Raw genomic sequence first — 57,671 nt, 5'->3', positions numbered from 1 at the left:
TCCTGATCATCCTGGTCGGCACCACTCTTGAGGTCCTCACGGAACGGACCCGGGAGGACTTCCGGCTGAAGCGTTGGAGATCCAACTTGCGTGACCACACCGTCGTCGTCGGCTTCGGGACCAAGGGCCGTTCGGCGATCCAGACCCTCCGGGCCACCGGCCTGGCGGAGGAACAGATCGTCATCGTCGATCCGGCCTCCAAGGTGATCGAGGCCGCCAACGCCGAGGGCTACACCGGCGTGCTCGGCGACGCCACGCGCAGCGATGTGCTCCTGCGGGCCGAGCTCCAGAAGGCGCGTCAGATCATCATCGCCACCCAGCGCGACGACACCGCCGTCCTCGTGGCGCTGACCGCGCGTCAGCTGAACCGTGGGGCGAAGATCGTGGCGGCGGTCCGCGAGGAGGAGAACGCACCGCTGCTGCGGCAGTCCGGCGCCGACGCGGTGATCACCAGCGCCAGCGCCGCCGGACGGCTGCTCGGCCTCTCCGTCCTCAGCCCGAGCGCGGGCACGGTGATGGAGGACCTGATCCAGCAGGGCAGCGGCCTCGATCTCGTCGAACGCCCGGTGATAAAGGCCGAGGTGGGCAAGAGCGTCCGCGAGACCGACGACCTGGTCGTGAGTGTGCTGCGCGGACACCGACTGCTCGGTTACGACGACCCGGCGGCCAGCCCGTTGCAGCTGACGGACCGGGTCATCACCATCGTGCGCGCCTCCCCGCCGACCGGCTCCGGCCCGTCCGGCCCCCACCTGCCGCACCTGCCGCCGCACCGCTCCTGACCCCGGGAGCGGTGCGGGCGGGCAGCGCCGCGCCGGGAACGTACGGACGCGGGGCGCGCGAAGAGCGTACGGGCAGCGGCGAGAGTAGCCTCGCGGCCATGCATGCGATCACGATCCCCGAACCCGGTGGCCCCGAGGCGCTCGTCTGGGCCGAGGTGCCCGATCCCGTACCCGGCGACGGCGAGGTCCTCGTCGAGGTCGTCGCCGGTGCCGTCAACCGTGCCGATGTCCTCCAGCGCCAGGGCTTCTACAACCCGCCGCCCGGCGCCTCCCCCTACCCCGGCCTGGAGTGCGCGGGCCGGATCGCGGCGCTCGGCCCGGGCGTGACCGGCTGGGCGGTCGGCGACGAGGTGTGCGCCCTGCTGTCCGGCGGTGGGTACGCGGAGAAGGTCGCCGTACCGGTGGGCCAGCTCCTCCCCGTACCGGAGGGTGTGGATCTGGCGACGGCGGCCGCGCTGCCCGAGGTGACCGCGACCGTCTGGTCCAACGTCTTCATGGTCGCCCACCTGCGCCCCGGCGAGACCCTGCTGGTCCACGGCGGCTCCAGCGGTATCGGCACCATGGCGATCCAGCTGGCGAAGGCGGTCGGCGCCCGGGTGGCGGTCACGGCGGGCAGCCCGCAGAAGCTCGCCGAGTGCGCCGCGCTCGGCGCCGACATCCTCATCGACTACCGCGAGCAGGACTTCGTCGAGGAGCTGGCGAAGGCGACCGACGGGGCGGGGGCCGATGTCATCCTGGACATCGTCGGCGCCAAGTACCTGGACCGGAACGTGAAGGCGCTCGCCGTCAACGGCCGCCTGGCCATCATCGGCCTCCAGGGCGGCGCGAAGGGCGAGCTGAACCTCGGCGCCCTGCTGACCAAGCGCGCCGCCGTCACCGCGACCTCGCTGCGGGGCCGCCCGCTCGCCGAGAAGGCCGCCATCATCGCCGCCGTACGCGAGCATGTGTGGCCGCTGATCGCGGAGGGGGTGGTCCGGCCCGTGGTGGACCGTACGGTGCCCATGGAGGACGCCGCCGAGGCGCACCGGGTGCTGGAGTCCAGCACCCACATCGGCAAGGTGCTGCTGGTCGCGCCGGGCGCGTAGAGCGCGGGAGGGCCCGGTACACACCACGGTGTGTACCGGGCCCTCCCGCGCTCTACGCCGTCTACAGATACGGGCCCGAACGGATCGGCCCGTGCGGGTCCGCGCCGCCGCCTTCCTCGTCCTCGTGGGCCATCCCGGGCGGCAGCGCGCGGCGCATCTGCTCCAGCTGCGCGCGGGCCGCCATCTGCTGGGCGAACAGCGCCGTCTGGATGCCGTGGAAGAGGCCCTCCAGCCAGCCCACCAGCTGGGCCTGTGCGATCCGCAGCTCGGCCTCGGAGGGCACCGACTCCTCGGTGAACGGCAGCGAGAGCCGCTCCAGCTCCTCCACCAGCTCCGGGGCGAGACCGTCCTCCAGCTCCTTCACGGAGCTGGCGTGGATCTCCTTGAGCCGGACCCGGCTCGCCTCGTCGAGAGGGGCCGCCCTGACCTCTTCCAGGAGCTGCTTGATCATGCTGCCGATGCGCATGACTTTCGCGGGCTGCTCGACCATTTCCGTCACCGGGACCTCGCGCGACTCGTCGTCACTGGCACCGCCGCCGACAGCCATTCCGTCCTGGCCCACTACAAGGACCTGCGGGTGCTCCTGCGACCGGTCATTCCTCGGCATTTCCATGCCGCCATTGTCTCGCACACATGCCGTACACCACATTGGTGCCCCCGGAAACGGATGATCCACCGTCTCCGGGGGCACCGCGAGGGCCCAGGGTCCCGCTCGCTAACCCGCCCGTCGGGCCAGCTTCAGCCGGGAACTGGTGAGCCCGGCGGCCAGCAGCCCGGCCAGCACCGGGACGACCAGGGCCAGCAGCGCGATGGTCGGCCACGGCATCACGATCGGGGTGTACGCCGACTCCATCGGCTCCGCCCGCATCTCCGCCAGAGCCGCACGCAGGTCGGTCAGGCGCAGCGCGACCGCCGGCACGATCCCCGCCAGTGTCCCCAGGAGCACCCCGGTCAGGGCGACGACCAGGCATTGGAAGCCGGAGAGCGAGCGCCGCACGCCCGGGGGCGCGCCCACCGCGCTGAGCGTGGTGAGGTCGGCCTCCGCGTCGGCCTTGGAGAGCCCGGTGGTGATGGCGGCCGCGCCCAGGGTCACGACCCCGGCGAAGATGGCGAGGATCAGCAGGATCGCCTCGTCGTCCCCCTGCTCCGTACCACTCGGGGTCATCACGTACGCGCGGTTTCCGGCCTGCTCGATCGCGGCATCGGTCGCCTGCCGCTCGGCGTCGTTCGGCTCGCGGCTCAACGTGTAGACGCTGGCGTGGTCCTCGCTGTGCAGGCCGAGCTCGTCCGCCGTCCGCTGCGGCAGGATCATCCGGATGCCCGGGGTCGCCGCGTACCGGCCGGGGGCGACGTACACCTTCAGCCGGTCCGTGGTGGTGCGGGCCTTGCCGGGATGCAGGGCCCGGTTCTCCTTGTCGCGCTCGCTGTAGGTGTGGACGGCCCTGAGGGTGACCTCGCCGTTCTCGGCGTACGCCGGGTTGAGCAGCACGGGTGTGCCCGAGGCCAGGGCCTTCGCCGCCGCCGGGTCGTCCAGTTTCACGTACGACGTGAGCAGCCCGGCGTCACCGATGACGACCTTGCTGTCGTCGGTGCCGAGGGAGGCCGAGGTCCACCTCTCGTCCACGCAGGCGGGGGAGTTCATCAGCCGCTTGTGCTCGTCCGCCGAGATCCGCAGGGCGAGTTCTTTGGCGCCCTTGCCTTGCAGGGGGCAGGAGTGGCCCTTCCCGGTCGGCTTGAGAATCTCCATGGACCCGCAGTCGTTCTCCTCCTCGTAGTACACGGAGCAGTCGCTGCCGGCCCAGACCCTGCTGATGTCGGAGCGCCCTCCGCTGACCGGGTAGTTCTGCTCGACGGCGGCCCGTGCGCGGGGCAGGTTGGCCTTCTCGCTGGTGTCGAAGGCCATCAGCGCGGCGGTGCCCGGGGTCAGGTCGGGCAGGTGGTCGTAGGCCTGCTCGGCGGCGCTGCTGCTGGTGTACGTGGCGATGGCGACGCTGCCCGCGACGGCGGCCATGACGGCGGCGACGGCGGGGGCGGTACGGCCCCGGTTGCGGGCCGCGTCGCGCAGGGCGATCCGGGGGGTCAGCGGCAGCAGGCGGCCGAGCCGGCCGAGGAAGCCGACGATGACCGGGATGCAGCCGAGAAGGCCCAGTTCGGCGAGGACGGAGCCGCCCGCGACCAGCTTGGTGCTGCCGCTGAGGCCGCCGTGGACCGCGAGGGCGATACCGCCCACGAGCACGGCGGAGCCGGCGATCGGCAGGACGCGGGAGCTGCGGCGGGAGCCGCGCCGGCCGGTGAGCGACTCCAGGACGGACTGGCGGCCCGCCACGATCGCCGGGGCGAGCGCGGCGAGGATACCGGTGACCAGGCCGAGCACGGCGATGGCGAGGATCTCCCAGGGCTGGACGGTCAGTTCGCCGAAGCGGCGGCCGGTGAAGTCCTCGATCATCGGGCGGAACAGGGCGGTGAGACCGAACCCGGCCCCGACGCCGACGACCGCGCCGACTCCGCCGAGCACCGCACCGCCCGCGAGCACCACGGCCCTGACCTGGCTGCGGGTGCCGCCGCACGAGCCGACCAGGCCCAGCTGGCGGCGCGAACGGCGGGCGCCCACGGCGAACGCCGGACCGGCCAGCAGCACGATCTCCAGGATCGCCATGGCGGCCACGGTGAGGGCCGCGGCGGTCATCTCCGCGTTGTCCGTGCCCCAGCTCCGCGCCTGTGCGGCCATGGGGACTTCGGAGTCCGGCGGCGGGTCGAGGGCGATCTGACGGGCTCGTACCACCACGCCCTTCTCATTGGCGGCGAGCACGTCCGGCCAGGTCACGCCGACCCCGGGCGGGCCTTGGACCAGCCACTTCAGGTCGCTCGCCTGGGGCGGCAGGACCTCCTTGTCGCCGTCGGCGGTCTTCTGCCACGGGGCGATGACCGCGCCGGGGACGGCGAACAGGGACTCGGCCTTCAGCTCGGCGGGCAGCTCCACGGCGCCGGTGAGGGTGTAGACCTGCTGGGGGCCGCGCACGGTGACGCGGTCGCCGACGGAGAGGCCGGACGCCTTGAGGAAGGCATCGGTCGCCGCGATCTCGTCCTTGGCCTTCGGGTACGCGCCCCCGGTCAGCTCGACCCGGCCGCGCAGCAGCGGGTCGGCGATGGCCAGTTCGGTGATCTGGGTGTCGGTGATGCCGTGGCGGGTCGTCACGGAGACGGGCACGGACTGCTCGGTGAGGAACCGCGAGCCCTCGGGGAAGGTCGCCGGTACGTCGACGGGCTTCCGCTGGTCCTCGGGCAGTGTCTCCGGGGCGTCCTCGGGCGTGCCCCACATGACGCCGTCGGGCATCTGCACCAGGCGGACCGGCCCCATCCCCTGGTCCTTGAAGAGGGCGTCGGCCGCACCCAGGTCCGCCGTCAGCTTCTCCGCCATGGTGGGCAGGGCGCTGCGGTACGTCAGGTCGGCGGCGGTCACACCGAGGACCGGCAGGGCGATCATCGCGACGACGAGGGCGCTGCGGGCCTTGGCCCGCGCCGCGTCACGTCGGGCTATGCGGAAGGCGGCGCGCCATCCGGAGAAGAGGCTCACTTGGCGCCCTCGGTGGATCCGGAGGTGCCGGCCGCTCCCGTGGCGCCCGCCGCGAGCAGCGATTCGGCCCCGGTGGTCAGCGTCTGGTCGACGATCGAACCGTCGCGGAGGAAGACGACCCGGTCGGCCCAGGCCGCGTACCGGGGCTCATGGGTCACCATCACCCCGGCCGCTCCCTGGTCGCAGCGGGTGCGGAGCAGGGCGAGGACGGCCTCGCCGGTCTCGGAGTCGAGGGCTCCGGTCGGTTCGTCGGCGAGGACGAGGCGCCGGTCGCCGACGAGGGCGCGGGCGATGGCGACGCGCTGCTGCTGGCCGCCGGACATCTCGTCGGGGAAGCGGTCGGCGATCTCGGTCAGCTTCATCTCGGCCAGTGCGGCGAGGGCCTCCTTACGGGCCTTGCGCACGGAGACGCCGTCGAGTTCGCGGGGCAGCGCGATGTTCTCGGCGGCGGTCAGGGCCGGGATGAGGTTGTAGTCCTGGAAGACGTAGCCGACGCTACGGCGGCGCAGGGCGGCGACGCCCTTGCGGCCGAGGGCGGCGATGTCCTGTCCCTCGATGATCACCTGGCCGCCGGTGGCGTTGTCGAGTCCCCCGGCCAGGGTGAGCAGGGTGGACTTGCCGGAGCCGGAGGGGCCCATCACGGCGACCAGCTCACCCGGATACACCGAGAGGCTGATCCCGCGCAGGGCGTGCACCTCGGCGATGCCGGAGCCATGGGTGCGGGTCAGGTCCCGCAGTTCGAGTACGGGGTCGCCTGCGGGTGTCCCGGAGGGCGGCGGCGGAGGTGTGGCGGCGGGCAGGGACATGGCGGGTGGTTCCCCCTAGGACGAGACGCGCTGATCGTGGTGTGCGGAACGGGAAGCGGCCGGTCGGTCGTGGTGGGCGGAGCAGGAGACGGCTGGTCGGTCGTGGTTCGCGGAGCAGGAGACGGCTGGTCGTGCTGGGCCGGACGGGAGACGCGCGGGGCAGCGGTGGGGCTTCGCGGTCAGCGCCGCGCCTTCGTGCGCCCGGCCAGGGAGCGGGCCGGGCCCCGGGTCGCGGTCGGGCCGGGCTCGGCCGAGGGCTCGGTGGCGGCGGCTTCGGCTAGGCGGACGAGCCGCGACTCGCAGTGGTCCAGCCAGCGTGCCTCGGCCTCCGCCTGGAAGATCAGCTGCTCCACCACGAGGAGCCAGGCGACCTCGTCCCGGTTGGCCGGGACGTCGGCCAGGGCCTGGGCCTTGAGCCGGGTGTAGTCCTGCATGGCCTTGAGCGTGTGGTGGCGCTGGGACTGGATGACCTCACGGATGTCGACACCCGGGGCCCCCACGGCCATGGCGAGCTTGATGGCCAGCTCGTCACGGGGCGGGTTGGTGCGGTCCACCGGCGTCTCGAACCAGCTGCGCAGCTCGGCCCGGCCTCCGTCGGTGATCGCGTAGAGGTCGTGCCCGGCCTCGTCGGCCCCCTCCTGCACGACCATGCCGTCGCGCTCCAGACGGCTGAGCGTCGTATAGACCTGGCCGACGTTGAGGGGCCAGGTGGAGCCCGTGCGGGACTCGAACTCGGTGCGGAGCTGGGAGCCGTACCGAGGGCCCCGCTCCAGGAGGGCCAGCAGCCCGTGACGGATCGACATACTGAGTATGTATACCGAGTATGTCGATCCTGGCAAGTCTCCGGAAGGTGTGGCCACGGGGCGGAGGAGCCCGCTCACACGGCGTGAAGTGGAATCAGCTCACACGGCGCAGACGGAAGGCGAGGAAGGCCATTCCGAGCCCGACCAGAGCGAGGCCCGAACCCAGCGATACCTGCTGGACCTGACGTACGGCGGCGGCGTCCAGGGCACGTACGGCCGGAGGCCCCTCCTCACTGAACGCCTCGGGCGGCGGAGTGAAGGCCAGCAGGTCGGCGGCGGCTTCCTCGGGCTCGGCCGAGGGCTCCGGCTCGTCCGGTGCCTCGGCTCGCGCCAGCTCCAGCGGGGTCAGCGAACGCCCGGGACGCACCTTCCCGGCCCCGGCCTCGCGCCCGGCCATCGGCGCGGTCGACCCCGTCACCTCGACGGAAGCGGAACGGCTGGGAGAGGGCGATACGGAACCTTCGGGCGGCTCGGTGCCGTCGACCACGTCATCGGCACCGGCCGAGGGGCTGCCGGCAGGCCCCACAGCCTCTCCCGAGCGGGAGCCGGATCCCGAGCCGGGGACACCCGACCACGACGGCGTGGCCGGAGCAGGCACCCCCGAGGGAAGCACCGGCGAGGGCGAGGCACCCGACGGCGACGGGACGGACGTGACGGCCGGTCTCGATGCCCCGGAGGGCGTCTCACTGACGGCCGTCCCATCGACAGAGACAGAGACAGAGACCGAGGCAGAGATAGAGGCAGAGGCAGAGGAGGAAGCGGGGACAGAGGCGGACGCCGTGCCGCCCAGCGGCTCCCACGGCCCCAGCGCCGCGCCGGCCGCCACCAGCAGACAGACCGCGCACCTCGACGACCACACGGCCGGAAGTCCTGGAGCCATGAGATCAGCGTCACATGGGCTCCGGCATCCGGCATCCCGGACGGGCGAGGAGGAGATAACCGGCCGTTCCGGGGTCGATTGCCACCCCGGAACGGAGATCCGCAGCCCCACAGTGATCAGAAACGAACACCTTGCGAGGCCATGAAGCCCCTGAGGTCACGAAGCCCCGGGGCCATGAAGCCTTTACGGGACCGTCCGCGAAGGCCTCACCGGACCTTCGGGACCACTTAAGAGGGCCGTCCCGTCGAGACCTTCAGCTCGAAGTGGGCGCCGCGCTCGGCGACGGCCGTACCCGAGGACGGGAACTGTCCGACGACCTGGCCCTCCGCGTACGTGTTGCCCGGCTCCTTGATCTCCTTGATCGTCCAGCCCGCGGCAGTCGCGCACTCCTTCGCCGAGAAGATGTCCTTGTAGACGAAGTTGGGCGCCTGGACCTTCTGCGGGTCGTTGGAGTCCTCCATGGCGTCCGTGCAGGCCGTCGTCTTCATCGTCCGGTTGCGCTCCGGCGGCCGGTAGCCCTCGTCCGTGGAGTTCTCGCTGGTGCCGGGGTCGCCGCCCTTGCCGGCCTCGTCGTCCTTGCCGTTGCCCTGGAGGGAGAGAGCGGTGATCAGACCGCCGACGGCGAGCAGCGCGACGACGATGGAGCCGACGATGACCGGCATGTTCCGCTTGGAGGAGGAGCCGCCCGTGGTGCCGACCGCCGTCTGGTGCTGCGGGTTGATCGTGTACGGCGGCGGGGTCTGGTGGGCGAGCGGGCCCGGGTAGCCCTGGGAGGCCTGCGGGTAGCCGTAGCTCGGGGCGGAGGTCGGGGCCTGCTGGTTGTACGGGCCCGACTGGTACGCCTGCGGCTGGTGCGGCTGGTAGGGCGTCTGGACGCTCTGCGGGGCCGGGGTGGACTGGTCGACCGGCGGGAACACCGCCGAGCCGACGCCCGACCCGCTGTTGGCCGGTCCGCCGCCGGCCACGATCGCCGGGGCCCCGGTCTGGCCGCCCGAGGCGTTCAGCACCCGCGAGATCTCGTCCCGCATCGCGGCCGCGCTCGGGAAGCGCTCGTTCGGGTTCTTCTTCAGGGCGCGGGCGACCAGCGCGTCCACCGCCGGGGTGACCGACCGGTTGATGGTGGACGGTGCGACCGGCTCCTCCTGCACATGCGCGTACGCGATGGCGAGCGGTGAGTCGGCGTCGAACGGGATCCGTCCGGTGAGCAGCTGGAAGAGCATGATGCCGACCGAGTACAGGTCGGAGCGGGCGTCCACACCGCGGCCGAGGGCCTGTTCGGGGGAGAGGTACTGCGGGGTGCCGACGACCATGCCGGTCTGCGTCATGGAGGTGACACCGGACTGCATGGCGCGGGCGATGCCGAAGTCCATGACCTTCACGACGCCGCGCTTGGTCATCATCACGTTGCCGGGCTTGATGTCGCGGTGGACCAGGCCCATCTCGTGGCTGGTCTCCAGCGCGGCCAGAACGTCCGCCGTCACCTTGAGCGCCTTGTCGGCGGGCATCGCGCCGTGCTGCCGGATGTCGTCGGCCAGGACCGAGCCGAGCGGCTGGCCCTCGACGTACTCCATGACGATGTACGGCATCAGCGCGCCGCCGAGCTCGTCCTCGCCGGTGTCGAAGACCGAGACGATGTTGGTGTGCTGGAGCTTGGCGACGGCCTGCGCCTCGCGGCGGAACCGCTCGCGGAAGGACTGCTCGCGCCCGAGCTCGGTGTGCAGGGTCTTGATCGCGACCTGGCGGTCGAGGGCGGAGTCGTAGGCCAGGTAGACGGAGGCCATGCCGCCCTCGCCGAGCAGGTCACGCAGTTGGTAGCGGCCGCCTGCCACCGCTCCGCCCGCGTAGCGGCCCTGTGCGCCGTCCTGGCTCATGACTTGCTTCCCCCTCGGCGGCGCGCATCCCTGGCACGCGCTGTGATGCACACGCGATGTTTCTGTAGGACGCGGTCGGGTGCGACCCGGTTCCGTACAACGCGATTACGCGCCAAGTCTGCCCGAGGGGTCCGACACGTCAAGCCGGGTGCCCGTTCCGTGACCCTACGCGCAGGAAGCGTCTCGGAAGCGTTACAGGAAACACGTTGATCGGTGGTGCGGGGCGCGCCGGCCGGTCGGATGATCCGTCCGGAGCGGAACCTGGGTGTCCGGTGGAGCCTGTAGCGTGACGTGGCAATGCAGCAAGGCACCGTGAGAACCCGCGGACGCGCGGACAGATACGACGGCGAGGACTGATGGCACCCGATTCCGAAGCAAACGGCGGCGGAGTTTCGGATGGTTCCGACGCCTGGGGTGTCGGCGGCGTCGTCGGTGACGGACGCTACCGGATGACCTACCGGCTCGGCCGGGGCGGCATGGCAGAGGTCTACGCGGCGGAGGACGTCCGGCTCGGACGTACGGTCGCGGTCAAACTGCTCCGCTCCGACCTGGCCGAGGACCCGGTCTCCAAGGCCCGCTTCACACGCGAGGCGCAGTCCGTCGCCGGCCTCAACCACCATGCGATCGTCGCCGTGTACGACTCCGGCGAGGACACCGTGGGCGGCCAGACCGTCCCGTACATCGTGATGGAGCTGGTCGAGGGCCGCACCATCCGCGACCTCCTCCTGACCGCCGAGGCGCCCCCGCCGGAGCAGGCGCTGATCATCGTCTCGGGGGTGCTGGAGGCGCTGGCCTATTCGCACCAGCACGGCATCGTGCACCGGGACATCAAGCCCGCCAACGTGATCATCACGGACTCCGGCGCCGTCAAGGTGATGGACTTCGGTATCGCGCGGGCGCTGCACGGCGCCCAGTCGACGATGACCCAGACCGGCATGGTCATGGGCACGCCGCAGTACCTCTCCCCCGAGCAGGCGCTCGGCAAGGCCGTCGACCACCGCTCCGACCTCTACGCCACCGGCTGCCTCCTCTACGAACTGCTGGCGCTGCGGCCCCCGTTCACCGGTGAGACCCCGCTCTCGGTGGTCTACCAGCACGTCCAGGACATCCCGGTGCCGCCGTCCGAGGTCTCCGACGTGGTGCCGCCGGAGCTGGACGGGCTGGCGATGCGGTCGCTGGCGAAGGATCCGGACGACCGGTTCCAGAGCGCGGAGGAGATGCGCGGGCTGGTCCAGTACAGCCTGCAGATGCTCCAGGTGCAGGGCGGTCACACGGGGACCTGGAACACCGGTCCGGTGGCGCTGCACGAGGGTGGCCAGACCCCGCCGCACGGGATGACCGGATCGACCCGGGCGATGGGTCACCCGGTGCACGGGGACACCTCGCAGGGCCCGATCCTGCCTCCGTACAACCCGGACGACGGCGGCTACGACGGCGGTCAGCGCGGCGGTGGCCGGCGCAACAAGATGTGGCTGTTCGTGGTGCTGGCCCTGGTCGCGATCGGTGCCGGGGTCGCCTTCGCCATCAGTGCGTCCAAGGGCGACGACAACGACAAGCAGCCGGTCAAGCCGTCGCCGTCGGTGAGTTCGTCCGAGGAGACGCCCTCGGAGGAGCCGTCCGAGGAGGAGTCCGAGGAGCCGGAGGAGCCGAGCAACCCGACGGGTGGGCAGACGCAGCCCAACCCGCCGCCTTACACCCCGCCGCCGACCCGGCCCCAGCCCTCGTTCACCCCGTCCCCGACCCCGTCCGACAACACGGACGGCGGCACGACGGACGGCAACACCAACGAGGGCAGCAGCGGCGAACCGAGCGGTGACCCCACCACCCCGACCACCGACCCGGGCACCCCGGGCGGCGGCAACGGCGGGGAGCCGGGCGGCGGAGCCGGCGGTGGCGACGACGGCGGTACGGGAACGACCCCCGGCTCCTCGGCGGGCCTCATCCCCTAGAGCCCGCGCACCGCACACACAGATCACGCGTCACCTCTCAAGGCGCACGCGTGGCCCCCTTGGTACACGCGTGAACCTCCGGGTGCACGCGTGACCTCCCAGCCGCCCTGCCTCACTCCGTGAAGGCCGCGCAGACCGCCTCGTACTCACGGGTCCACCAGACCACCAGGGCCGACACCGCAGGGAACTGCGGGTCGGCCCTTCGGTCGTCCAGGCGGTAGCGCCAGCGGAGTATCCAGAAGTCGTTGAGCCGCTCCCACCACACCCGGTGCACGGCGGCGGCCAGCTCGGCGGCCCCCGCCCCCGCCGCACGCCGGTAGGCGCGGGCGTATGCCCGTACCTTCGCCAGGTCCAGCTCCCCGCCCGGCTGCACGAAGAAGATGGCCGCCGCCCGCACCGCCTCCTCGGCGCGCGGCTGCACCCCCAGCCGGTCCCAGTCCACGATCGCGACCGGATCGGTGCCCCGGTAGAGCAGGTTGAGCGGATGGAAGTCCCCGTGCACCCATCCGGTGGCGGGGCCGTCCGGCGTCGGCGGCCTGCGGTGCGCATGGCGCTCCAGCAGCACCCGGCGCTCCACGAGCCGGTGCACGGCGAGCTCGTCGAAGGCGTCGCGCGGGGTGTCCCGGGGCCGCTGCCCCCGTGCCGCGGCGAGGAGTTCGTCGATCAGCGCGAAGGTGTCGGAGGCATGCGGACTGCCGTAGCCGGCGGGTAACGGCCCCTCCGCGGGCCCGGTTTCACCGTCCGGCGGCATGACCTGCTCAAGAGCGGTGTGTACGGCTCCGAGGAGCGTCCCGAGACGCCGCGACTGGTGGGGGGTGAGCTGGGATCCGACCCGGTGCAGTCCGTCGACCCAGGGGTGCAGGGCGTAGCAGCGGTCGCCGATCACGGTGACCGTGGTGCCCTCCGTGTCGGTCAGCGGCGGGACGACGGGCACACCGAGGGAGGCCAGACGCTGGGTGGCGCGGTGCTGGCGCGCGATCGTGGCGCGTTCACCGGTGGCGTCGTCGATGTGCTTCTTGTCGAGGTGGTGCTTGAGGAAGTAGGAGCCGCGGGTGGTGGACACGCGGTATCCGTGGTTCAGCAGGCCCTTGGTGATCGGCTCGCAGGCGAGCGGTTCCCCCACGTCCGGGTAGCGGCGCAGGACCTCGCCGACCGGAGGAACTGGTGGGCGGGTTACATATGAGCGCGGCACTTACCAAATGGTAGATCACGCTGCGTGGCGGACAAGCTGACTTGCGCTGAAGTCAAGAGTGTGCTCCGTGACGAAATGCGGGTCGACCCGGAGATAGGCCGGCGCGAAGGGCTCACCGTTGGCGAGGGCGGGCGCGGCGCCGAAGAGTTCCGCCTGTTCGGGGCAGGGGTGGACGATCTCGGCGGGCCCGGTGAACTGCACCGACCACAGGTCCCCGCCGCTGCCCGGTACGGCCGCGTTGTAGTTGTCCGCCCCGTAGGCCACGACGCTCCCGTCGCACGCCTCGTGATAGCCGAAGCCCCGGTGCATCCGCAGCAGGATGCGGCCGTCGCTCACGATGTGCCGGGCCACCGCCAGGAACGGCAGGGCGCGCATGCTGGTGGCGAGACGGCCGTACGGGACCCGGCGGAGCAGCTCCATCGCCGTGGGCGCGGGGGTTTCGTCGGAGGGCATACGGTCCACTGTCCGGTACGCGTAGGGGCCGGGTAAGAGTCCCCGGCCCCGGGTGGGCCGGGACCAAAGTCCCTCGGCCCCACGGCTCAGCGCCGCTCGGCCTGGAGCCGGGCGACGTAGGCGGCCGCCTGCGAGCGGCGCTCCATGCCCAGCTTGGACAGCAGGCTGGAGACGTAGTTCTTGATCGTCTTCTCGGCGAGGTGCAGCCGCTCCCCGATGACCCGGTTGGTCAGCCCCTCCCCGATCAGATCCAGGATCTTGCGCTCCTGCTCGGTGAGGTTGGCGAGCCGCTCGTCGCCCTTGGCGGTGCCGCCGTCACGCAGCCGCTCCAGCACCCGGGCGGTCGCGACCGGGTCCAGCAGGGATTTTCCGGCGGCGACGTCCCGTACGGCATTGAGCAGTTCATCGCCCCGGATCGCCTTCAGTACATAACCCGACGCACCGGCCATGATCGCGTCGAAAAGCGCCTCGTCATCGGCGTACGAGGTGAGCATCAGGCAGTTGATGTTCTCGTCCAGCGAACGGACCTCCCGGCACACCTCCACCCCGCTGCCGTCGGGCAGCCGGACATCGAGAACCGCCACATCGGGGCGCGTCGCCGGGATCCTGACCAGGGCGTCGGCAGCCGTACCCGCCTCGCCGACCACCTCGATATCGGGTTCCACGGAGAGCAGCTCGTGGACGCCACGCCGGACGACCTCATGATCGTCCAGCAGAAATACGGTGATTTTTCCATCTTCGCGCACGGTCGCAGTCTCACACACTCCCCTCTCCTCCGCTCTTCCCAGCCGCTGATCCGCGGGATAACGTGCCGTTGTTCCGGCGGCCTGCAAGGCTGTTACCAGTGCTGTGACCAGCAGAGCTTCGTGATTTTTTCGATTTACTTGGAAATCCAAGCAAAAACGCAGGTCAGATAGGGTTTCGCAGTTATGCGATGCACTGGGTAACGTGCCTATGACAGGGCGCTCGCCGGGGCACCTGTCACGCCTGTATCCCGGCCGAGAAGCACCCACCCCGTGCACGGGTCCGGACACAGGCGAGCCGCACTGGTTTCCCGGCAGACCCCGGGGGCCGGACCGACGGAGGAGCACGCACGTGACCGTGGAGAGCACTGCCGCCGCGCGTAAACCGCGACGCGCCAGTAAGCGGACCAGCGCCGCGAAGAAGCCGCAGAGTTCCGAGCCCCAGCTCGTGCAGCTGCTGACGCCCGAGGGCGAGCGGGTGGAACACCCCGACTACAGCATCGACCTGAGCGCCGACGAGTTGCGCGGCCTGTACCGGGACATGGTCCTCACCCGCCGCTTCGACGCCGAGGCGACCGCCCTCCAGCGCCAGGGCGAGCTGGGCCTGTGGGCCTCGCTGCTGGGCCAGGAGGCCGCGCAGATCGGCAGCGGCCGGGCGCTGCGCGACGACGACTACGTCTTCCCGACCTACCGGGAACACGGTGTGGCCTGGTGCCGCGGGGTCGACCCCACCAACCTGCTGGGCATGTTCCGTGGGGTGAACCACGGTGGCTGGGACCCGACGGCCAACAACTTCCACCTGTACACGATCGTCATCGGCTCGCAGACCCTGCACGCCACCGGCTACGCCATGGGCGTCGCCAAGGACGGCGCGGACTCGGCCGTGATCGCGTACTTCGGTGACGGTGCCTCCAGCCAGGGCGATGTCGCGGAGTCGTTCACCTTCTCCGCCGTCTACAACGCCCCGGTCGTGTTCTTCTGCCAGAACAACCAGTGGGCCATCTCCGAGCCCACCGAGCGCCAGACCCGCGTGCCGCTCTACCAGCGCGCGCAGGGGTTCGGCTTCCCCGGCGTCCGGGTCGACGGCAACGACGTACTCGCGTGTCTGGCCGTGACCCGCTCCGCGCTGGAGCGCGCCCGCCGGGGTGAGGGCCCGACCCTGGTCGAGGCGTTCACGTACCGCATGGGTGCCCACACCACCTCCGACGACCCGACGAAGTACCGGGCCGACGACGAGCGCGCCGCCTGGGAGGCCAAGGACCCGATCCTGCGCCTGCGCACGTACCTGGAGAAGGAGAAGCTCGCCGACGAGGCGTTCTTCACCGAGCTGGAGACGGAGAGCGAGACGCTCGGCAAGCGCGTACGCGAGGTCGTACGGGCGATGCCCGACCCGGAGCCGCTCTCCCTGTTCGAGCACGGCTACGCCGACGGCAACTCCCTCGTCGACGAGGAGCGTGCCCAGTTCGCCGCCTACCAGGCATCGTTCGCAGACTCCGCCGAGGAGGGCAAGTAGCCATGGCCGTGGAAAAGATGTCCATCGCGAAAGCGCTCAACGAGTCGCTGCGTCTGGCCCTCGACACCGACCCCAAGGTCCTCATCATGGGCGAGGACGTCGGGAAGCTCGGCGGCGTCTTCCGTATCACCGACGGCCTCCAGAAGGACTTCGGCGAGGACCGGGTGATCGACACCCCGCTCGCCGAGTCCGGCATCGTCGGCACCGCGATCGGCCTGGCCCTGCGCGGTTACCGCCCGGTCGTGGAGATCCAGTTCGACGGCTTCGTCTTCCCCGCGTACGACCAGATCGTCACGCAGCTCGCGAAGATGCACGCCCGCGCGCTGGGCAAGATCAAGCTGCCGGTCGTCGTCCGCATCCCCTACGGCGGCGGCATCGGCGCGGTGGAGCACCACAGCGAGTCCCCCGAGGCCCTCTTCGCGCACGTGGCAGGACTGAAGGTGGTCTCGCCGTCCAACGCGAGCGACGCCTACTGGATGATGCAGCAGGCCGTCCAGAGCGATGACCCGATCATCTTCTTCGAGCCCAAGCGGCGCTACTGGGACAAGGCCGAGGTCGACACCGAGTCCATCCCCGGCCCGCTCCACAATGCCGTCACCGTCCGCGAGGGCAGCGACCTGACGCTCGTCGCGTACGGCCCGATGGTCAAGGTCTGCCTGGAAGCGGCCGCGGCCGCCCAGGAGGAGGGCAAGTCGGTCGAGGTCCTGGACCTGCGCTCCATGTCCCCCATCGACTTCGACGCCATCCAGAGCTCCGTCGAGAAGACCGGCCGGCTCGTCGTCGTCCACGAGGCGCCCGTCTTCTACGGCTCCGGCGCGGAGATCGCCGCCCGGATCACCGAGCGCAGCTTCTACCACCTCGAAGCGCCGGTGCTCAGGGTCGGCGGCTACCACGTGCCCTACCCGCCGGCCCGGCTGGAGGACGAGTACCTGCCCGGCCTGGACCGGGTACTCGACGCCGTCGACCGCTCGCTTGCGTACTGAGGGACAGGAGTCGTGACGACGATGACGCAGACGTCCGCTCGCTTCCGCGAGTTCAAGATGCCCGACGTGGGCGAGGGGCTCACCGAGGCCGAGATCCTCAAGTGGTTCGTCCAGCCCGGTGACACGGTCACCGACGGCCAGGTCGTGTGCGAGGTCGAGACGGCGAAGGCGGCGGTGGAGCTGCCGATCCCGTTCGACGGCGTGGTGCACGAGCTGCGCTTCACCGAAGGTACGACGGTCGATGTCGGTCAGGTGATCATCTCGGTGGATGTGGCGCCGGGGAGCGACGAGGAGGCTCCGGTTCCGGCTCCCGCGCAGGAGCCCGTCGAGGCTCCTGCTTCCGACGAGCCGAAGGGCCGAACGCCGGTCCTGGTGGGCTACGGGGTCGCGGAGTCCTCGACCAAGCGCCGCCCGCGCAAGGGGGCGGCTGCTCCTGAGGCCGCTGCGGTGGCGGCGGCGGTACAGGCGGAGCTGAACGGCCACGCGGCACCGGCCGCTCCCGCCGCTCCGGAGGCCCCGGTCGGCCGTCCGCTGGCGAAGCCGCCGGTACGGAAGCTGGCGAAGGACCTGGGGATCGACCTGGCGACGGTGGTGCCGACCGGCAAGGACGGCATCATCACCCGCGAGGACGTGCACGCGGCGGCTGCTCCGGCGGCTGCGGCTGTGGCTGTGGCGCCTGAGGCTGTTGAGCCGGTCGCGGCTGCCGCGGAGGTGGTGGACTCCACGGCCTCCGCGCGCGAGACCCGCATCCCGGTCAAGGGGGTCCGCAAGGCGATCGCGCAGGCGATGGTCGGCAGCGCCTTCACCGCACCGCACGTCACCGAGTTCGTCACGGTCGACGTGACGCGCACGATGAAGCTGGTGGCGGAGCTCAAGGAGGACAAGGAGATGGCGGGAGTGCGGGTCAACCCGCTCCTGATCATCGCCAAGGCCCTCCTGGTCGCGATCAAGCGGAACCCCGAGGTCAACGCGGCCTGGGACGAGGCCAACCAGGAGATCGTGCAGAAGCACTACGTCAACCTGGGCATCGCGGCGGCCACCCCGCGCGGTCTGATCGTGCCGAACATCAAGGACGCGCACGACAAGACGCTGCCGCAGCTCGCGGCGGCCCTGGGCGAGCTGGTCACCACGGCGAGGGACGGCAGGACGTCCCCGGCGGCGATGGCGGGCGGCACGGTGACGATCACCAACGTCGGCGTCTTCGGCGTCGACACGGGCACCCCGATCCTGAACCCGGGCGAGTCCGCGATCCTGGCGGTCGGTGCGATCAAGCTCCAGCCGTGGGTGCACAAGGGCAAGGTGAAGCCGCGTCAGGTCACCACGCTGGCCCTGTCCTTCGACCACCGCCTGGTCGACGGCGAGCTGGGCTCCAAGGTGCTGGCCGATGTGGCGGCGATCCTGGAGCAGCCGAAGCGCCTGATCACCTGGGCGTAGGCCGCTCATCCGGCGAGCTGACGACCTGCGCCGGCGGCAGCCCGTAGGCCGTACGTACGACGAAGGGGCCCGGCCCGCACATACCGTGCGGGCCGGGCCCCTTTCCGTACGCGCGGGCCGGTTACTTCTTGAAGCCGTAGTCCATGAGCTTCTTCGCGTCGGCCGTGCGGGTCGTCTCGTTGGTCGACGTGAGGACCGTGCCGATGACGGTCTTGCCCTTACGCGTCGCCGCGAAGACCAGGCAGTACTTGGCGGTCGGGCCCGAGCCCGTCTTGACGCCGATCGCACCGCTGTAGCTGCTGAGCATCTTGTTGGTGTTGGCCCACGCCATGTTGCGGTAGCCGCCACTCTTCGTGGTGACCTTCTGCGTGGTCGACTTCGTCTTGACGATCGTGCGGAACGTGGAGTTCTTCATCGCCTGGCTGGCGATGATCGTCAGGTCGCGGGGGGTCGAGTAGTTGTTCCCGCCCCCGATGCCGTCGAACGAGTCGAACTTGGTGTTCTTCAGCTTCAGGGTCTTCGCCGTGGAGTTCATCTTGCCGATGAACGACTTCACCCGGGCGTCACGGGTCTTGCCGGAGCCGAACTTGTCGGCCAGGGCGTACGCCGCGTCGCAGCCGGACGGGAGCATCAGACCGTAGAGCAGCTGGCCGACCGTCACCTTGTCGCCGACGATGAGCCGGGCGGACGAGGCGTTCTTCGAGACGATGTAGTCGCTGTACGCCTTCTGGATCGTGACCTTGGTCTTGAGGTTCACGTTCTTCTGCTGCAGCACCACGAGGGCGGTCATGATCTTCGTGGTGGAGCCGGTGGAGCGGCGGGTGTCCGCGGTCTTGCTGTAGAGGGCCTTGCCGGTGCCGTTGTTCATCACGAAGCCGCCCTTGGCGACGATCTTCGGAACCGGCGGCGCCGCGGCGGCCTGGGCCGTCGAAGCGAAGGCACCGCTCGCGAGCACCGCGCCCGCGGTGAGGGCCACCGTGCTCGTGATGGTGACGCGGTTTATGCGCTTGATCCCGATTTTCAACTGAACGCTCCAAATGCCCCTGATATGCGGCCACATAAGGGTGCCGCTCGGTGGTGAGACTCCTGGGGCGGGTGAATGGATGCGTTCCCGAACGGGTGAATTTGCGCAGGCTTGACCTTGACCGCCATGAAGTCTCCGGACCTGATCCCGGGGAACTGATGCGCGTTCATGTACCCGGCCCCGGCCGCCGCACTCCGCACCCCTGGAAGCGCCGCGGCCCCTCCGGGGGTCCAGGATCCGGACGCCCCTCCTCCATGCGTGCATGTTGTATCTATGCTGTGCGCATGCCTGCCGCAGCCCCCGCCCCCGTACAGCCGACGACCTCCTCCCTCAAGCAGCCGCCCGCCGCCGAGCGCGTCTACGCGCACATCAAGGAGGCGGTTCTGGACCGTCGCTACGAGGGCGGCACGCTGCTCACCGAAGGTGGGCTGGCCGATGCGGTCGGGGTGTCGCGTACGCCTGTACGGGAGGCGTTGCTGCGGCTGGAGGTCGAAGGCCTGATCAAGCTCTACCCGAAGAAGGGCGCCCTCGTGCTGGCCGTCTCCGCGCAGGAGATCAAGGACGTGGTGGAGACCCGGCTGCTGGTGGAGGAGTTCGCGGCGCGCAGAGCTGTTCCCGCGTCGCCCCGGTTGATCGCGCGGCTCGAACAGCTCCTGGAGGAGCAGCGGCGGCTGGCGGAGGTCGGTGATCTGGCGGAGGTGGCCGTCAAGGACCGCTGTTTCCATGCCGAGATCGTCAAGAACGCGGGGAACGAGATCCTTTCGCGCCTCTACGACCAGCTGCGCGACCGCCAGTTGCGGATGGGCGTCGCGGTGATGGAGGCGCATCCGGGCAGGATCGAGGCCAACATCACCGAGCACAGCGAGCTGCTGGAGGCGATCCGGGCCGGGGACGCGGAAGGTGCCGCGCAGGTCGTGCGGCGCCATGTCAGCCGGGTGCGGGTGCTGGTCCGGGGTGAGGACCGGTGAGTTCGGCCGCAGCCCCCACGCTCCCGCTGCCCGGCGATCCACCCGGGGGCAGGCGTGCCGCCTGGGTCTGGGGGATCGGCGTCGCGGTCTACTTCGTCGCGATCATCTTCCGTACGAGCCTGGGTGTGGCCGGTCTCGACGCCGCCGACCGGTTCGACGTCAACGCCTCGGCCCTCTCCACCTTCTCCATCCTCCAACTCCTCGTCTACGCCGGCATGCAGATACCCGTGGGGCTGATGGTCGACCGGCTCGGCACCAAGCGGGTCCTCACCATCGGTGCGGTCCTGTTCACCGTCGGACAGCTCGGGTTCGCGCTCTCGCCCTCGTACGGCATGGCGCTGGCCGCCCGCGCCCTGCTCGGGTGCGGTGACGCGATGACGTTCATCAGCGTGCTGCGGCTCGGCAGCCGCTGGTTCCCGGCCCGGCGCGGGCCGCTGATCGGCCAGGTCGCCGCGCTGTTCGGGATGGCGGGCAACCTCGTCTCGACGCTCTTCATCGCGCGTGCCCTGCACAGCTTCGGCTGGACGACGACCTTCGTCGGCAGCTCGCTGGCCGGGGTCGCCGTGCTCGTACCGCTGCTCCTGTTCCTCAAGGACCACCCCGAGGGCCACGAGCCGCCGCCCGCCGAGCACGCGGGCGCCGCGTACGTACGCAAGCAGATCGCCGCCGCCTGGCGGGAGCCGGGGACCCGGCTCGGGATGTGGGTGCACTTCACCACCCAGTTCCCGGCGATGGTGTTCCTGCTGCTCTGGGGGATGCCGTTCCTCGTCGAGGCGCAGGGGCTCGGCCGGGGAACGGCGGGCATGCTGCTCACCCTGGTGGTGCTCTCCAACATGGTGGTGGGGCTCGTCTACGGGCAGATCATCGCCCGTCACCACGAGGCGCGGGCCCCCATCGCGCTGGGCACGGTCGCGACCACCGCCCTCCTCTGGGCGTGCGCGATCTTCTACCCCGCCGCTCACACCCCGCTGTGGCTGCTGACGGTCCTGTGCGTGGTGCTGGGCGCCTGCGGCCCCGCCTCGATGGTCGGCTTCGACTTCGCGCGCCCCGCCAATCCGCCGGAGCGTCAGGGCACCGCGTCGGGGATCGTCAACATGGGCGGGTTCATCGCCTCCATGACGACGCTGTTCGCCGTGGGGGTGCTGCTGGACGCCACGGGCGGCAACTACCGGGCCGCCTTCGCCTCGGTCTTCGTCCTGGAGGCGTTCGGCGTCGCCCAGATCCTGCGGCTGCGCCGCCGCGCGGCGCTCAGGGAACGCGACCACCATGTGGTCAGCCGGGTGGAGGCCGTGCACGTACCCGCGTGACCCGCGCGGCCGTACGCCCGGCGGCGCGCCCGCCCGCCCGTCGGCTCCGGGGCGGGCGCCGCCGGAAACTACGGGGTGACGGCGAAGTGGTCCAGGATCGCGGCGGCCAGCTCCTGGTCGCCCTCGGCCTTGATCCGGTCGGCCACCGCCGCCGGACGGACCCGGCCGCAGGCCAGGCGCACGTACGTCTCCCAGTCCATCGAGAGCGTCACGGCCGGGCCCAGCGAGGGCGAACCGTCTATCGAACCGCGGCCCTCCGCGTCGACCCGCACCGTCCGCAGGAACTCCACCGGGCCGTGCACGTCCAGCACCACCGCCGAGTTGGCCGGCGCCCCCGCGTCCTTCGCGACCACCTTCGGCAGCGCGGCGAGCAGCACGTCCCGGGTGATGTTCGCGCCGGGGGAGTCCAGGTTGCCCGGCTGGCCGAGCGTCGTCCGCAGATCCTGCTCATGCACCCAGACGTCGAAGGCCCGCATGTTGAGGGCCACTTCGAGGGTCTGCTCGGCGCCGAGCGGCGCGCGGACCGTGGCGTCGGGGGAGCGGGACTCGTTGCGCAGCTGGCGGGCGCGACGGATGAGGACGTACTCCAGCTCGGACGTCATCTCCGGAGCGGTGTGGTGGCGCCGGACGTCGACCTGCATCTCCATGTACCGGGCGAAGTCGCTCTGTACGTGGTAGAGGTCGCGCGGCAGCGTATGGATCGGCCGCGGGTCGCCGAGCATCTCGCACTCCATGCCGATGACGTGCGACACGATGTCCCGCACCGACCATCCGGGGCACGGTGTGCGGCGGTTCCACTCCCCCTCCGCGAGTGGCTTGACCAGGTCGGCTATCGCTTCGATGGAGTGAGTCGCGGAGTCGGCGTAGGTCTGGAGGCTGGGATGGACGGTCACGGGACCCCTCGGCGGTTCTTCGGTGCATGGGCTGGAGAGCAGGGTGTGCCGACGGGCGGGCCGGCACGGACGACGCTGTCGTGGGCTGTGGGCTGCGGGCTACGTGGAGGTTCAGTCGCCTAAGTTACGCTGCGAGCAGGCACCCCGGCAGTGCTTTCGTGTGACGATCGTAGGCCCGTGTTGACGGCTTGAATGCCAGGACGGTGGTATTGTGCGCGCCTCCCTCATCCAGATCGCAGTAGACCCGGACGAATCCGTCGAGGCCCGCCGCGAGCGGGCGGCCTCCCTGGTGGTCGCCCAGCGCGGCGCCGACCTGGTGGTCCTGCCCGAGCTCTGGCCGGTCGGCGCGTTCGCCTACACCCTCTTCGAGCAGGAGGCCGAACCGCTCCAGGGCCCCACCCACGAGGTGATGGCGAAGGCGGCCGCCGAGGCCGGGGTCTGGCTGCACGCGGGGTCGTTCGTGGAGCGCGCGCCGGACGGCACCCTGTACAACACCGCGCTGGTCTTCTCCCCGGACGGCGAGCGCTCTGCGCTCTACCGCAAGATCCACCGCTTCGGCTTCGACAAGGGTGAGGCGGCGATGATGGGCGCCGGCGACGAGCTGGTGACCGTGGCTCTGCCGCAGACCACGCTGGGCCTGGCCACCTGCTACGACCTGCGCTTCCCCGAGCAGTTCCGCGGCCTCGTCGACGCGGGCGCCGAGACCCTCGTCGTCTCGGCGGGCTGGCCCGAGCGCCGCCGCGCCCACTGGACCCTCCTCGCGCAGGCCCGTGCCGTCGAGAACCAGGCGTACGTCCTCGCCCTCGGCACGGCCGGCAGCCACGCGGACGTCCCGCAGGCCGGACACAGCATCGCCGTCGACCCCTGGGGCGAGGTACTGGCCGAGGCCGGGGCGGGCGAGGAGATCCTGACCGTGGAGTTCGACCCGGCGCAGGTGGCAGCGACGAGGGAGCGGTTCCCGGCCCTGAAGGACCGCCGGCTGGGGCTGGCGCCGCCGGTCTGAGACCGTCCGGTACCGGACCATGGCGCTCGCCTGCCGTGAGCCCCATGATCGAACCGGGCAGTGCCGAACCGGCATTGCCCGGTGGCACGGCGATCTTCGCCGCCGTGGTCACGGTGGTTCCCTGCCTCTTCGGGGTCCTGCTCGTCGGCCTGGCGCCCGGCCAGGTCGGATCGGAGCGGACTCCACGCCCACGCACCTGTGCCGCGACGTGCCGGAATCCGCTCGGGTGGAGGCGCAACAGGGGCAGTCCATGCCGCCGCGCGTCCGCTGCCGCACCACCGAGGGCCGGGAGTTCAGCGGTGGCGCCCCGCCCCGGCTCAACCCCACGCTCGCGGTGACCTTCGCGGCCACCGTCGCCCTCGCCGCGGCCGCCTTCGTACAGGCGGACCGACGGGCGGCAGCACGTACCTGACCTACGGGCGGCCATGTTTCACGTGAAACGCCCTGTTTCACGTGAAACAACGAACTCCCGCCCCCAGCAAAGCGATCAGCCCCCGTTCTCCTTGTCCGCCAGCACGATCACGCACATCGCCACGGCGATCAGCAGCGGGGTGTCCGCGTCCTCGCGGACCACGTCGATGCCGTAGGTGTCCCGGAGGGTCAGCCAGCGCCGCGAGATCTGGGCCAGCAGCTCACCGTCGTACTCGATGGCGAACTCGCGGTCCAGGATCTTGCCGCTGACGTCCATCTCCGTACCGTCCACCAGGGTCACCCGATAGTGGTTGCGGAGCAGCGAGAGCCGCTTGCGCTTGACCGTGGCCAGCTCCTCGCCGCCGCGCTCGATGAGCATGGTGCCGCGCAGGCTCATCAGCTTCTGCCGCAGCTCCACCAGGACCCGGCCGTCGGCGTCCTTCAGCTCGAAGGTGTCGCGCAGCCGCATGGCCTTGCCGTCGACCAGGAAGACCTTGTGGCCGTCCGTGTCCTCGATCCAGTAGTCGTCACCGATGGCGAACAGGCGCTCACGTACGAGAAGTCTCATACGGCACAGGTTCCCCCGGGCCCCTGCGGAATGCGTGCAGGCGGAGGCGGTGTTGACTGGTGGCATGGCAACACGTGCACGCGTCCGCGCCCCCGAACTCATCGGCAAGGGCGGCTGGCTCAACACAGGCGACCGGCAGTACACCCTCTCCGAACTGCGAGGACGCATCGTCATCCTCGATTTCTGGACCTTCTGCTGTGTGAACTGCCTGCATGTCCTCGACGAGCTGCGGGAGCTGGAGGAGAAGCACCGCGACACCGTGGTGATCATCGGGGTCCACTCGCCGAAGTTCGTCCACGAGGCCGAGCACCAGGCCGTCGTCGACGCCGTCGAGAGGTACGAGGTCCTCCACCCGGTTCTCGACGATCCCGAGCTGGCCACCTGGAAGCAGTACGCCGTACGGGCCTGGCCGACGCTCGTCGTCATCGACCCCGAGGGCTATGTCGTCGCCCAGCACGCGGGCGAGGGCCACGCGCACGCCATCGAGAAGCTGGTCGAGGAGCTGGAGGCCGAGCACGGGGCCAAGGGCACGCTCCGCCGGGGCGACGGCCCCTACGTGGCGCCCGAGCCCGTCGCCACGCATCTGCGCTTCCCGGGCAAGGCGCTGCTCCTGCCCGACGGCGGCTTCCTCGTCTCCGACACCACCCGCCACCGCCTCGTCGAGTTGGACGCGGACGGCGAGACCGTACGGCGCCACTTCGGCACGGGCGAGCGCGGGCTGAGCGACGGCGGCCCGGAGGAGGCCCGGTTCAGCGAGCCGCAGGGGCTCGCCGCGCTGCCCGACGGCCGCATCGCCGTCGCGGACACCGTCAACCACGCGATCCGCGCCCTGGACCTCGCGACCGGGGTGGTCACCACCCTCGCCGGGACCGGCCGCCAGTGGTGGCAGGGGAGCCCGACCAGCGGCCCGGCGCGCGAGGTGGACCTCTCCTCACCGTGGGACCTGGCCTGGTTCGGCGACCGGCTGTGGATCGCCATGGCGGGCGTGCACCAGCTGTGGACGTACGACCCCGAGGACGGGACCGTGCGGGTCGCGGCCGGGACGACCAACGAGGGGCTGGTCGACGGACCGGCCGCCGAGGCGTGGTTCGCGCAGCCGTCCGGGCTCGCGGTCTCCGCCGACGGCGAGCGGCTCTGGATCGCCGACTCCGAGACCTCCGCCCTGCGCTGGGTCGACCGGGACGAGCACGTGCACACCGCCGTCGGCACCGGCCTCTTCGACTTCGGCCACCGTGACGGGGCCGCCGCCCAGGCGCTCCTCCAGCACCCGATCGGCGTGACCGCGCTGCCCGACGGGTCCGTGGCCATCTCGGACACGTACAACCACGCCCTGCGCCGCTACGACCCGGCCTCCGACGAGGTCACCACGCTCGCCACCGACGTCCGCGAGCCCAGCGACGCGGTGCTGGTCGACGGCGACCTGGTCGTCGTCGAATCCGCCCGCCACCGCCTCACCCGCCTCCGGCTGCCCGAGGAGACCGTACGCGTCGCCGAGCAGGCGCACCGCACCCAGCGCGCCGCCACCGAGATCGCTCCGGGCACGCTCCGCCTCGACGTGGTCTTCCAGGCGCCGGCGGGCCAGAAGCTGGACACCCGGTACGGGCCCTCCACCCGGCTGCTGGTCTCCGCCACCCCGCCCGAGCTGCTGGCCGGGGGTCGGGCGCGGGCACGGACCTCGGGCGCGACCTGGTCCTCGCGGACGGGGCGACCGAGGGCGTGCTGCACGTCTCCGCGATGGCGGCTTCCTGCGACGACGACCCGGCCAACGAGTACCCGGCCTGCCACGTCCACCAGCAGGACTGGGGCGTCCCCGTCCGGGTGACGGCTCAGGGAGCGGCCCGGCTGCCGCTGGTGCTGGCAGGGATGGACGAGCAGGGCTGACGGGGTCGTACCGATCGTCAGGTGGGCAAGGCACGAGCCTTGCCCACCCCGGTCAGTGGTAGCGGTGCTCGTCGTCCTGCACGACCGTGGTGGTCGGCGGAACGACCATGCGCCGACGACGCGCGATGCTCATGTAGACGAACACCCCGATGAGGCCGACGAGCATCATGATCCAGCCGACCAGGTCGAGATTGATCCCGTCGGCCTTCCAGTCGGTCGCGAATGCCAGGATCGCGCCACCACCGATCAGAAGAATGCATCCTCCGAGTCCCATGATTCCCGCCTCCTCGACGATCCGGTGCATCCGGACCGATGTACCGGTCGGGTACCCTGCCGCGCAACAACCATGTGCGAGGCGGACGTTGAACGCGGCTGTCAGTCCGTCAGGAACGCCGTGAGCGCGTTGGCCAGCAGATACGGGTCGTCCGCGCCGCACAGTTCCCGCGCGCTGTGCATGGAGAGGATCGCGACGCCGATGTCCACGGTCCGGATGCCGTGCCGGGCGGCGGTGATCGGGCCGATCGTCGTGCCGCAGGGCATCGAGTTGTTGGAGACGAACGTCTGCCACGGCACGCCCGCCTTCTCGCAGGCGGCGGCGAACACCGCGCGGCCGCTGCCGTCGGTGGCGTACCGCATGTTGACGTTGACCTTGAGGATCGGGCCGCCGTTGGCGACCGGGTGGTGCGTCGGGTCGTGCCGCTCGGCGTAGTTGGGGTGCACGGCGTGGCCGGTGTCGGAGGAGAGACAGACCGTCCCGGCGAAGGCGCGGGCGCGGTCCTCGTACGTACCGCCCCGGGCGAAGACCGAGCGCTCCAGGACCGTGCCCAGGAGCGGCCCGTCGGCCCCGGTGTCGGACTGGGAGCCGTTCTCCTCGTGGTCGAAGGCGGCGAGCACGGGGATGTACGGGAGTTCCTCGTCCGGCTGTCCCGCGACGGCGGCCAGGGCGGCGGTCGCGGCGTGCACGGAGAGCAGGTTGTCCATCCGCGGCCCGGCGACCAGCTCGCGGTCCCGGCCCAGGTAGGACGGCGGCTCGATGGGGTGCGGCATGAGGTCCCAGCCGGTGACGTCCTCCGGGTCGACGCCCGCCTCCTCGGCGACGAACCGGATCAGGTCACCCTCGGCCACGTCCCCGAGACCCCAGATCGGCTGCATATGGCGCTGCCGGTCCAGCTTCAGGCCGTCGGTGTTGGCCGACCGGTCCAGGTGCACGGCCAGCTGGGGTACCCGCAGCAGCGCCCGGTCGATGTTGACGAGCCGGTCGGTGCCGTCCCGCAGCGAGATCCGGCCGGCCAGGCCCAGGTCCCGGTCGAGCCAGGTGTTCAGCAGCGTGCCGCCGTAGATCTCGACGGCCACCTGCCGCCAGCCGTACGACTCGGTGTCCGGCAGCGGCTTCACCCGCAGGTTCGGGGAGTCGGTGTGCGCGCCGACGATCCGGAACGGGGTGTGGGCGGACGCGCCCTCCGGCACGTACCAGGCGATGATCGCCCCGCCGCGGAGCACGTACTTCCCGCCGGGGCTCGCGTCCCAGGCGGCGGTCTCCTCGACCTGACGGAATCCGGCCACCTCCAGCCGGGCGGCCGCGTTGGCCACGGCGTGGTACGGGGACGGGCTCGCCGCCAGGAAGGACATCAGATCATCGGTGTGCGCACGGTCGAACCGGTGGCGAGAACTCATGGTCTTCACTGTATCGAGGGACCCGGGTCCGCTATCCGGTGACCGGCGCGGTGCTCTGGGGAGGCCCCGGGCCTACAGCTCGTCGATCGCCGTCAGGTCGATGTCGTACGGGGCGGACAGCTTGAGGCGGTCGTGGTGGACGCCGGTGGAGGCGTACGTCTTGTTGACCGGATCCAGTTCGTAGGTGATGACCATGGGGCGGGCCTTCTCGCCGGCCGTCCCGACGAGCCAGAAGTGCTTGATGCCCGCCGCGGACTCGCGAGAACCAGGCTCCCGTCGATCAGCTCCGTGTGCGGCGGGAGGTCGTCAAGCGTGAAGCGCCGCCACCCGAGCGAATTCCGGATGGCGGCGCGTGTTGACGAAACAGACGAGCGATTCCTAGAACGCGGCCTCGTCCAGCTCCATCAGCGAGTTGTCGACGTTCTCGGCGAGCGCGCGCTCGGCCGAGACGCCCGGCAGGATGTTCGCGGCGAAGAACTTCGCGGCCGCGATCTTGCCCTGGTAGAAGGCCACGTCCTTGGCGGAGGCGGTCGGCAGCTTCTCGGCGGCCACGGCCGCGCCCTTGAGGAGCAGGTAGCCGACGACGACATCACCGGAGGCCATCAGGAGGCGGGTCGTGTTGAGGCCCACCTTGTAGATGTTCTTGACGTCCTCGCCGGTCGCGGTGAGGTCGGTGATCATCGTGCCGACGATCGCCTCCAGGTCCACGGCCGCCTTGGCGAGCGAGTCCAGCGCGGGGGCCAGCTCCTCGTTGCCCTGGGCGCCCGCGAGGAACTTCTTGATCTCCTCGGAGAGCGTGTTGAGCGAGGTGCCCTGGTCGCGGACGATCTTCCGGAAGAAGAAGTCCTGGCCCTGGATGGCCGTCGTGCCCTCGTAGAGGGTGTCGATCTTGGCGTCCCGGATGTACTGCTCGACCGGGTACTCCTGGAGGTAGCCCGATCCGCCGAACGTCTGGAGCGACTGCGCCAGCTGCTCGTAGGACTTCTCGGAGCCGTACCCCTTCACGATCGGGAGCAGCAGGTCGTTGAGGCCGTTGAGCGCCTTGGCGTCCTCGCCCGCGGCCTCCTTCTCCTGGATCGCGTCCTGGACGGTGGCCGTGTACAGCACGAGGGAGCGCATGCCCTCGGCGTACGCCTTCTGCGTCATGAGCGAGCGGCGCACGTCGGGGTGGTGCGTGATGGTGACCTTGGGCGCCGTCTTGTCCATGAACTGCGACAGGTCCGTGCCCTGGACGCGCTCCTTGGCGTACTCCAGCGCGTTCAGGTAGCCCGTGGAGAGGGTGGCGATGGCCTTCGTGCCGACCATCATGCGGGCGAACTCGATGATGCGGAACATCTGGCGGATGCCGTCGTGCTTGTCGCCGATCAGCCAGCCCTTGGCGGGGTGGCGGTCGCCGAAGGTCATCTCGCAGGTGTTGGAGGCCTTCAGGCCCATCTTGTGCTCGACGTTCGTCGCGTACACGCCGTTGCGCTCGCCCAGCTCACCGGTGGTCCAGTCGAAGTGGTACTTCGGGACCAGGAAGAGCGAGAGGCCCTTGGTGCCGGGGCCGGCGCCCTCGGGGCGCGCCAGCACGTAGTGGAGGATGTTCTCGGACATGTCGTGCTCGCCCGAGGTGATGAAGCGCTTCACACCCTCGATGTGCCAGGAGCCGTCCTCCTGCTGCACGGCCTTCGTCCGCCCGGCGCCGACGTCCGAGCCGGCGTCCGGCTCGGTCAGCACCATCGTGGAGCCCCACTGCTTCTCGACGGCGATCTCCGCGACCTTCTTCTGCTCCTCGGTGCCCTCCTCGAAGAGGATGCCCGCGAAGGCGGGACCGGAGGAGTACATCCACACGGCCGGGTTGGCGCCGAGCAGCAGCTCCGCGTAGCCCCAGATCAGGGAGCGGGGCGCGGTGGTGCCGCCGATCTCCTCGGGCAGGCCCAGGCGCCAGTACTCCGAGTCCATGAAGGACTGGTACGACTTCCTGAAGCTCTCCGGGACCGGCGCGGTATTGGTCTCCGGGTCGAAGACCGGCGGGTTGCGGTCGGCGTCGGCGAAGGAGTCGGCGAGCTCGTTCTCCGCGAGGCGGACGACCTCGTCGAGGATGCTCTTCGCGGTGTCGACGTCCATCTCCGCGAACGGGCCGGTGCCGTACAGCTTGTCGCGCCCGAGCACCTCGAAGAGGTTGAACTCGATGTCGCGGAGATTCGACTTGTAGTGCCCCATGGGAAGGCTCCGTAATCAATAGCAGTGGCGCACAGCGCCCCGGGGAGTGATGCGGGTCGGGCGACAGGCAGGCGTGGGTCCAGGCGGACGCGGGTGTATCAGCTGACCTCTACGATGATGCTACCCGTCAGTAATAAGGCGCAACCCCTCAAGCCGCAGATGTGTCCGATTACTCTTTGCGGCATGTACGGCTACGACCAGAACCCTGGTGCTCAGCAGCAGATGGGTCAGATGGGTCAGATGGGTGGCGGCTACGGCGAGCAGCCGCTGTATCCCGAGCCCTCCCCGCCCTCCCTGGCCGACGCGGTACGGGCCTTCACCACCGGCTCCCTCTCCGCCGAGGACTTCCAGCAGATCTTCGCCACGTCGAAGGTCTACTGCCCGCGCGGCGACAACCCCGGCTTCCTGGCGCTGCACAACACGCAGCAGCCCGTGATCCCGATGTTCACCACGCTCAAGGAGCTGCGGCTCTACGCGGGCAAGGAGTCCAAGTACTTCGTGATCACCGGCGCCGAGGTGATCGACCTGCTCCCCACGGGATACGGCTTCGTCCTGGACATGGAGGGCGATCACCGGATGGTCTTCGACGCCAAGGCGGTGGAGCAGATGGTCGACTTCGCGATGCGGCGTATGTACGGGTAGGGGTTCCGGGTCCGTGCGTTTATGACCTGCGGTTTTCTTGTACGGGTGAGGGCCTGCGCCGCTTCGGGCGCGGGCCCTCGCGCTGTCCGTGGGGGTGTCCGGACGTCCTCGTCGGCGGGCCGGGAATGCCGCACGCCTTGCAGGATGTTCACCATTCAACTAAATTCGTCCCAGCAGACTCGCCCGGAGGTGGCTCCCATGCCCGCAGTGACCGTCGACAACCCGCTGACCCTGCCCAAGGTGGCCGCTTCGGGTGACGCCGTGGCCCGTCCCGTGCTCGCCGTCACCACGGCGCCGAGCGGATTCGAGGGCGAGGGCTTCCCCGTCCGCCGCGCGTTCGCGGGGATCAACTACCAGCACCTCGACCCGTTCATCATGATGGACCAGATGGGTGAGGTGGAGTACGCCGCCGGCGAGCCGAAGGGCACGCCCTGGCACCCGCACCGCGGCTTCGAGACGGTCACGTACCTGATCGACGGCACCTTCATCCACCAGGACTCCAACGGTGGCGGCGGCACCATCGAGAACGGCGACACCCAGTGGATGACCGCCGGGTCGGGGCTCCTCCACATCGAGGCGCCGCCGGAGTCGCTCGTCCTGTCCGGCGGGCTCTTCCACGGGCTCCAGCTCTGGGTGAACCTGCCCAAGGCCGACAAGATGATGAACCCGCGCTACCAGGACATCCGCGGCGGCGAGGTGCAGCTCCTCACCTCCCCGGACGGCGGCGCGCTGCTCCGCGTCATCGCCGGTGAACTCGACGGGCACCAGGGCCCGGCATCACCCACACCCCGATCACGATGATCCACGCCACCGTCCGGCCCGGGGCCGAGGTGACCCTGCCCTGGCGCGAGGACTTCAACGGCCTCGCGTACGTCATGGCCGGGCGCGGCACGGTCGGCGAGGAGCGCCGGCCCATCCGCCTCGGGCAGACCGCGGTGTTCGGCAGCGGCTCCTCGCTGACCGTCCGCGCGGACGAGAAGCAGGACGGGAACACCCCGGACCTGGAGATCGTGCTCCTCGGCGGCCGCCCGATCCGGGAGCCGATGGCGCACTACGGGCCGTTCGTGATGAACAGTCAGGCCGAGCTGCAGCAGGCCTTCGAGGACTTCCAGGCCGGCCGCCTCGGCACGGTCCCGGCGGTCCACGGCATGTGACACCTCGGTACGGCCCTTGAGGTCCACCTCGTGCGGAGCCTCAGGCGGCCGTCCCTGACGCCCCGTCACCCGTACGGTGGCGGTGGGCGGGCCCGGTGACGCGCGCCGTGATCGGGTGGGAGGGTGCCCGCTTCCAAGCCCCTCCTGCCCGACGGCGCCCGCCGCACGGCCGCCTGGTGCGGTGTCGTCCTGCTGGTCGTGGGGGTCGCCGCCGTCGGCATCTGGCTGGTGGTCGCCCTCAAGACGGCGGTCACACCGGTGCTGCTCGCCCTCCTGGGCACCGCCCTGCTCGGCCCCGTGCACCGCTGGCTCATCGCCCGCCGCCTCAACCGCTCGCTGGCCGCCGGGCTGACCTGTGCGGCGCTCGTCGGGGTGGTGGGCGGCGCCGGGTACATCGTGGTCACCGCCCTCGTCGACTCCGGCGATCAGATCGTCCGCTCCCTGAAGGACGCCGGGCAGTGGGTCGTCGACCATTTCGACATCGGCGGCAACACCGACGTCGACAGCCTGGCCGACAACGCCAAGAACCTGGTCGAGAAGTTCGGCGCGAGCGCGGCGGGGGGCCTGCTCAGCGGGATCAGCCTGATCGGCACGCTGGTGGCGACCAGTGTGCTGGCGCTGCTGCTGACCTTCTTCTTCCTGCGCGACTCCGACCGGGCCGTGGACCTCGCGCACGCGGTGGCCCCGCGCGGCACCGGCGATCTGGTGGAGGCGATGGGGCGCCGGGCGTTCGAGGCCGTCGAGGGCTTCATGCGCGGCACCACGTTCATCGCGCTGATCGACGCCGTGTGCATCACGGTGGGCCTGCTGATCCTGGATGTGCCGGGGGCGGTGGGGCTGGGCGCGCTGGTCTTCGTCGGCGCCTACATCCCGTACCTCGGCGCCTTCATCTCCGGCGCCGTCGCCGTCCTGGTCGCCCTGGCGGACCGGGGCTTCGTGATCGCGCTGTGGGCACTGGGGGTGGTCCTCGCGGTCCAGGTGCTGGAGGGCCATGTGCTCCAGCCGGTGATCCAGAGCCGTACGGTGCAGATGCACCCGGCGATGATCATGATCGCCCTGACGGCGGGCGCGAGCGTGGCCGGTCTGATGGGCATGCTGCTCGCGGTCCCGATGTGCGCGGCGGCCTTCGGCGTCCTGGGCGAGCTGCGCAGGCGGTCGGGAGGCGGCGGCGGTGCTTCCGGCCCGTCCGGCGGCAGCAGTCCCGGCCCGTCCGGCGGCGCCCATTCCAGCCCGTCCGGCGTTTGAGGGCCAAACCCTCCCGCGGGAGACCTCGCCCGGAGCCCCCGGGCCTCAGGGACCCGCCCCACCCGCCTCGTACAGCTCGAACCAGATCGACTTCCCCTCCCCCCGCGGATCCACCCCCCACGCGTCCGCCAGCATCTCCATCAGCACCAGCCCCCGCCCACTGGACGCCATCTCCCCCGGCCTCCGCTTGTGCGGCAGCTCGTCGCTCGCGTCGGCCACCTCCACCCGCAGCCGCCGCTCCCCCCGCTCCCCGGAGACCTCCGCCGCCATCAGCGCGTCGCCGTCCGTGTGGACCAGCACATTGGTGGCCATCTCCGAGACCATCAGGACCGCCGAGTCGACCTGCTCGGGGTCCTTCCAGTCGTGCAGCAGCTCCCGTACGAGCTGGCGGCCCACCGAGATCCGCTCCGGCTCGGCCTGCGCGATGGTCAGGACGCTCCGGCGGGCCGGCGTCGCCGGCTCCCGTACGCTCTCCCGCCGCAGCACCAGCACCGCGATGTCGTCCTCGCGGCGGTCGGCGAGCGGCCCGGTCGTGTAGTGCGAGGTCGGCCCGTGCACGGCCTGGACCAGGGCGTCGGCCATCTCCTCCAGGTCCTCGGTGGGCTCCTCCAGGACCGGGCGCAGCCTGCCCCAGCCGGTGGCCATGTCGTGGCCGCCGGTCTCGATGAGGCCGTCCGTGCACAGCATGATCGTTTCTCCGGGCTCCAGGACGACCCGGGTCGTGGGGTAGTCGGAGTCCGTCTCGATGCCCAGCGGCAGCCCGCCCGCCGTCTGCCGGATCACCGCCGTGCCGTCGGCGCTCACCACCACCGGGTCCGGATGGCCCGCCCGGGCGATGTCCAGCGTGCCGGTCTCCGGGTCGACCTCCGCGTACAGGCAGGTCGCGAAGCGCGACGCGGAGGGCTCGTCGCCGCCCGCCACCCCTTCGTACGCGTCGGTCAGCCCGGAGAGGAAGCGCGAGGCCCTTGAGAGCACGGCGTCCGGGCGGTGCCCCTCGGAGGCGTACGCGCGCAGGGCGATGCGGAGCTGTCCCATCAGCCCGGCGGCCCGTACGTCATGGCCCTGGACGTCACCGATGACCAGGGCGATCCGGCCGCTGGGCAGCGGGATCATGTCGTACCAGTCGCCGCCCACCTGGAGCCCGCCGCCGGTCGGCACGTACCGCGCGGCCACCGTCATCCCCGGGATGTCCGGCCCCAGCGTCGGCATCATCGACCGCTGGAGCCCGAGCGACAGCTCCCGTTCGGTCTCCGCGACCCCGGCCCGGGCCAGCGCCTGGGCGAGCATCCGGGCGACCGTCGTGAGCACCGCGCGCTCATCGGGCGAGAACCCCACCGGATGCCGGAACCCGGCCATCCACGCGCCCATCGTGCGGCCGGCGGAGACCAGCGGGAGGTACGCCCAGGACTGCCGGCCGAAGCGGCGGGCGAGCGGCCAGGTGGCGGGGTAGCGGCGGCGGTACTCCTCGGGGGAGGGGAGGTAGATCGCGCGGCCGGTGCGGACCACCTCGGCGGCCGGGTAGTCGGTGTCCAGGGGCATGTCGGTGAACGGGTCCTCGTCCTCCGGGCTCTGCCCGTGGTGGCCGATGATCGTCAGCCGCTCCCCGGCCGAGCCGAAGACCGCGAGGCCGTCCGGGGAGAACCCGGGCATGGAGAGCGACGCGGCGACCCGCAGCACCTCCTCCGTGGAACGGGCCTCCGCCAGCGCCCGCCCGGCGTCCAGCAGGAACGCCTCCCGGGACCTGCGCCAGTCCCCGGTGATCGGTGTGTGCGGGCCGACGGAGCCCAGCTGCGGCTCGGCGACCTCCTGGAGCGTGCCGATGAGGACGTAGTCCGTGGAGCCCCGCTCCCCCGGGACGATCGGCTTGGAGCGGCTGCGTACGGTACGCAGCACCTTCCCCCGCTCGTCCACGATCCGCAGCCGTGCCTCGGCCAGGGTGCCCTCGGCGACGGCCAGGTTCACGACGCCGTAGATCTCGTTCCAGTCGACCGGGTGGAAGCGGGAGCGCACCGCCGCCTCCCGGTAGCTGCCGGGCTCGGGGGGCAGGCCGAGCAGCCGGGCCGCCTCCGCGTCGAGTGTGACCGTGCCGGCCGCGTTGTCCCAGCGCCACAGGCCGGTCGCGATCGCGGCCAGGACTTCCTCGGTGCGCATTGCCCCACTTTAGGAAGATGTGCTCTCCGTACGCCACCGAGGGGACGCCGAGCGCGGGCCCCCGCCGGGTGCGGGCGGCAAAGGGAAATGAAGAGGCCCGGCCCCGGGCGGTAGCCTGGGGAAGCTCAATCCACACCTAACCGCGAAGACTGGATGAACGACGATGCATCGGTACAGGTCCCACACCTGCGGCGAGCTCCGCGCCTCTGACGTCGGCACCGACGTCCGGCTGAGCGGCTGGCTGCACAATCGCCGAGACCTGGGTGGCATCCTCTTCATCGATCTGCGCGACCACTACGGTCTGGTGCAGCTCGTCGCCCGCCCCGGCACCCCCGGCAACGAGGCCCTGGCGAAGCTCACCAAGGAGACCGTCGTCCGGATCGACGGCAAGGTCTCCGCGCGCGGCGCCGAGAACGTCAACCCGGAGCTGCCGACCGGTGAGATCGAGATCGAGGTCACCGAGGTCGAGGTGCTCGGCGAGGCCGGCCCGCTGCCCTTCACGATCAACACCGAGGACGGCGTCAACGAGGAGCGGCGCCTGGAGTACCGCTTCCTCGACCTGCGCCGCGAGCGTATGCACCGCAACATCCTGCTGCGCTCGGCCGTGATCGCCTCCATCCGCTCCAAGATGGTGGCCCTCGGCTTCAACGAGATGGCGACCCCGATCCTCACCGCGACCTCCCCGAGGGCGCCCGTGACTTCGTCGTTCCGTCCCGGCTGAACCCCGGCAAGTTCTACGCGCTGCCGCAGGCCCCGCAGCAGTTCAAGCAGCTGCTGATGATCTCGGGCTTCGACCGCTACTTCCAGATCGCGCCCTGCTTCCGCGACGAGGACGCCCGCGCGGACCGCTCGCCGGGCGAGTTCTACCAGCTCGACGTCGAGATGTCCTTCGTGGAGCAGGAGGACGTCTTCCAGCCGATCGAGAAGCTGATGACCGAGCTCTTCACCGAGTTCGGCAACGGCCGCGAGGTCACCTCGCCGTTCCCGCGCATCCCGTTCCGCGAGTCGATGCTGAAGTACGGCAACGACAAGCCGGACCTGCGGGCCAAGCTGGAGCTGGTCGACATCTCGGACGTCTTCGCCGACTCCGGGTTCAAGGCGTTCGCCGGCAAGCACGTCCGCGCCCTGCCCGTCCCGGACACCGCTGGCCAGTCCCGCAAGTTCTTCGACGGCCTCGGTGAGTACGCCGTGGAGCACGGCGCCAAGGGCCTGGCCTGGGTGCGTGTGGGCGAGGACGGCGCGCTGGCCGGTCCGATCGCCAAGTTCCTCACCGAGACCGACGTCAAGACGCTCACCGAGCGCCTCTCGCTGGTCCCGGGCCACGCGGTCTTCTTCGGCGCGGGTGAGTTCGACGAGGTCTCCAAGATCATGTCGGCCGTCCGGGTCGAGGCCGCCAAGCGCGCCGGCCACTTCGAGGAGGGCGTCTTCCGGTTCTGCTGGATCGTCGACTTCCCGATGTACGAGAAGGACGAGGAGACCGGCAAGATCGACTTCTCGCACAACCCCTTCTCGATGCCCCAGGGCGGTCTGGCCGACCTGGAGGAGAAGGACCCGCTGGACATCCTGGCCTGGCAGTACGACATCGTCTGCAACGGCATCGAGCTGTCCTCGGGTGCCATCCGTAACCACGAGCCCGAGCTGATGCTCAAGGCCTTCGAGATCGCCGGTTACGACCGCGAGACGGTTGAGCACGAGTTCGCGGGCATGCTCCGCGCGTTCCGCCTCGGGGCTCCGCCGCACGGTGGCATCGCCCCGGGCGTCGACCGCATCGTGATGCTGCTGGCCGACGAGCCCAACATCCGCGAGACGATCGCCTTCCCGCTCAACGGCAACGCCCAGGACCTGATGATGGGCGCCCCGACCGAGCTGGACGAGTCCCGGCTGCGCGAGCTGAACATCCAGCTGCGCAAGCCGGTCGCGGCGAAGGGCGCGAGCGCGTCGGAGAAGCCCGCCGCCAACTAGTCCGTACGGTCCCGCTCTGCGGATGTTTCACGTGAAACAGCCCCCGGTCACCCGATCGGGGGCTGTTTCGTTGCGGGAGCGCGCGAGCCCGTGACCGGCGGGCGACGCGGTACAGCCGGATGGCCCCGGTTCGGATTCGGCGCCGCCGGGTGCGGCAAAGACTGGCACCGAGACGCCCCTCTCGTAGCGAGACCCGCTCTCCCGCCGAGACACCCCTCTTGCGCCGCGTGCCGCCCCGCCACGCCGTCCGCCGTCACCCGAGGAGCCCGCCACCGTGTCCGTCCCGCTCCGCCCGTCCGCCCTGCTCGCCGCACCGCTCCTCGTCCTGGCCCTGCTGCTCACGGGCTGCGCGTCCGGCCCCGCACCCGTGAGGACGCCCGTCGCGGCCCCGGGCCAGGGCGCCCCCGGCCCGGAGTCCGACGCCGCCTCCGTACTCCGCGCATCGCCCTCCGCGGAGCCGACGCCGAGCCCCGCCGAGATCCCGGGCCTGGGGCCGCAGACCCGGGCGGAGATCCCCGAGGAGGCCCGGCAGGCGTTCGTGGTCACCGGGGAGGACGAGGACGCCAACCGGTCCAGCGCGGTGCTGTACAGCCGTGAGGACCCGGCGGAGGGATGGGTCGCCGTAGCCGGTCCGTGGGATGCCCACAACGGCATGGCGGGCTGGACCGACCACCACGTGGCGGGCGACCTGAGATCCCCCAAGGGCGTCTACTCCCTCACCGACGCGGGCGGCCGCCTCCCCGACCCGGGCGCGCTGCTCCCGTACGACGAGCAGCCCCGGTTCGCGGTGGACGGCGAGGGCTTCTTCGGCGAACCGCTGGAAGGGTCCTTCGACTACGTCGTCGCGATCAACTACAACCGTGTGGAGGGCGTCACCCCCCTGGACCGCGACCGCCCCCTCGGCCCCGAACGCGGCGGCGGCATCTGGATCCACGTCGACCACGGCGGCCCCACCCAGGGCTGCGTCTCCGTCCCGCAGGAGCGCATGGAGGAGCTTTTGCGCACCCTGGACCCGGAGTTGAAACCGGTGATCGTGATGGGGGACGCGGATTCGCTGAGGCGGTGAGCGCCGGTCCGTACGGTGCGGGCGTTCCCCGACGGCGTCCTCCTGGCCGTCGAGGTCACCTCGTCGGCCAGACCGTCACCCTCCCCGACCCGGTCGGGATCGAGCTGGACACCGAGCCGCTCACGAACTGGGCGCGCCGCCCCGGCGCCGTACGTCAGGAGCCCGGGACCCCATGCGGTGGTCCCGGGCTCCTGACGCGCGTACGAACGCGTTACGCCGGCTTCTCCTCCAGGCGCGGGAACAGCACCGCGCCCTTCGTCACCGTCGCGCCGGCGGGCAGAGTGCCCCAGGCGCCCGCGTCCTGGACCCTCTGGTCGGCCAGGGCGCCCAGGGACTCCTCGGCCCCCAGGGACTCCCACAGGCTCTGCGAGGTCTCCGGCATCACGGCGTTCAGCAGGACCGCTACCCCGCGCAGGGCCTCGGCGGCCGTGTACAGGATGGTCGCCAGGCGGGCCTGGCCCTCCGGGGTGGTGTCCTTGGCCACCTTCCACGGCTCCTGCTCCGTGATGTAGCCGTTGACCTGCTTCACGAAGTCGAAGATCGCCAGGATGCCGGACTGGAAGTCCAGCTCCTCGCCGATCTTCTGATCGGCGGTCTCGACGGCCTTCGCCAGGCCCTCGCGCACGGTCCGCTCGGCGTCACCGGCGGCCGTGGCCTCCGGCAGCGTGCCGCCGAAGTACTTGCCGACCATGGCCGCCACGCGCGAGGCGAGGTTGCCGTAGTCGTTGGCCAGCTCGGAGGTGTAACGGGCGGAGAAGTCCTCCCAGGAGAACGAGCCGTCGCTGCCGTACGCGATGGCCCGCAGGAAGTACCAGCGGTACGCGTCCACGCCGAAGTGCGAGGTCAGGTCCTGCGGCTTGATGCCGGTCAGGTTCGACTTGGACATCTTCTCGCCGCCGACCATCAGCCAGCCGTTGGCGACGACCTTGCCGGGGAGCGGCAGGCCCTGCGCCATCAGCATCGCGGGCCAGATCACCGCGTGGAAGCGGAGGATGTCCTTGCCGATCAGGTGCACGTCCGCCGGGAACGTACCGTCGAACTTCTCCTGGTTGGCGCCGTAGCCCACGGCCGTCGCGTAGTTCAGGAGCGCGTCGATCCAGACGTAGATGACGTGCTTGTCGTCCCACGGGACCGGGACGCCCCAGTCGAAGGTGGAGCGCGAGATCGACAGGTCCTGGAGGCCCTGCTCGACGAAGTTCACGATCTCGTTGCGGGCCGACTCGGGCTGGATGAAGCCCGGGTTCGCCGCGTAGAACTCCAGCAGCTTCGGGCCGTACGCGCTCAGCTTGAAGAAGTAGTTCTCCTCCTTGAGGAGCTCCACCGGCTTCTTGTGGATGGGGCAGAGCTTCTGACCCGCGAACTCGCCCTCGCCGTCGAGGAGATCGCCGGGGAGCTTGTACTCCTCGCAGCCCACGCAGTACGGGCCTTCGTACCCGCCCTTGTAGATCTCGCCCTTGTCGTACAGGTCCTGCACGAACTCCTGCACACGGTCGGTGTGCCGCTTCTCCGTCGTCCTGATGAAGTCGTCGTTCGCGATGTTCAGATGCTCCCAGAGGGGCTTCCACGCCTCCTCGACGAGCTTGTCGCACCAAGCCTGCGGAGTGACGTTGTTCGCCTCGGCCGTGCGCATGATCTTCTGACCGTGCTCGTCCGTGCCGGTGAGGTACCACACCTTCTCGCCGCGCTGGCGGTGCCAGCGCGTGAGCACGTCGCCTGCGACGGTCGTGTAGGCGTGGCCCAGGTGAGGAGCGTCGTTGACGTAGTAGATGGGGGTCGAGACGTAGTACGCCGTCGCCCCCTGCTTCTCGGATCCAGTGGCCGCCATGGTCGAAATCCTAACGGTCCGTTGAAGATCCACTCACATCGATAACCGGGGGCTCCGCGGGCGGGTGGAGCCGTGCCTTCCGGTGGAGAGCTTTGCGAAACATCCCTTCCCGTAATGGTTCCCCCAGGAAAGTCGCATCCTGGGAGGGAGCGGACAAGCGTGCACGAGGCAGGGGACATCACCATGCGGGTACTGGTCGCCGAGGACGAGGAGATCCTCGCGGAACTGGTCGCGACCGGGCTGCGCCGGGCCGGCTTCGCGGTCGACACCGTCTACAGCGGGGACGCGGCCCTGGCCTACCTCGGGCTGCACGACTACGACGTCGTCGTCCTCGACCGGGACCTCCCGCGCGTCCACGGCGACGACGTGGCCCGCCGGCTGGTGGCCTCCGGCTCCCGTACGCGAATCCTGATGCTGACCGCCTCCGGCGCCATGGAGGACCGCGTCGCCGGACTCGACCTCGGCGCCGACGATTACGTCAGCAAACCGTTCGAGTTTCCCGAGCTGGTCTCCCGGGTCCGCGCCCTGCGCCGCCGCAGCGCCAGACCCGTACCGCCGCAGCTGGAGCGGCACGGCATCCGACTCGACACCGTACGGCGCTCCGCGCTCCGCGACGGCCGGGAGCTGGACCTGTCCCCCAAGGAGTTCACCGTGCTGCAACTGCTTCTGGAGGCCGACGGCGGGACGGTCAGCGCCGAGGAGCTGCTGGAGCGGGCCTGGGACGCCAACGCCGATCCGTTCACCGGGGCCGTACGCGTCTGCATGAGCAAACTCCGGGCCAAGCTCGGTGAGCCCGCGCTGATCCGTACCGTCCAGGGCGTCGGGTACGCCCTGTGAAGCGGCCGGGCCGGTTCCGGCTGCGGCGGCTGGTGGAGGCGTCGAAGCTGCCGCACTCCACGATCCGCACCCGCATCGCCCTCGTGTACGGCGGTGTCTTCCTGGTCCTCGGCACGGCTCTGCTCGCCACCGTCAACGTGGCCTCCCGCGCGGGTACGGACTCCGAGGCGCGCGCCATCGCCTCCTCCGCCGTCGTCGTACCGCCCGGGTACACCGTCAACGGGCCGTTCATCGCCCGCAGCCCGACCGGCGGCCCCACCGTCTACGAACTGACCGACCACGTCAGCGACGCGGCGAGCAAACAGCACATGTACTGGTCGATCGCCGCGCTCCTGGTGATGACGGCGGGCGCGGTCGGCGTGGGCTGGTGGATCGCCGGACGGGTGCTGCGGCCCGTGCACGCCATGACGGCGAAGGCCCGTCGGCTCTCGGAGCGGACGCTGCACGAGCGGATCGCCTCCAGCGGGCCCGACGACGAGCTGAAGGAGCTGGGCGAGACCCTGGACGCGCTGCTGGCCCGGCTGGAGAAGGCCTTCGACAGCCAGCGCAGGTTCATCGCGAACGCCTCGCACGAGCTGCGGACCCCGCTCGCCACCCAGCGCGCGGCGATCCAGGTGGGGCTGGACGACCCGTCGCCCGAGGACCTCGTCCGCACCCGGCAGACGCTGCTGGACACCAACCGGCGCAGCGAGCGGCTCATAGAGGGGCTGCTCGTGCTGGCCCGCAGCGAACGGGGGCTGGCCGCCGACGAGCGCGAGGACGTCCGGTTCGACCGGGTGGTGGCCGAGGAGGCGGCCCGGCATCCGGGGGTGCGGCCGAACCCGGGGGCGGGGGCGCGACCTGCGGTGAGCGTCGAGGTGGCGGCCTGCCCCGTGCGCGGCAACCGGCTGCTGCTCTCCCAGCTGGTGTCGAACCTGCTGGCCAACGCGTTGACGTACAACGTGCCGGGCGGTTCGGTGGACATCTCGCTGACGGAGGACGGGGCCCTGGTGGTGCGCAACACCGGCCCGGTGGTCTCCGAGGCCGACATCGCGGGGTTCTTCGAGCCGTTCCGGCGAGGTGAGGGCCGGGACCGGATGGGCCCGGGGTCGGGCCTCGGGCTGTCGATCGTGCGGTCCATCGCGGTGGCCCACGGCGGTACGGTCACGGCGGTACCTGGCCCGGAGGGCGGCGGTCTCGCCGTGACCGCACGGCTGCCGGTCGACCGGCCTGCGGTCGATCAGCCCTCGGAGCGGGCCTCGCGCGCCGCGATCCAGGCCGGCACCCCGGCGAGGATCTCCCGGTAGAGCTCGGCGTCCGCGATCTCGCGCGGGGCCGGGCCCGCGTGGAAGAAGGCGGCGTTGGGGGCGCCCAGCCTCCGCAGGAAGTCGAAGCCCTTACCGTCCTGCTCGCCGAACCCGACGAACTGGAAGAACAACGGCAGCCGCGCCGCGTCCGCCAGCGCCTGGCGGGCGAGCTGCTTGGCGTCCGGCGGGCCGTCCGTCTGGAAGATCACCAGGGCCGGTCCGTCGGCCTGCGACTTCTCGTGGTGCGCCACGATCTCCTCGACCGCGCGGTGGTAGTTCGTCCGGCCCAGGCGGCCGAGCCCGGCGTTCAGCTCGTCGACGCGGCCCTCGTGGGCGGCCAGCTCGATCGTGCCGGTGCCGTCGATGTCGGTCGAGAAGAAGACGACGGGCACGGTGGCGTCGGCGTCCAGGTGGGCGGCGAGCGCCACGGCGCGGTCGCCCAGGTGCTGGGCGCTGCCGTCCCTGTAGAACGGCCGCATGGAGCCCGAGCGGTCGAGTACCAGGTAGACGCGGGCGCGGAGCCCGGTCAGCCCGTGCGCCTTGAGCGCCGCCTGCGCCGCCTTGTACGAAGCGACGAGCTGGGGCGCGCGCTGGGTGACCCGGGCGAGAGGGGTGGCGGGCTTGGCTGCGGGGGTCGCCTTGGGGGGCTCGGGGATGGTGGGGATGGCCGCGGCCGGTTCGGGGGCCGCACCGGTGGTGGCGGCTTCGTCGACCTCGGTGGGGGCTGCGGTCTTCGGGGCTGCCTCCGCTGCGGGGGCTGCTTCCGCTTCCGGCTCCGGCCGGGCTTCCGGCTCAGGCGCGGTGGCCTGGGCCTCCGGCTCAGTGGCCGGCTCCGGGGCGAGGTCGAAGTCGATCGTGATCGGGGTCGGCTCCGCAGCGGGCTTCTCGACCGGCTTCACGGCCGGGTCCGGTGCCGGCTCCTCGGCCTTCACGGGCTCGGCGGCGGGCTCGTCCGCCTCGACGGGCCCAGCGGCCTTCACCGGCTCCGCAGCGGGCTCTTCCACGGTGACCGGCTCAACGACGGGCTCCGGGACGGATTCCGCTTCCGGCTCGGCGACGGCCTCGGCAACCGGCTCGACCGCCCGTTCCGCGACCGGCTCGACCACGGGCTCCGAGACGGTCTCCACGCCGGCGGTCTCCGCCTTCGGCTCCACGTCCGGCTCGGCCTTCGGCTCAACTACCGGCTCCGCGACGGGCTGCGCCTTCGGCTCCGCGTCCGGGCCCGAACTCTGGGCGGGGACGATCGGCGAGGGAGAGGACGTCGTCGGGGTGGCGGCCGCCTTGTCGAACGCCGCGGCCACCAGGTCCGCGGCACCGGCGTCATCGTCGGTGGTCCCGGTGGTCTTCGCGCCGGGCGACGTCGGGGCCGGGATCGAAGCCTTCGGCTCGGACGGCTTCGGTTCGGACGCCTCCGTCCCCGACGTGGACCCGGCCGCCGAAGTGGTCTCCGGCTCCGCCTCCGTGGACTGGGTGCGCTCGGCCTGGGGCGGGACGGTGGCCGTGGTCGGCTCGTCCTGCTCCGTGCGGCCGAACACCTTGCGCAGCAAGCTCCGAATGCCCATGGGCGAGGCCTTTCGCATGAGTTGGGTGCGGGGAATGTCCGACCTGGGCGATTTCATCCCTGGCCAGGACGGATACGTAAGGTTAGCGGCCGGATCCGGCCGTTCGCCGGTCCGGCCCACCCCTGCGCCAACCGAGCCGGAACCGATCCCGGGCCGATCCCGGGCCGGCGGCCGGGGCCGTGGACCCGTACGGCTGCAAGGGAACAGCGGTGACCCGGACTTCACCCGCCGTTCACCGCACGTCCCACGGACCGGGTGAGGGCGGCCCTACCGTCACGCACGACACACCGACGGAGGGAATCCCACGTGCGTAATCTGCTGCCGCTCATCAGCCCCCACCCGGGCGGGCGTTCCGCGTTGACCTGCCGCTACCGCTGTGGGGACGCCTGCTTCCAGGAGGTCCCGAACACCAGCGACAACGAGTACGCCGGCGACATCATCGCCCGTGCCGTCTCGCGCCGCTCGATGATGCGCACGGCCGCCGTCGTGACGGTCGCCGCCGCGGCCGGGACGGCCGCGCTGACCGGCCCGGGTACCCCGCAGGCGGAGGCCGCCGCGCTCGCCGGACACGGCCACCGACCGAACCCGCCGAAACCGGCCCCCTCCGGCGCCCGTGGCCTGAGGTTCTCGCCGGTCGCGCCCAACAAGGACGACAAGGTCTCCGTCTCCGACGGCTACAGCCAGAACGTGGTGATCCGGTGGGGTGAGCCGATCCTGCGCGGGGCGCCCGCCTTCAACCCGGAGAAGCAGTCCGCCAAGGCGCAGGCGGGCCAGTTCGGTTACAACAACGACTTCCTCTCGCTGCTCCCGCTCCCCGGCGAGCGCGGCCGTCAGGTTCTGGTCGCCAACCACGAGTACACGAACGAGAACCTCATGTTCCGTGGCTACGATCCGGCCAACCCCACGCGCGAGCAGGTGGAGATCGCCTGGGCCGCGCACGGACTCTCCGTGGTCGTCGTCCAGGAGGAGAGCCGCACCGGCAAGCTGGGCGTGGTCAGCCGTCACCCGCTGAACCGCCGCCTCACCGCGACGAGTGAATTCCGGCTCACCGGTCCGGCCGCGGGCAGCCCCCTGCTCCGTACGTCCGCCGACCGCACCGGCCGCAAGGTGTTCGGCACCCTCAACAACTGCGCCGGCGGCACCACTCCGTGGGGCACCACCCTGCACGGCGAGGAGAATTTCAACCAGTACTTCGCCAACGCCACCACCGCCGAGCACAAGCGGTACGGGATCGGCACCGGCGCCACCGAGCGCAAGTGGGAGCGGTTCGACCGGCGGTTCGACCTGGCGAAGGAGCCCAACGAGGCCAACCGCTTCGGCTGGGTCGTCGAACTCGACCCGTACGACCCGGACTCCACCCCGCGCAAGCGGACCGCGCTGGGCCGGTTCAAGCACGAGGCGGCCCAGCCCCGGCTGACCTCGGACGGCCGCCCGGTCGTCTACATGGGCGACGACGAGCGGTTCGACTACCTCTACAAGTTCGTCTCCAGCAAGCGGATGAAGAAGGGCAACTCGCGCGCCGCCCGCGAGCACAACCTGACGCTGCTGGACGAGGGCACGCTCTACGTCGCCAAGCTGACCGGCGACTCCCCGGCCGCCGAGATCGACGGCACCGGAAAGCTGCCCTCCGACGGCGAGTTCGACGGCAGCGGGGTCTGGATCCCGCTGGCCACCGGCACCACCTCGCACGTGCCGGGCATGACCGCCGAAGAGGTGTACGTCCACACGCGGCTGGCCGGTGACAAGGTCGGTGCCACCAAGATGGACCGGCCCGAGGACGTCGAGCCCTCGCCGCGCACCGGCCGGGTCTACGTGGCGCTCACCAACAACACCGACCGCGGCAAGGAGGGCAAGGCCCCGGCGGACGAGGCCAACCCGCGCAACGCCAACAAGCACGGGCAGATCCTGGAGCTCGCGGAGAACTGGGACGACCCGGCGGGCGACGGGTTCGCCTGGCGGCTCTTCCTCGTCGCGGGCGACCCGAACGACCCGTCGACGTACTTCGCCGGGTTCCCCAAGGACCGGGTCAGCCCCATCTCCTGCCCGGACAACGTGGCGTTCGACGCGCACGGCAACCTGTGGATCTCGACCGACGGCAACCAGCTCGGTTCGCACGACGGCCTCCTCGGTGTCGCCACCCGCGGTGACCGGCGTGGTGAGCTGAAGCAGTTCCTGACCGTCCCGACCGGCGCGGAGACCTGCGGGCCGGTCATCCAGGACCGCCGCGTCCTGGTCGCCGTCCAGCACCCGGGCGAGGTCGACGGCGCCTCGGTGGAGAAGCCGGCGAGCATCTGGCCCGACGGCCCGGGCAAGATCGTCCGCCCCTCCGTCGTCGCGGTCTGGCGCAAGGACGGGCGCGACATCGGGGTGTGACCCCGAACCCCATGGGGTGAACCGCTCATCAGGCCTGTGCCCCCTCCGGTGCGGGCCTGATGTGCGTCCCTCAAAAGTGTGGCTGGGGAACGGAACCGGGAGCCCACGGTGAACGGCAGGCGCGGCCGACATGTGCTCGGCGGCGCCGGGTACGGTGCACCGCACCTGTCGACCAGGAAGGACGCCCATGGGCTCCCCTCCCGCCGGTCCGGACGTTCCCGGCCGCTGGTCCGTCCACCCGGACTACAGTCGTACCCATGGTTTCCGGTGACGCGCCGCAGGCGGAGGGAAGCGTCCGGGTCGACGTGTGGATCTGGTCGGTCCGGCTGACGAAGACCCGTGCCCAGGCGGCCGCGGCCTGCCGGGCCGGCCATGTGAAGGTCGGTGGCGAGCGGGCCAAGCCCGCCCAGGCCGTCCGGATCGGCGACGAGGTACGGCTCCGGCACGCGGGGCGGGACCGGGTGGTCGTCGTCTCGAAGATCGTGAAGAAGCGGGTCGGTCCGCCGGTGGCCGCCGAGTGCTTCGTCGACAACAGCCCGCCCCCGCCGCCGCGCGAGCTGGCGATCCAGGTTCCGGTACGGGACCGGGGCACCGGCCGGCCGACCAAGCGCGACCGCCGTGAGATGGATCGCCTCCAGGGACGTCCGCCGGAGCTCTGAGCCGACCGGCGGTCCTCCGTGCGGGTTCTCTCCCGTTGTTCCACGTGAAACGTCGGCACGGCTGTTTCACGTGAAACGTCGGTACGTCACCCCGGCCCGGCCCTCCGCCGCCCCAGCAGCACCCGGGCCAGCACCGCCCCCACCAGCAGGACCGCGCCCACGGCCAGCACCACCCACACCGTGGTCCGCAGCGACGCCGTCAGGGCGTCGACCACCGCGGCCGCCGCGTCCCGGTCGGCGCCCGGAACCTCCTCCAGCGCCCGGCTCCGGCCGACCGCCACCAGGATCCGCAGCGCGATCGCCCCGAGGACGAACCCGGCGCCCACGGCCGCCGTAGCGGTCAGACCGGCCCGGAGCCCTCCCCGTACCGTCGCGATGCCCACCACCAGCACGAGCAGGACCAGCGTGGCGATGGCCGGCCAGATGCTGCAGTAGCGCAGCCAGTGGAACGAGTCCCTGAGGGTGTCCGCCCGGTCCGCGCCGATCACCGTGATCTCGGTCCGCTGGACGGGGATCTGGTCCGCGAAGGGCACCCCCCGGTTCACCAGATCCTGCTTGACCTGCTGGATCACCGGCCCCAGGTCGATGGTGACCGCCTCTCCGCTGTCACCGTCCAGCGCGGCGGTCACCGCCTCATGCGCGGTCCGGTTGGCGGTGTCCCAGGCGTTCGCGAAGGCCTCGGTGGAGGTGAAGGACCGCACGGTCTCGTGCAGGAAGTCCCGGACCGTCTCCTGGAGCGGGCCGAGGTCGATCTGCTCCATCGCCTTGTCGGTGATCAGCTCCGTGACGGTGCTCTGCACCGCCGGGTCGGAGGAGAGCGGGGAGACGGCGGCGACGTACCGGTCGGTGTCGTCGATCTCCAGGTCGACCCAGGCGGAGAGCGCGCTGAACGGCACCAGGGCGGTGAGCAGGACGATCAGGACGGCCGAGAGCGCCATCGAGGCCGTCGAGACGGCCGAGGCCTTCGAGGGCGCCGCAGCAGAGGTCAGCACTGCTCCAGGAAATCCCGTCCCGGGCCGGACCGCTCGGGGCCGTACGCCGTTCGAGTTGCCGGGCCGCGCGGGCGGGTGTGCTCTGGAGGAACGGGGGCGCGCGACGGGGGCGAGGGAAGGAGCTGTCCGCGATGGTCACACACGCAGCCATGCCCGGCCGGAAGAGGGCCCGCGCGCATGCACGGCCCCGCAGTCTCACTCCGTACGCCGTGGCGGTGCCGCTGGCGCTCGGCATCATCTACGGCTTCTACGCCGCGTTCATCCGCCGCGACGGCGGCCCCAGCACCGGCGGGCAGGTCGTCCTGGGACTCGTCTCCGGTGCGGCGGTGGCGGCCCTCTGCTTCGCGCTGGGCCGGATCCAGCGGTCGCTGCCGCACGGGGTGCGCGCCCTCGCGTACGGGGCCCTGACCGCCTGCGCCGTCGGCTTCCTGGTGAGCCTCACCGATACCGGCGTGCTGCGGTCGACCGTGCTGGGCCTGGTGGTCGGCGTGGGCGTCTTTCTGTCCACGTTCTACTTCTTCTACTCACGGGAGCGCTGACCGCCACTGACCCAGGGACCGGTCGCGAGGAACGTTCCAGCCGAGTACACCGGCCGTGGGCGCGGCCGCCAGATCGCATCTGGCGGCCGCGCCCCCGCATCTGGCGCCCAGGAGGTGAGGGAGCGGGAGGAGGAGCGAGCGATGCCGGACGACCGAGCGATGCCGGGCTGGACGGACGGCGTGACGGACGACAGGGAGACCGACGAGACCGGGAGGAACGGGGGGAACGAGGAGACCGGGGACGGTGGGGATCCGCTGCGGGTCGCGGTGATCATCGGCAGCACGCGCGAAGGGCGCATCGGCGACGCGGTCGGCCGATGGTTCGTGGAGCGGGCTCGGGTACGGGGCGAGCTCGACCTCGTCGTGCTGGACCTGGCGGAGTTCGACTTCCCCGTGCACTACCCGGAGCGGGCGACGGAGCAGATGACGGAGTTCGCCGGGGCGATCGGGGAGGCCGAGGCCTTCGTCGTGGTCACCCCGGAGTACAACCGCTCCTTCCCGGCCTCCCTCAAGCAGGCCATCGACTTCGCGTACGACGAATGGCAGACCAAGCCGGTCGGCTTCGTGAGCTACGGCCACGGCTCGTCCGGGCTGTACGCCGTGGAGCAGCTGCGCTCGGTCTTCACGGAGCTGCACACGGTGACCCTGCGCAACGGGGTCGCCCTCGACTTCCTGCACACGCCGCTGGAGGACCACGCCGGCGCCTGCGCACGGGACCGGGCGGTGCGGCTGATGCTGGACCAGCTCGGCTGGTGGGGCCGGGCCCTGCGCGAGGCGCGGGCGGTCCGCCCCTACGTCCCCTGACACCCCCTGGCCCCTCACCTCCACGCCCCGAACTTCGACGACGACGCACAAGGAATGGATTCATGAGCACTGAACTGGCCATCGAGACCACGGGGCTGGTGAAGGTCTTCGGCGAGAACCGCGCGGTGGACGGCGTCGACCTCGCGGTCCCGACCGGCACCGTCTACGGGGTCCTCGGACCCAACGGTGCCGGGAAGACCACCACCGTCCGGATGCTCGCGACGCTGCTGCGCCCGGACGACGGATCGGCCCGGGTGTTCGGCAAGGACGTGGTGAAGGAAGCCGACGCGGTCCGCAGCCGGGTCAGTCTCACCGGGCAGTACGCCTCGGTCGACGAGGACCTGACCGGCAACGAGAACCTCATCCTGCTCGCCCGCCTCCTGGGCCACTCCAGGACGGCGGCCCGTGACCGGGCGGCCCAGCTGCTCGAAGGGTTCGGGCTGACCGAGGCGGCCGGCAAGCAGGTGAAGAACTACTCGGGAGGCATGCGACGCCGCATCGACATCGCCGCCTCCATCCTCAACACCCCCGACCTGCTCTTCCTGGACGAGCCGACCACCGGACTCGACCCGCGCAGCCGCAACCAGGTCTGGGACATCGTGCGCGCGGTCGTCGCCCACGGCACCACGGTCCTGCTGACCACGCAGTATCTCGACGAGGCCGACCAGCTGGCCTCCCGGATCGCCGTGATCGACCACGGCCGGGTGATCGCCGAGGGCACCAAGGGCGAGCTCAAGGCCTCCGTCGGCTCCGGCACCGTCCACCTGCGGCTGCGCGACGCCGCCCAGCGGCCCGAGGCCGAGCGGGTGCTGTCGCTCGAACTCGACGCCACGGTCCAGCTGGACGCGGACCCGGTGGCGCTGACCGCCCGGGTCGACGCGCACGGCTCCGACCGGGGCGCGGCGGAACAGGCGGCACGGGCCCTGGCCGAGCTGGCCCGCTCCGGCATCACGGTCGACAACTTCTCGCTGGGACAGCCCAGCCTCGACGAGGTCTTCCTCGCTCTCACGGACAAGAAGGGAGTGGCGGCATGAGCACCGCGACCACCAAGACGGAGCTGGAAGACGTCGCGCTCGCCCCGCCGGACCAGGAGCGTCTCTCGGCCCTCCTGGTCGGCCTGGACCGGCCGCCGAGACCCAGCGCGCTGTCGGCCTCCCTCACCTTCGGCTGGCGCGCCATGCTGAAGATCAAGCATGTGCCGGAGCAGCTCTTCGATGTGACGGCTTTTCCGATCATGCTGGTCCTGATGTACACGTACCTCTTCGGAGGGGCGCTGGCCGGCTCCACACAGGAGTACATCCAGTTCCTGCTGCCCGGCATCCTGGTGATGAGCGTCGTGATGATCACGATGTACACCGGCGTCTCGGTCAACACCGACATCACCAAGGGCGTCTTCGACCGGTTCCGTACGCTGCCGATCTGGCGGCCCGCGCCGATGGTCGGCTATCTGCTCGGCGACGTCCTGCGCTATGTGCTCGCCTCGGTGGTGATGCTGACGGTCGGCATGATCATCGGCTTCCGGCCGGACGGCGGAGTGCTCGGGATGCTGGCGGGGGTGGCCCTGCTGCTGGTCTTCGCGTTCGCGTTCTCGTGGATCTGGACCATGTTCGGGCTGCTGCTGCGCACGGAGAAGTCCGTGATGGGCGTCAGCATGATGGTGATCTTCCCGCTGACCTTCCTCAGCAACGTCTTCGTCGACCCGAGGACGATGCCGGGCTGGCTGCAGGCCTTCGTGAACAACAGCCCGATCACCCATCTGGCCACGGCGGTACGCGAGCTGATGGCGGGCAACTGGCCCGCATCCGACATCGCCTGGTCGCTGGGGTGGGCCGGGGCGATCATGGCTGTGTTCGGTGTCGTGACGATGAGGCTCTACAACCGCAGGTGACCGGCCGGGCGTGGCCGACGAGCAGGTGATGTCGGTGACCCCGGCGCCGGATCGGCGCCGGGGTCACCGGCCGTCGGCCCAGGTCACAGGCGCCAGTCCGGCGCCTGGCCCGGGCGGTAGGCGCAGGTGGTTCCGGTGGTCACGGACTCCCTCAGGTGCGCCGCCAGTTCGGGGTGGAGGGAGTCCAGCTTGCGCAGGGTGTCGCGGATCCGGGCGGTGACCGTCTTACGGGCCCGCTCGGTCCGGTCGTCCAGGCGGCGGCTCCGGCCACCGAGCCCCGCCGCGGTGCGCAGCTGGTCCAGGAGGGCCTGCCGCTCCCGGTCGTACGCCTCGACCTGCGGGGTGTCGTTCCGTGCCGCCGCGCGGTCTATCTCGGCGTCCAGCCGGTCCAGATGTTCCTTGTACCGGCGCTTGGCCTCCTCGTCGAGGACCGGGTCGCCGCCCATCCGTCCGGCGGCGACCACGACGTTGCCGCCCTCGGGGGCGAGCAGCTCCACGGCCGGGACGTCGGCCCCGGGCAGCCCCAGCAGGCTGTGCAGGTCCCGCAGCCCCTTGGCGTCGGGGACATGCACGGTCCGCCCGTCCCAGCGCAGCTGCCATACGGAACCGTCGCGGCGGAACTCGGCGGCGGGGGCTACGGGTGCGGGAGCGGCAGCTTCAGGAGCGGGGGAGCGGTCGGTGGCCGGCGGGAGTGCGCGGGGGCGGGGCTTTCGGCGGCCAGGTGGTGCAGGCCCAACTCGTCGGTCTCCCGACCCACTTCGGCCAGCAGCGCGCGGGCCCGGCCGGTGTCGCCCGGCTCCGCGCGGGCGAGGAGGGAACGGGCGAGGTGCAGCCGGGCCCGTACGGCCCAGGGGCGGGCGCCGAGGCGGTCCGCGGAGGCGGCGGCCTCGGTGAGCGCGGCCACCGCCGCGTCCCGGTCGTCCCGCGCGGCGGCGAGCATCCCGAGCCAGAGGTCGACGGGGCCGCCGATGTCGCACCCGTACAGCGAGACGACCCACTGGCCGGTGTAGGGCGTGAGCTCGTCCTCGGCGCGGGTGATCAGGCGCCGGTCGCCGGTCGTCGCGGCCGCCTGGGCCAGCAGCCGGAGCCAGAGTGGCATGAACGCCCGCGGATAGGGGGCCGCGCGGTCCGACTGCTCGGCGATCAGGCGCAGGGCCGGAGCCGCGTCGCCCTGCTCCACCGCGGTGAGCGCCTCCAGCAGCCCGGGATACGGATACCGGGCGCCCGGCAGCGCGGCGAGGACCTTCTCCGCCTCCGCGAACCGCCCGCGCAACAGGTGCAGGGACCAGTGCAGATGGCACCCCATGAAGCCGAACGTCTCGTGGTCCTCGCCCTCCAGACCGAGCTCCTCACCGCTGAGCGCGTCGGCGGCCTCGGTGAACCGGCCCTGGAGCGAGGCGATCAGGCTGCCGTCGACTGCCACGGCCAGGGCGAACCGGGGCAGCGCCGAGCGCTCGGCGGCCCGGATGAACCTGCGGTACTGGTCGATGAAGGCCGGGTCGCCGAGCTCCAGCAGGGCCACCCACCGCATCGAGGTGGCGTGCAGCTCCATGTCCAGGTTCTGGGTGCGGCGGCCGACGACGGCCATCTCGTCGGTCAGCCCGAGCCGCTCCACCGCCGAGCCCGGACCCCATACGGAGTCGTGGCGCGCCCAGAGCGAGAAGGCGAGGGCCTCGTCGTCGGAGCCGTCGCGGGCGAGGGCCATGATGTGGATGGCCAGCTCCTGCGCGAGCCGGTCGGCGGAGAGGCTGTCCTGCCCGTCCTTGCCGGTGACCTTGCGGTGCGCCTCGCCCAGGAACGCCACCATGAACGCCTCACCGTCGCCCAGCGTGCCCCGGCGGTACAGGGTGATCGCGACCCGGGCCAGCAGCTCGGGATCGTCCAGCTCCCGGGCCAGGTCGACGGCCCGGTCCAGCAGGCGGCCCGCCTCGGCGGCCTCCCCGGCATGCCGCAGCTGTTCACCGAGGTCGAGGCAGATGAGCGCGGCCCGGCGCCGATCGGGCCCCGGCCCCGGGGGACCCGCACCCGGCCCGCTCCCCGTCGCCCCCGCACCCGGCCCAGGCCCGGGAGGTGCGCCACCCGGCCCGCTCCCCGTCGCCCCCGCACCCGGCCCACGCCCCGGCGATCCCCCGCCCGGCCCCGGCCCAAGGGATTCCCCGCCCACCCCGCTCCCTGTCGCCCCGTCCCCCACCGCACCGCCCGCTCCCGGCTCCCCCGACGCCAGCGTGAGGGCACGGCGGTAGTGGCCGATGGCCTCCTCGTCGGCGAGGCGCCCCGAGGCGTCCCGGGCGGCGGCGAGCAGCAGATCGATCCGGCGGTCGCGCTCCAGCTCTCCCCCGGCCAGGTGGGCGTGGCGGGCGAGGTCCCCGGGCCGCACCCCGTCGTCGAGTCCGCCGTGCGCGTCCAGCGCCCGTACGGCGGCGGCGTGGCGGCGGCGGGCGTCCGCGTCCCCGAGGGAGGCGTACAGCGTCTCGCGGAGCAGGTCGTGGGCGAAGGCGTAACCCCCCGAGGGGCGCGGGACGACGACCCGGGCGACGATCGCCGACTCCAGCAGCCGCTCCACCTGGGGACGGGCGAGCCGTGCACCACGGCCAGCACCTGGCGGCGGAACTCCCGGCCGAGCACGGCGGCGGTGGTCAGCAGCGAGACGACCGGATCCGGCAGCTGGCTCAGCCGCTGCCGGACCGCCTCCCGCACCCCGGGCGGGATGGTGGAGACAGGGCTGCCGCTGTGCCAGAGCCGGGCCGTCTGCTCCACGAAGAACGGGTTGCCGCCGGTGCGCCGGTGGACCTCGTCGACCAGCCGGGGCTCGGGCTCGCGGCCCGTCGTCACGGTCATCAGCGCGCCCACCTCGTCACGGCCCAGGCCGGTCAGCGTGAGGGTGGCCGAGGCGCGCGAGACGAGGGGCAGGATCAGCTGCTGGAGCGGGTGGCCGGGTGCCTCCACCTCGACGTCCCGGTAGGTGCCGATGAGCAGCAGCCGCTCGAACCAGGCGTGCTGGGCGGCGAATTCGAGCAGCCGGAGCGAGGCCGGGTCGGCGCTGTGGAGGTCGTCCAGGACCACCACCAGCGGGCGGCTCTGGGAGACGGTGACGAGGGCCGTGGTCACCGCGTCGTACAGCCCGAAGGCCTCGTGACCGTCGGACGAGGCCCCGCCGGGACCGGACGCCCCGTCCCCGTCCGCATCTCCCGCGGCCGTGCCGCCGCCCGTCGCGTCCCCCAGGAGGACGCCGAGCCGTCCGTCCGCCGCCTCCTGGGCCGCCGCCCACTGCGCCGCCGTGGCCGAGCGGCGCAGGCCGCGCAGCACCTGCACCCAGGGCCAGTAGCCGGGGGTGCTGTCGGAGTCCCAGCAGGAACCGCCGACCACCAGCGCCCCGCACCGCCGCGCCTCGTGGGCGGCGTCGGTGACGAGGGTGGTCTTCCCGATCCCGGCCTCGCCCGTGACCAGCACGAGCCCGCCGTGGCTCTCCGTGGCCCGGACGATCTCCGAGCGGAGGATGCCTGCGGGGTGGTCGCGCCCGAACAGAGCAGGGGTCATGACCACACGATAGGAGGACCCACTGACAACGGGGTCCCTCAGTCGCGCACCACCGTGACCGGGCACGGCGAGTGCTGCGCGACGTGGAGGCTGACCGAGCCGAGCAGCGTCGCCTTGAGACCGCTGCGGCCACGGGCGCCCACGACGAGCAGGTTGGCGCCCCTGGCGCGGTCCAGCAGCGACTGGGCGGGGTTGCCGATGACCACGATCTTGCTGATCGCGGCCGCTCCTTCGGCGCCGAGCGCCTCCTCCAGCGCCTCGTTGAGGGAGACGGTGGCCAGCTCCTGCGGGTCGAAGTCCGCCGGCAGGCCCGGCATCATCGAGGCCCAGCTGGTCGCGGGATACTCCCAGCTGTTCACGGCCTCCACGGTGTCACCGGTCAGCTCGGCCTGGCGTACGGCCCAGTGCAGTGCCTTGATCGAGGGATCGGACCCGTCCACACCCACGACGATCCTGCCCATATGTGCCTCCAGCTCGGTCCGGATCGGAACGGATGCGTCACCGCATCCGCCCTCACTGTAATCAAACCGGACAATAGGGCGGGGTCGGGTGGGCCCGGACCGGACCCACCCGGTTCAGCCCAGCCGCAGGCACGCGGGCCCGCAGCCGGGCTCAGTCCACCCGCAGGTCCGCGAGCTGCTGCTCGAAGGGGACGACCGCGTCCTCCCCGTCGTCCAGGCCCGGCGTCCGGGAGGCCCCGGAGACCGTGCGGCCCAGGACCGCCGAGGCCAGCTCGCCGCCCGCGCGGCGGATCCGGGACGGCAGGCCCTCGGTGTACTCGTCGCCGGAGGAGCCCCAGTCCTCGGAGGCGGCGTAGACGGACGTCGGTACGGTGACGGCCCGCAGATAGGCGAAGAGCGGGCGCAGCGCGTGCTCCAGGACCAGCGAGTGGCGGGCCGTACCGCCCGTCGCGGCGATCACGACGGGCTTGCCGGTCAGCGCCGTGTGGTCGACCAGGTCGAAGAACGACTTGAACAGACCGCTGTACGAGGCGGTGAACACCGGTGTCACGGCGATCAGCCCGTCCGCCTCCGTCACCGCGTCGATCGCCTCCCGCAGCTTGGCCGACGGGAACCCGCTGACCAGGTGGTGGGCGATGTCCACGGCGAGGTCGCGGAGTTCGACCACGTGGACCTCGACATTCCGGTCCTGCTCGGCAGCGAGGCGCTCGCGGGTGGCGGCGGCCAGCCGGTCGGCCAGCAGCCGGGTGGAGGACGGCTGGCTGAGCCCGGCCGATACGGCCACGACGCGCAGGGGAGCGGTGGTGAACACGGAGGTCATGCCCCCTTCTTCTCGGGTGTACGGGAGGTCTTCTCGGGCGCACGGGAGCTCGTCCCGGAGGTCCGGGAGGTGCGGGCGGCGGCGACCGCCGGGTGGACGGGCGCGGATTCCGGCACACCGGCCGGCCGCAGGTTGGCGAACTCCTTGCGCAGCACGGGCACGACTTCCTCGCCGAGGATGTCCAACTGCTCCAGGACCGTCTTCAGCGGGAGTCCCGCGTGGTCCATCAGGAACAGCTGCCGCTGGTAGTCGCCGACCGCGTCCCGGAAGGTCAGCGTCCGCTCGATGACCTCCTGCGGGGAGCCCACCGTCAGCGGGGTCTCGCGGGTGAACTCCTCCAGGGACGGGCCGTGGCCGTAGACCGGCGCGTTGTCGAAGTACGGGCGGAACTCCCGTACCGCGTCCTGCGAGTTCTTCCGCATGAACACCTGGCCGCCGAGCCCGACGATGGCCTGTTCGGCGGTGCCGTGACCGTAGTGGGCGTAACGCCGCCGGTACAGCGAGACCATCTTCTTCGTGTGCTCCATCGGCCAGAAGATGTTGTTGTGGAAGAACCCGTCCCCGTAGTACGCGGCCTGTTCCGCGATCTCGGGGGAGCGGATGGAGCCGTGCCAGACGAACGGCGGGACGCCGTCCAGCGGGCGCGGGGTGGCGGTGAAGGACTGGAGCGGCGTACGGAACTTGCCCTCCCAGTCCACGACGTCCTCGCGCCACAGCTGGTGCAGCAGGGCGTAGTTCTCGATGGCCATCGGGATGCCCTGGCGGATGTCCTTGCCGAACCACGGGTAGACCGGGCCGGTGTTGCCACGGCCCATCATCAGGTCGACGCGGCCGTCCGCGAGGTGCTGGAGGGTGGCGTAGTCCTCGGCGATCTTCACTGGGTCGTTGGTGGTGATCAGGGTGGTGGACGTGGACAGGATCAGGTTCTCGGTGCGGGCGGCGATGTAGCCGAGCGTCGTCGTCGGGGAGGACGGGACGAACGGCGGGTTGTGGTGCTCGCCGGTCGCGAAGACGTCCAGGCCGACCTCCTCGGCCTTCCGCGCGATGGCCAGGGTCGCCTTGATCCGCTCGTTCTCGGTGGGCGTCCGGCCGGTGGTCGGGTCGGTGGTGACGTCTCCGACGGTGAAGATCCCGAACTGCATGGCGTCCGCCTCCTGAGGGTCGCGGGGTGATCCGAAAGTGGTCGGACCAGAGTTGGTTGAACGTTGAACTACACCCTACAACGGGACGCCCCCGCGACCTATTCCCTTCCGCCGACCACCCCTCTGAACAGGAATTTCACCCTTCACGGGCCACCTCAGGCGTGGCGTCACGGGCCACCTGGGGCGTCACGATGGGGAACGACCTGTCCGGTTCCACGAGTACGGCGAACAGGTCGCCGAGCAGGGACGTGTCACCGCTCCTCTCGATCCCGTCGAAGCCGCCGCCCGCCAGCACGGAGAGCAGCTGTGGCTTGGTGAGGGTCAGGGTCAGCCCCGCCGGGGCCCCGGAGCCGGACGGATCGACCGTGCGGTGGGTGAGGGCCCCGTTGTGCAGCGTGAGCCGGTGCCGGGCGGGAGCGGCGGGGCTGTCTGTCACGACGAGGTCGATCACCAGCTCCGTGTCCCAGGCGCGCGGCCCGTCGACCCGTACGGCGAGCGAGTCGACGAGCTGCTCCACGGTCAGCGCCATCGCCATCTCGGGGTTCGCGGCGTCCAGCTCGGTGGTGCCCGCGCCCTCGTCGAGTTCCTTGGCGCCCATCAGATAGAAGTTGCGCCAGGGCCCGTTCTCCGCGCCGTGCCCCAGCCGCCGGTAGACCCTCCCGGCCCCAGGTGGGCCAGTGGTGTGACGCGAAGGCGACGTCCGTCGCGTCGCCGAACAGGTCGACGG

At 71.3% G+C, this 57,671-nt stretch carries 45 protein-coding genes and 5 pseudogenes (2 of these 50 only partly in view); 25 read left to right on the top strand and 25 right to left on the bottom strand.

Going from position 1 to position 57,671, the window contains the following annotated elements:
• Together D6270_RS16570 and D6270_RS16565 are read left to right on the top strand one after the other, a co-directional pair.
• Positions 1 to 779 carry the 3' portion of a potassium channel family protein gene (locus D6270_RS16570; RefSeq protein WP_109164713.1) on the top strand. 373 nt of this gene lie to the left of the window's left edge, so only the last 779 of its 1,152 coding nucleotides appear in the window; its start codon lies beyond the left edge, outside the window; its stop codon occupies positions 777 to 779.
• 98 nt (positions 780 to 877) lie between these two features.
• Entirely contained in the window at positions 878 to 1,864 is a 987-nt protein-coding gene (locus D6270_RS16565; RefSeq protein WP_109164714.1) for an NAD(P)H-quinone oxidoreductase, read from the top strand.
• A 61-nt stretch (positions 1,865 to 1,925) separates the two neighbouring features.
• On the opposite strand, the gene D6270_RS16560 is transcribed toward D6270_RS16565, so the two are convergent.
• The 5 genes from D6270_RS16560 to D6270_RS16540 form a co-directional block, all read right to left on the bottom strand.
• A complete protein-coding gene (locus D6270_RS16560; RefSeq protein ID WP_109164715.1) occupies positions 1,926 to 2,477 on the bottom strand; it encodes a bacterial proteasome activator family protein in 552 nt (183 codons plus the stop codon).
• 102 nt (positions 2,478 to 2,579) lie between these two features.
• Complete coding sequence (locus D6270_RS16555) at positions 2,580 to 5,438, bottom strand: FtsX-like permease family protein (protein ID WP_109164716.1); 2,859 nt, start codon at positions 5,436 to 5,438, stop codon at positions 2,580 to 2,582.
• Positions 5,435 to 6,244, bottom strand: coding sequence for an ABC transporter ATP-binding protein (locus D6270_RS16550; protein ID WP_109164717.1), 810 nt, complete (start codon positions 6,242 to 6,244; stop codon positions 5,435 to 5,437). The genes D6270_RS16555 and D6270_RS16550 overlap by 4 nt, the downstream gene beginning before the upstream one ends.
• Before the next feature lie 179 nt (positions 6,245 to 6,423).
• Positions 6,424 to 7,047 carry a PadR family transcriptional regulator gene (locus D6270_RS16545; RefSeq protein WP_109164718.1) on the bottom strand — a complete coding sequence of 208 codons (624 nt, stop codon included), beginning with the start codon at positions 7,045 to 7,047 and terminating at the stop codon, positions 6,424 to 6,426.
• Positions 7,048 to 7,141: 94 nt separating this feature from the next.
• Positions 7,142 to 7,573, bottom strand: coding sequence for a hypothetical protein (locus D6270_RS16540; RefSeq protein WP_225976880.1), 432 nt, complete (start codon positions 7,571 to 7,573; stop codon positions 7,142 to 7,144).
• Between the two features lie 55 nt (positions 7,574 to 7,628).
• Here D6270_RS16540 and D6270_RS32550 point away from each other — a divergent pair, with 55 nt between their 5' ends.
• Positions 7,629 to 8,072: a hypothetical protein gene (locus tag D6270_RS32550; RefSeq protein WP_158650529.1), complete on the top strand. Its 444-nt coding sequence runs from the start codon at positions 7,629 to 7,631 to the stop codon at positions 8,070 to 8,072.
• A gap of 82 nt (positions 8,073 to 8,154) precedes the next feature.
• Here the strand turns inward: D6270_RS32550 and D6270_RS16535 are convergent, their stop codons facing one another.
• Complete coding sequence (locus D6270_RS16535; RefSeq protein ID WP_109164719.1) at positions 8,155 to 9,798, bottom strand: protein kinase domain-containing protein; 1,644 nt, start codon at positions 9,796 to 9,798, stop codon at positions 8,155 to 8,157.
• A 356-nt stretch (positions 9,799 to 10,154) separates the two neighbouring features.
• On the opposite strand from D6270_RS16535, the gene D6270_RS16530 reads away from it, so the two are divergent.
• Positions 10,155 to 11,747: a protein kinase domain-containing protein gene (locus tag D6270_RS16530; RefSeq protein ID WP_109164720.1), complete on the top strand. Its 1,593-nt coding sequence runs from the start codon at positions 10,155 to 10,157 to the stop codon at positions 11,745 to 11,747.
• 112 nt (positions 11,748 to 11,859) lie between these two features.
• On the opposite strand, the gene D6270_RS16525 is transcribed toward D6270_RS16530, so the two are convergent.
• The 3 genes from D6270_RS16525 to D6270_RS16515 all read right to left on the bottom strand — a co-directional run bounded on the left by D6270_RS16525 (position 11,860) and on the right by D6270_RS16515 (position 14,138).
• Positions 11,860 to 12,939: a phosphotransferase gene (locus D6270_RS16525; protein ID WP_109164721.1), complete on the bottom strand. Its 1,080-nt coding sequence runs from the start codon at positions 12,937 to 12,939 to the stop codon at positions 11,860 to 11,862.
• A gap of 15 nt (positions 12,940 to 12,954) precedes the next feature.
• Entirely contained in the window at positions 12,955 to 13,392 is a 438-nt protein-coding gene (locus D6270_RS16520; protein ID WP_109164722.1) for a pyridoxamine 5'-phosphate oxidase family protein, read from the bottom strand.
• 86 nt (positions 13,393 to 13,478) lie between these two features.
• Positions 13,479 to 14,138 (bottom strand): response regulator, encoded by a 660-nt coding sequence (locus tag D6270_RS16515; protein WP_109164723.1) that lies wholly within the window; start codon positions 14,136 to 14,138, stop codon positions 13,479 to 13,481.
• Between the two features lie 349 nt (positions 14,139 to 14,487).
• Between D6270_RS16515 and pdhA the strand changes: the two genes are divergently transcribed.
• The 3 genes from pdhA to D6270_RS16500 are packed head-to-tail and all read left to right on the top strand — an operon-like array spanning position 14,488 to position 18,065.
• The gene (gene pdhA, locus D6270_RS16510) at positions 14,488 to 15,648 is read left to right on the top strand and encodes a pyruvate dehydrogenase (acetyl-transferring) E1 component subunit alpha (RefSeq protein ID WP_109164724.1); all 1,161 of its coding nucleotides are present in this window, start codon (positions 14,488 to 14,490) and stop codon (positions 15,646 to 15,648) included.
• Positions 15,649 to 15,650: 2 nt separating this feature from the next.
• The gene (locus D6270_RS16505; protein ID WP_109164725.1) at positions 15,651 to 16,631 is read left to right on the top strand and encodes an alpha-ketoacid dehydrogenase subunit beta; all 981 of its coding nucleotides are present in this window, start codon (positions 15,651 to 15,653) and stop codon (positions 16,629 to 16,631) included.
• Between the two features lie 12 nt (positions 16,632 to 16,643).
• Entirely contained in the window at positions 16,644 to 18,065 is a 1,422-nt protein-coding gene (locus tag D6270_RS16500) for a dihydrolipoamide acetyltransferase family protein (RefSeq protein ID WP_109164726.1), read from the top strand.
• A 121-nt stretch (positions 18,066 to 18,186) separates the two neighbouring features.
• Here the strand turns inward: D6270_RS16500 and D6270_RS16495 are convergent, their stop codons facing one another.
• Positions 18,187 to 19,089, bottom strand: a complete 903-nt coding sequence (locus D6270_RS16495) for a D-alanyl-D-alanine carboxypeptidase family protein (protein WP_109164727.1) — start codon at positions 19,087 to 19,089, stop codon at positions 18,187 to 18,189.
• 284 nt (positions 19,090 to 19,373) lie between these two features.
• Between D6270_RS16495 and D6270_RS16490 the strand changes: the two genes are divergently transcribed.
• Positions 19,374 to 20,057 (top strand): GntR family transcriptional regulator, encoded by a 684-nt coding sequence (locus tag D6270_RS16490; protein ID WP_109167405.1) that lies wholly within the window; start codon positions 19,374 to 19,376, stop codon positions 20,055 to 20,057.
• Complete coding sequence (locus D6270_RS16485; protein WP_109164728.1) at positions 20,054 to 21,364, top strand: MFS transporter; 1,311 nt, start codon at positions 20,054 to 20,056, stop codon at positions 21,362 to 21,364. The genes D6270_RS16490 and D6270_RS16485 overlap by 4 nt, the downstream gene beginning before the upstream one ends.
• 68 nt (positions 21,365 to 21,432) lie before the next feature.
• Here D6270_RS16485 and D6270_RS16480 read toward each other — a convergent pair whose 3' ends face one another.
• Positions 21,433 to 22,257, bottom strand: a complete 825-nt coding sequence (locus D6270_RS16480; RefSeq protein ID WP_109164729.1) for a maleylpyruvate isomerase family mycothiol-dependent enzyme — start codon at positions 22,255 to 22,257, stop codon at positions 21,433 to 21,435.
• A gap of 211 nt (positions 22,258 to 22,468) precedes the next feature.
• On the opposite strand from D6270_RS16480, the gene D6270_RS16475 reads away from it, so the two are divergent.
• Together D6270_RS16475 and D6270_RS33140 are read left to right on the top strand one after the other, a co-directional pair.
• On the top strand, positions 22,469 to 23,260 hold the full coding sequence (locus D6270_RS16475) for a carbon-nitrogen family hydrolase (RefSeq protein WP_109164730.1): 792 nt from the start codon (positions 22,469 to 22,471) through the stop codon (positions 23,258 to 23,260).
• 250 nt (positions 23,261 to 23,510) lie between these two features.
• Positions 23,511 to 23,672 carry a hypothetical protein gene (locus D6270_RS33140; RefSeq protein ID WP_225976879.1) on the top strand — a complete coding sequence of 54 codons (162 nt, stop codon included), beginning with the start codon at positions 23,511 to 23,513 and terminating at the stop codon, positions 23,670 to 23,672.
• Positions 23,673 to 23,747: 75 nt separating this feature from the next.
• Here the strand turns inward: D6270_RS33140 and D6270_RS16465 are convergent, their stop codons facing one another.
• Positions 23,748 to 24,239 (bottom strand): LURP-one-related/scramblase family protein, encoded by a 492-nt coding sequence (locus D6270_RS16465; RefSeq protein ID WP_109164731.1) that lies wholly within the window; start codon positions 24,237 to 24,239, stop codon positions 23,748 to 23,750.
• A 64-nt stretch (positions 24,240 to 24,303) separates the two neighbouring features.
• On the opposite strand from D6270_RS16465, the pseudogene D6270_RS16460 reads away from it, so the two are divergent.
• Positions 24,304 to 26,120, top strand: a pseudogene (locus D6270_RS16460) (NHL domain-containing thioredoxin family protein).
• Positions 26,121 to 26,172: 52 nt separating this feature from the next.
• On the opposite strand, the gene D6270_RS16455 reads toward D6270_RS16460, so the two are convergent.
• From D6270_RS16455 to D6270_RS16440, 4 genes are all read right to left on the bottom strand, one after another.
• Positions 26,173 to 26,394 carry a DUF6458 family protein gene (locus tag D6270_RS16455; protein WP_018489753.1) on the bottom strand — a complete coding sequence of 74 codons (222 nt, stop codon included), beginning with the start codon at positions 26,392 to 26,394 and terminating at the stop codon, positions 26,173 to 26,175.
• Positions 26,395 to 26,495: 101 nt separating this feature from the next.
• Positions 26,496 to 27,794, bottom strand: coding sequence for a M18 family aminopeptidase (locus D6270_RS16450; RefSeq protein ID WP_109167406.1), 1,299 nt, complete (start codon positions 27,792 to 27,794; stop codon positions 26,496 to 26,498).
• A 72-nt stretch (positions 27,795 to 27,866) separates the two neighbouring features.
• Entirely contained in the window at positions 27,867 to 27,989 is a 123-nt protein-coding gene (locus D6270_RS16445; protein ID WP_318780022.1) for a hypothetical protein, read from the bottom strand.
• A gap of 183 nt (positions 27,990 to 28,172) precedes the next feature.
• Entirely contained in the window at positions 28,173 to 29,999 is a 1,827-nt protein-coding gene (locus D6270_RS16440) for an acyl-CoA dehydrogenase (protein WP_109164733.1), read from the bottom strand.
• A gap of 183 nt (positions 30,000 to 30,182) precedes the next feature.
• Here D6270_RS16440 and D6270_RS16435 point away from each other — a divergent pair, with 183 nt between their 5' ends.
• From D6270_RS16435 to D6270_RS16425, 3 genes and pseudogenes are all read left to right on the top strand, one after another.
• On the top strand, positions 30,183 to 30,641 hold the full coding sequence (locus tag D6270_RS16435; protein WP_015609740.1) for an SseB family protein: 459 nt from the start codon (positions 30,183 to 30,185) through the stop codon (positions 30,639 to 30,641).
• Between the two features lie 198 nt (positions 30,642 to 30,839).
• Positions 30,840 to 31,795, top strand: a pseudogene (locus D6270_RS16430) (pirin family protein).
• Positions 31,796 to 31,918: 123 nt separating this feature from the next.
• On the top strand, positions 31,919 to 33,040 hold the full coding sequence (locus D6270_RS16425; protein ID WP_109164735.1) for an AI-2E family transporter: 1,122 nt from the start codon (positions 31,919 to 31,921) through the stop codon (positions 33,038 to 33,040).
• Between the two features lie 45 nt (positions 33,041 to 33,085).
• Here the strand turns inward: D6270_RS16425 and D6270_RS16420 are convergent, their stop codons facing one another.
• On the bottom strand, positions 33,086 to 35,191 hold the full coding sequence (locus tag D6270_RS16420) for an ATP-binding SpoIIE family protein phosphatase (RefSeq protein WP_109164736.1): 2,106 nt from the start codon (positions 35,189 to 35,191) through the stop codon (positions 33,086 to 33,088).
• A 163-nt stretch (positions 35,192 to 35,354) separates the two neighbouring features.
• Here D6270_RS16420 and aspS point away from each other — a divergent pair.
• Both aspS and D6270_RS16410 read left to right on the top strand, forming a co-directional pair.
• Positions 35,355 to 37,153 (top strand): annotated as a pseudogene (aspS, locus tag D6270_RS16415) (aspartate--tRNA ligase).
• A gap of 274 nt (positions 37,154 to 37,427) precedes the next feature.
• Positions 37,428 to 38,219: a L,D-transpeptidase family protein gene (locus D6270_RS16410; protein ID WP_109164738.1), complete on the top strand. Its 792-nt coding sequence runs from the start codon at positions 37,428 to 37,430 to the stop codon at positions 38,217 to 38,219.
• 211 nt (positions 38,220 to 38,430) lie between these two features.
• Here the strand turns inward: D6270_RS16410 and metG are convergent, their stop codons facing one another.
• Complete coding sequence (gene metG / locus D6270_RS16405; RefSeq protein WP_109164739.1) at positions 38,431 to 40,044, bottom strand: methionine--tRNA ligase; 1,614 nt, start codon at positions 40,042 to 40,044, stop codon at positions 38,431 to 38,433.
• A 183-nt stretch (positions 40,045 to 40,227) separates the two neighbouring features.
• Here metG and D6270_RS16400 point away from each other — a divergent pair, with 183 nt between their 5' ends.
• Entirely contained in the window at positions 40,228 to 40,881 is a 654-nt protein-coding gene (locus D6270_RS16400; protein WP_161031496.1) for a response regulator transcription factor, read from the top strand.
• Positions 40,878 to 42,167: a sensor histidine kinase gene (locus D6270_RS16395; protein WP_109164741.1), complete on the top strand. Its 1,290-nt coding sequence runs from the start codon at positions 40,878 to 40,880 to the stop codon at positions 42,165 to 42,167. Before D6270_RS16400 ends, D6270_RS16395 begins: the two co-directional genes overlap by 4 nt.
• On the opposite strand, the gene D6270_RS16390 is transcribed toward D6270_RS16395, so the two are convergent.
• Positions 42,101 to 43,729, bottom strand: coding sequence for a VWA domain-containing protein (locus D6270_RS16390; RefSeq protein WP_109164742.1), 1,629 nt, complete (start codon positions 43,727 to 43,729; stop codon positions 42,101 to 42,103). The two genes, D6270_RS16395 and D6270_RS16390, sit on opposite strands and share 67 nt — an antisense overlap.
• Positions 43,730 to 44,035: 306 nt before the next feature.
• On the opposite strand from D6270_RS16390, the gene D6270_RS16385 reads away from it, so the two are divergent.
• Both D6270_RS16385 and D6270_RS16380 read left to right on the top strand, forming a co-directional pair.
• Complete coding sequence (locus D6270_RS16385; RefSeq protein WP_109164743.1) at positions 44,036 to 46,102, top strand: PhoX family protein; 2,067 nt, start codon at positions 44,036 to 44,038, stop codon at positions 46,100 to 46,102.
• 257 nt (positions 46,103 to 46,359) lie between these two features.
• A complete protein-coding gene (locus D6270_RS16380; protein WP_109164744.1) occupies positions 46,360 to 46,761 on the top strand; it encodes an RNA-binding S4 domain-containing protein in 402 nt (133 codons plus the stop codon).
• Between the two features lie 86 nt (positions 46,762 to 46,847).
• On the opposite strand, the gene D6270_RS16375 is transcribed toward D6270_RS16380, so the two are convergent.
• On the bottom strand, positions 46,848 to 47,699 hold the full coding sequence (locus D6270_RS16375; RefSeq protein WP_109167407.1) for a hypothetical protein: 852 nt from the start codon (positions 47,697 to 47,699) through the stop codon (positions 46,848 to 46,850).
• Between the two features lie 185 nt (positions 47,700 to 47,884).
• Between D6270_RS16375 and D6270_RS16370 the strand changes: the two genes are divergently transcribed.
• The 4 genes from D6270_RS16370 (at position 47,885) to D6270_RS16355 (ending at position 50,984) form a co-directional block, all read left to right on the top strand.
• The gene (locus D6270_RS16370; RefSeq protein WP_109164745.1) at positions 47,885 to 48,292 is read left to right on the top strand and encodes a hypothetical protein; all 408 of its coding nucleotides are present in this window, start codon (positions 47,885 to 47,887) and stop codon (positions 48,290 to 48,292) included.
• Positions 48,293 to 48,472: 180 nt separating this feature from the next.
• Positions 48,473 to 49,096 (top strand): NADPH-dependent FMN reductase, encoded by a 624-nt coding sequence (locus tag D6270_RS16365; protein ID WP_382772137.1) that lies wholly within the window; start codon positions 48,473 to 48,475, stop codon positions 49,094 to 49,096.
• 62 nt (positions 49,097 to 49,158) lie between these two features.
• Entirely contained in the window at positions 49,159 to 50,130 is a 972-nt protein-coding gene (locus D6270_RS16360; RefSeq protein ID WP_109164746.1) for an ATP-binding cassette domain-containing protein, read from the top strand.
• Positions 50,127 to 50,984: an ABC transporter permease gene (locus D6270_RS16355; protein WP_109164747.1), complete on the top strand. Its 858-nt coding sequence runs from the start codon at positions 50,127 to 50,129 to the stop codon at positions 50,982 to 50,984. Before D6270_RS16360 ends, D6270_RS16355 begins: the two co-directional genes overlap by 4 nt.
• An 83-nt stretch (positions 50,985 to 51,067) precedes the next feature.
• Here D6270_RS16355 and D6270_RS16350 read toward each other — a convergent pair.
• The 5 genes and pseudogenes from D6270_RS16350 to D6270_RS16330 all read right to left on the bottom strand — a co-directional run.
• Positions 51,068 to 54,521 (bottom strand): annotated as a pseudogene (locus tag D6270_RS16350) (ATP-binding protein).
• 38 nt (positions 54,522 to 54,559) lie between these two features.
• Positions 54,560 to 54,982 (bottom strand): universal stress protein, encoded by a 423-nt coding sequence (locus D6270_RS16345; RefSeq protein ID WP_109164748.1) that lies wholly within the window; start codon positions 54,980 to 54,982, stop codon positions 54,560 to 54,562.
• A 151-nt stretch (positions 54,983 to 55,133) separates the two neighbouring features.
• Positions 55,134 to 55,793: an FMN reductase gene (locus D6270_RS16340; protein ID WP_109167409.1), complete on the bottom strand. Its 660-nt coding sequence runs from the start codon at positions 55,791 to 55,793 to the stop codon at positions 55,134 to 55,136.
• A gap of 5 nt (positions 55,794 to 55,798) precedes the next feature.
• On the bottom strand, positions 55,799 to 56,944 hold the full coding sequence (locus D6270_RS16335; protein ID WP_109164749.1) for an LLM class flavin-dependent oxidoreductase: 1,146 nt from the start codon (positions 56,942 to 56,944) through the stop codon (positions 55,799 to 55,801).
• 136 nt (positions 56,945 to 57,080) lie between these two features.
• Positions 57,081 to 57,671 (bottom strand): annotated as a pseudogene (locus D6270_RS16330) (alkyl/aryl-sulfatase); it runs 865 nt beyond the window's last position.

The organism is Streptomyces griseus subsp. griseus (assembly GCF_003610995.1).
GTDB lineage: Bacteria > Actinomycetota > Actinomycetes > Streptomycetales > Streptomycetaceae > Streptomyces.
This window is presented reverse-complemented; position numbering and strand designations above follow the sequence as displayed.

Excerpts from the sequence above, each read along its gene's own strand:
- D6270_RS16530 (WP_109164720.1), top strand. The coding sequence starts at position 10,155 with ATGGCACCCGATTCCGAAGCAAACGGCGGCGGAGTTTCGGATGGTTCC.
- D6270_RS16490 (WP_109167405.1), top strand. The coding sequence starts at position 19,374 with ATGCCTGCCGCAGCCCCCGCCCCCGTACAGCCGACGACCTCCTCCCTC.
- D6270_RS16390 (WP_109164742.1), bottom strand. The coding sequence starts at position 43,729 with ATGGGCATTCGGAGCTTGCTGCGCAAGGTGTTCGGCCGCACGGAGCAG.
- D6270_RS16445 (WP_318780022.1), bottom strand. The coding sequence starts at position 27,989 with ATGGTCATCACCTACGAACTGGATCCGGTCAACAAGACGTACGCCTCC.
- D6270_RS16545 (WP_109164718.1), bottom strand. The coding sequence starts at position 7,047 with ATGTCGATCCGTCACGGGCTGCTGGCCCTCCTGGAGCGGGGCCCTCGG.
- D6270_RS16345 (WP_109164748.1), bottom strand. The coding sequence starts at position 54,982 with ATGGGCAGGATCGTCGTGGGTGTGGACGGGTCCGATCCCTCGATCAAG.
- D6270_RS16400 (WP_161031496.1), top strand. The coding sequence starts at position 40,228 with ATGCGGGTACTGGTCGCCGAGGACGAGGAGATCCTCGCGGAACTGGTC.
- D6270_RS16355 (WP_109164747.1), top strand. The coding sequence starts at position 50,127 with ATGAGCACCGCGACCACCAAGACGGAGCTGGAAGACGTCGCGCTCGCC.
- D6270_RS16565 (WP_109164714.1), top strand. The coding sequence starts at position 878 with ATGCATGCGATCACGATCCCCGAACCCGGTGGCCCCGAGGCGCTCGTC.
- D6270_RS16420 (WP_109164736.1), bottom strand. The coding sequence starts at position 35,191 with ATGCGCACCGAGGAAGTCCTGGCCGCGATCGCGACCGGCCTGTGGCGC.
- D6270_RS16375 (WP_109167407.1), bottom strand. The coding sequence starts at position 47,699 with ATGGCGCTCTCGGCCGTCCTGATCGTCCTGCTCACCGCCCTGGTGCCG.
- D6270_RS16335 (WP_109164749.1), bottom strand. The coding sequence starts at position 56,944 with ATGCAGTTCGGGATCTTCACCGTCGGAGACGTCACCACCGACCCGACC.
- D6270_RS16440 (WP_109164733.1), bottom strand. The coding sequence starts at position 29,999 with ATGGGGCACTACAAGTCGAATCTCCGCGACATCGAGTTCAACCTCTTC.
- D6270_RS16465 (WP_109164731.1), bottom strand. The coding sequence starts at position 24,239 with ATGAGACTTCTCGTACGTGAGCGCCTGTTCGCCATCGGTGACGACTAC.
- D6270_RS16550 (WP_109164717.1), bottom strand. The coding sequence starts at position 6,244 with ATGTCCCTGCCCGCCGCCACACCTCCGCCGCCGCCCTCCGGGACACCC.
- D6270_RS16505 (WP_109164725.1), top strand. The coding sequence starts at position 15,651 with ATGGCCGTGGAAAAGATGTCCATCGCGAAAGCGCTCAACGAGTCGCTG.
- metG (WP_109164739.1), bottom strand. The coding sequence starts at position 40,044 with ATGGCGGCCACTGGATCCGAGAAGCAGGGGGCGACGGCGTACTACGTC.
- D6270_RS16535 (WP_109164719.1), bottom strand. The coding sequence starts at position 9,798 with ATGAGCCAGGACGGCGCACAGGGCCGCTACGCGGGCGGAGCGGTGGCA.
- D6270_RS16520 (WP_109164722.1), bottom strand. The coding sequence starts at position 13,392 with ATGCCCTCCGACGAAACCCCCGCGCCCACGGCGATGGAGCTGCTCCGC.
- D6270_RS16370 (WP_109164745.1), top strand. The coding sequence starts at position 47,885 with ATGGTCACACACGCAGCCATGCCCGGCCGGAAGAGGGCCCGCGCGCAT.
- D6270_RS33140 (WP_225976879.1), top strand. The coding sequence starts at position 23,511 with ATGCCGCCGCGCGTCCGCTGCCGCACCACCGAGGGCCGGGAGTTCAGC.
- D6270_RS16450 (WP_109167406.1), bottom strand. The coding sequence starts at position 27,794 with ATGAGTTCTCGCCACCGGTTCGACCGTGCGCACACCGATGATCTGATG.
- D6270_RS16455 (WP_018489753.1), bottom strand. The coding sequence starts at position 26,394 with ATGGGACTCGGAGGATGCATTCTTCTGATCGGTGGTGGCGCGATCCTG.
- D6270_RS16380 (WP_109164744.1), top strand. The coding sequence starts at position 46,360 with ATGGTTTCCGGTGACGCGCCGCAGGCGGAGGGAAGCGTCCGGGTCGAC.
- D6270_RS16435 (WP_015609740.1), top strand. The coding sequence starts at position 30,183 with ATGTACGGCTACGACCAGAACCCTGGTGCTCAGCAGCAGATGGGTCAG.
- D6270_RS16360 (WP_109164746.1), top strand. The coding sequence starts at position 49,159 with ATGAGCACTGAACTGGCCATCGAGACCACGGGGCTGGTGAAGGTCTTC.
- D6270_RS16560 (WP_109164715.1), bottom strand. The coding sequence starts at position 2,477 with ATGGAAATGCCGAGGAATGACCGGTCGCAGGAGCACCCGCAGGTCCTT.